This is a genomic window from Pseudoclavibacter sp. VKM Ac-2867 (assembly GCF_015351275.1).
Classification (GTDB): domain Bacteria; phylum Actinomycetota; class Actinomycetes; order Actinomycetales; family Microbacteriaceae; genus Pseudoclavibacter.
In genome coordinates, this window is record NZ_JADKSL010000003.1 from 114,149 (window position 1) to 170,440 (window position 56,292).

Below are 56,292 nucleotides of genomic sequence, written 5' to 3' on the forward strand. Positions count from 1 at the left end.
CTGCCGGCGACCGTCGAGATGTCCACACCGAACATCTACGCGGACTCGATCGAGTGGATGCATCGCAACCTGACTCGGCGAGAGAGCGTCGTGCTCTCCCTGCATCCCCACAACGACCGCGGCACGGGTGTCGCCGCCGCCGAACTCGGCTACCTCGCTGGCGCCGACCGCATCGAGGGGTGCCTCTTCGGAAACGGCGAGCGCACGGGAAACGTCGACCTGGTCACGCTCGGCGTGAACATGTTCACCCAGGGCATCGACCCGCAGATCGACTTCTCCGACATCGACGGCATCCGCCGCACGGTCGAGTACTGCACGCAGCTGCCCGTCGGGGAGCGCGCCCCCTGGGGTGGCGACCTGGTCTACACGGCCTTCTCTGGCTCGCACCAGGACGCGATCAAGAAGGGCTTCGAGGCCATGGCCGCGAAGGCCGACGCGCTCGGCGTGTCTGTCGACGAGCTCACGTGGGAGGTTCCGTACCTGCCCGTTGACCCTCGCGACCTCGGCCGGAGCTACGAAGCCGTCATCCGCGTGAACTCCCAGTCCGGCAAGGGCGGAGTCGCCTACCTGCTCAAGGAGCACCACAACCTCGACCTGCCGCGACGTCTGCAGATCGAGTTCTCCGGGGTTGTCCAGAACAAGACCGATTCGGAGGGCGGCGAGGTCTCGACCGACGCCATCTGGCGCATCTTCAACGACGAGTACCTGCCCGCGGAGAGCGAGCAGCACAAGTGGGGTCGTTTCGAGCTGTTCCGCACGGCGACGAGCTCAGCGCTCGACGGAGCCGTCGATCTGAGCGTCTCGCTGCGCGACGGGTCGGGAGTGGCCGAGCACGCCTCGCAGGGCAACGGGCCGCTTGACGCCTTCATGAAGCTGCTGGGGCAGCAGGGCCTGCAGGTCGAGCTGCTCGACTACGTCGAGCACTCACTGTCCGTCGGTGGCGACGCACGCGCCGCGGCCTACATCGAGCTCGACGTCGCGGGCGTGCGCCTCTGGGGAGTCGGTATCGACAGCGACATCTCGACGGCGTCGCTCAAGGCGATCGTCTCTGGCGTGAATAGGGCGCTGCGTGGCGAGACCGAAGCCGAGCTCGATGCTCAGCTGACGACGGTCGCCTAAGCGCAACCGTCACGTTCAACGGGCGAGCACCCGGCCGGAGGTCACTCCGAGTTCGAGTTGCTCGCCCGTTTCTGTTCGATGATGTCGATCGGTCGGGTGTCGGGGGCGTGCAGGCCCGACGCCTCGAGAATCTCCTGGTCGGTGAAGGGCAGCTCCCGTTCGGGCCTGCCCGTCCGGGGTGACCTTCGTATTCGCGGCATCTTCAGCGCGATCTGCTCGGGCAGACTGAGCCCGAACCAGACGCTGGCCATGCGCACGGCGAAGGTCACCGCGACGCAGATCACGATGCCGATGATCTGGGAGACGCCGAACGCGTCGGCGAGCACAAACGCTGCGCTGCCTGCTGTCGCGGCCACGGCGTAGAGGGAGCCGACGAAGAGGATGCCGACGGGCATCCCGAGCAGCATGTCGCGGACCACGCCGCCGCCGGCTGCGGTCACGGTTCCCACGAGCAGCGTCGGCAGGATCGGCAGGTCGAAGTTCATCGCCTTGAGCGTGCCGACCGCGCAGAAGAAGCCGAGCGCCGCGGCGTCGAGGACCGAGACCAGGCCGTCCATGCGTCGGAGCAGTCGCTGCAGGAGCATTCCGCCGAGTGCCGCCGCGCCAGCTGTGAAGAGGAACCATTCCGTCTCCATGCTCACCGGACGGATGCCGAGAAGGAGATCGCGGATGATGCCGCCGCCGAGGCCGACGGTGATGCCGATGATGACGACGCCGAGCCAGTCGAGCTTCTTGTCGCGGAACTGCTCGGCGACCATGGCCGCGGTGATCGCGCCGATGGCGATGGCCGTGAGGTCCAGCCAGAGGGGGAGCGTCGTGGCGGGCGAATCCATGGTCCCAATGCTCCCACAGCGCCGCGATGGGCCCAGTCACGCGTGGTTCACGGCTCTCGCTGCTCGGAGGGCCATACTGGGTTGATGCCCACCTATCGTGACGAGGCGGTTGTCCTTCGAACCCAGCGTCTCGGCGAAGCCGACCGCATCGTCACACTGCTCGGCAAGGAGCGCGGCAAGGTGCGGGCTGTGGCTCGCGGGGTTCGCCGGACGTCGTCGAAGTTCGGCGCTCGGCTCGAGCCGTTCATGGTCGTGGACGTGCAGTGCTACGCGGGTCGCAATCTCGATACCGTCACGCAGGCTGTGACGCTCGCCGCGTACGGTCGGGACCTGGTCGAGGACTACTCCAGATACTCGGCCGCGTCCGTCATCGTCGAGGCCGCCGAGCGAGTGGCCGAGGCTGAGCCGTCGCCCCAGCAGTACACGCTTGTCATCGGAGCCTTGCGAGCGCTCACCCTTGGCGCGAGGGCGTCCCAGGACATCCTCGACTCGTACCTGCTCCGCTCGCTCTCGCTCGCCGGCTGGGCCCCCGCGCTCGATGACTGTGCGAGGTGCGGGGCAGCAGGGCCGCATCAGCGGTTCAGCGTGCAGCTCGGGGGAGTCGTGTGCCAACGATGCACTCCTGCGGGGATCGTGCGAGTGGACGAGCCCACGGTGCAGGCGGTGCGCGCGCTGCTGTCCGGCGATTGGGCCATGCTCGATGACATCGAGGTCTCGGCCAGGGCACGTGCCAGTGGGATCGTCTCGGCCTACTCGCAGCACTATCTCGACAAGAAGCTCAGATCGATGCAGGTCCTCGAACACGACCGCCTGCTCGGACGACTGGAGCCGGCGACCGCGGTCACTGCGAGCGGTGCGAGCGGCGGGGCAAGCAACGCAGACAGTGACCCGGGCGCTGAGCCCGGCACGGAGGAGATGGCATGAGCCGGAGCAGGCAGACGCAGAAGTTCAAGCCGGTCGACTGGACGGGCGTCTATCCGCCGGAGTTCGAGGCGTCAGAGGTCCCGTCGCATGTGGCGGTCGTCATGGATGGCAACGGTCGCTGGGCGAACCAGCGAGGTCTCCCACGGATCGAGGGCCACCGAGCGGGTGAAGCGGCCCTCCTCGACGTCGTCGCGGGCGCGCTGCAGGTTGGGGTGAAGCACCTCAGCGCCTACGCGTTCTCCACGGAGAACTGGAAACGCTCACCCGAGGAAGTGCGCTTCCTCATGGGGTTCAACAGGGATGTCCTTCATCGGCAGCGCGATCAGCTGAACGAGTGGGGTGTGCGCATCCGCTGGGCTGGCCGTGAGCCGCGCTTGTGGAAGTCGGTCATCAAGGACCTGCAGCTTGCCGAGCGCCTCACGAAGGACAACACGCGGATGACGCTTACGATGTGCGTGAACTACGGCGGGCGCCTTGAGATCGCCGACGCCGTGAAGCGCATCGCGGAAGAGGTTCGAGAGGGCAGGCTGCGACCGGAGCGCGTCACGGAGCAGACCATCGCCAAGTACCTCTACGACCCGGAGATGCCGGATGTCGATCTCTTCGTGCGATCGAGCGGCGAGCAGCGGACGAGCAACTTCTTGCTCTGGCAGGCTGCCTACGCGGAGATGTGCTTCCTCAATACGCTCTGGCCGGATTTCTCTCGCACCGACCTCTGGGAGGCGATCGAGCGCTACGCGGGCCGGGAGCGCAGGTTCGGGGGCGCCGTGGACGCGCCGACTCGTGTCGACGCCCCCGCCCCGACCGAGGTCAGCTGATACGGCGAGGGCGGGCGCGCCGCGAGATCAGCGGAATTCGACGGTGACCTTCTCTCCGTCGACCGCGAAGCTCCCTCGCTCCCAGATCGTGTCCGAGCCCTTCGTCGTTCGCCCACTCTCTCCTGTCGAGGTGTAGACCGCGAGACCTCCCTCGATCTCGAAGGAGTCGGAGGCACCGCTGACCGTCACGGTCGGATAGGTGGCGACGCTCCAGTTCACGCTTCGATTCGCGCCGTAGACGTAGGTGCTGAAGGGGCATCCGACGGGAGCCGCGTCCGTTGAGGAGGCACACTCGTCGATCCTGGCGGTGACCGCGGATTCCACCGCGGTCTGCAACGCCTCGGTCGGCGTGTAGACGACATTGCGGTCTGCGACGTGGTCGTCGGCAATAGTGCCGACTCGTACCGGCTGGTTCGAGGTGGAGTAGAACTCGGAGGTCGTTCCCGTGACGGGGTAGATCGCCGGGTAAGCGTCGAACTGCACCCAGCTCACCGGCTGACTGCCCTCCCAGGTTCGTGAGGAGACGGGGTCCGGGGTCACCGTGACGGAGCCGATCGTGAGATCCATGGCATGGCTCGTGCCGACGGCCGAGGCGAAGACCAGGGGCGTGAGGATTTGCCAGTGCTCGAGCACCAGGAACTCGTTCTCGACGCGTTCGGCAACGAGCACGGCGGTCTCCGTCGTCCCTCCAAGTCTGTAGGTGACCTGCAGGTTCTTGGTCTCGCGGGCTGACCCAACCGCTGCGGGCGTCGACGGCGCCAACCAGGTCTCGGTGGCGGGTGTCGTGGCGGCTTCGAGCTGGATGATGTCGAGGACGGTGATCCGCTCGGTTGCCGCGGCCAGCATCTCGTCGCTCAGGTACTGTCGCTGAGCGCTCTCGATGTTGGGGTCGACGAGTTCGCCGGCCAGGCTCGCGTCGCCGTCGGCGATGGCCTGCACGTAGCGGCGGGCTTCCGCGATCGCGCCGCGTTGGTGGTTGACGGTGGTGACCGCAATGGCGGTTGCCGCGATGATGACCATCGTGACGGCGAGAGCGGCGCCAGCGCGACGCAGCCTTCGGCGCGCGGGCGCTCCGAACTGCCGAGCAGTCCCTGCAGGTGGGGTGGATGCGGAGGGCTGCGCGATCAGTGCTGGACGTGTCTCCGAACCGGTGGCAGCAGGCGCACGCCCACGGTCGAGACGCGCGCGCAGGCTGACCGCACGGGAATGGAGCCGCGGTGCGATGATCCTGAGTCGGCGCGGCAGCGCCCACGCGAGGAGCTCGACTGCCAGCGCCCAGATCGCGAAGAGCGCCGGAGTCCAGAACGCCGGCCTGACGCTGATCGTGAGGTCGCCGAGCGAGAATCCGAGTGCCGATGCCGATCCGCTGAGCACCACCGGCAGAAGCATGGACGTGAGGATCGTCCAGGTGAGCAGGGCGGCGGCCGGCAGGCGCCAGAGGCTCGACCATTGGGGGAAGCGTGTCTCGGGCCGACGGACCCCGATGAGCATGGCACTCGCGACTGTCGCGGCGACAACCGGGAGAAGCGCGAGCCAAGCGTGGGGGAGCTCAGGCGAGAAGACCGACGCGACTGTGCTCGGCGTGAAGGGGATGCTCACGGCGATGGCACCCAGATGGCCGAGGATCAGCGCGGTGAGGGCGACGTGCGGTGCCGCGGCCAGAAGTACCGGCACCGCCGTCCACGGGCTCTCCGACTGTGCGACGCCGAGGATCATCGCGACGACGCCGAGGAGCGAGCCGGCCACTGCGAGCGCCCCGGTGTAGATGCCGAGCTCCGTGCGGAGGAGGCGCAGCTCTCGTGACCGCGAGCCGAGCGGCGGCGTCTGAGGTGCTTCACCAGGACGGCCTCGTGCGGCAAGAGATCGCCCGAGCCATCCGGTCACGAAGACCGACGTGAACGCGACAGGCGCGAGTGCCGGGCTCAGTGCAGTGACGGTGGCAGCCGCGCCCGCGGTGTCGAGACGCAGGCCGGGTGCTGCGACGCAGAGGAGGAGGACCGCGAACGTTCCGCTCGAGACTGCGGCTGCTGCGAGCCTGCCGCGCCTGCCTCCATCCGTTCCGCGCCGCTCGAGCCCGTAGGCCGTCGCGAGGCTCACGGCCAGGACGAACGCCAGGGACGCCAGAGGCCACAGTCCGAGCACCAGGCCGCTCTCGCCTGTCATGGAGAAGCCGCCAACTGATTCGACGGCCACTCGAAGCTGGCCTGAGAAGGGGAGCGACGTGAGCAGGAGGACGAATTGCCAGAGCAGCTCGAATCCCGACGCTGCGTTCGAGGGGCCGGGCTGACTGTCCGGCGCCAGATCGCTGACAAGGAGGGCCGACGCGGAGCTCAACGCGGCTCCGCTGAAGAGCGCGGCGACGACGCAGGCTGCTGCGTGCAGTGCACTCGAGGTGATGAGGTTCTTGTCGACAGCGCTGGTCAGCGCTGATGTGGGAGTCACAGAGGGTGCCCTTCGGATGCGCGACGTCCTGGGGGACAACGCCATTCGAATGTTCAGATGATTCGCGACATCGTTGCAGACCTCCGAGCAGGCGAGGTGCCCCAGAAGCGGATCTGTGGACAACGTCTCGCGGACGGCCTTCCGGCATAGAGCCGCTCACGAGCCTGGCGCTTGACTAGACTGACGACTTGCGGCGGACACGACCCTGGGTTCGCCTTCGACACCTCAGCAGGAGTTTCTCTCAATGGCGCAAACCACGCTCGACAAGGTCATCGCTCTCGCGAAGCGGCGGGGCTTCGTCTTCCAAGCGGGCGAGATCTATGGAGGCACTCGCGCCTCTTGGGACTACGGCCCCCTTGGCGTCGAACTCAAGGAGAACATCAAGAAGCAGTGGTGGCAGACGTTCGTCCGTGGCCGTGCGGACATGGTGGGACTCGACTCCTCGATCATCCTGCCCAAGGCGGTCTGGGAGGCATCCGGCCACGTCGCTACCTTCACCGACCCGCTGGTCGAGTGCCTGAGCTGCCACAAGCGCCACCGCCAGGACCACCTCATCGAGGCGTTCGAGGCGAAGAAGAACCGCGCGCCGGAAGGCATGTCGGACATCGTCTGCCCTGACTGCGGGACCAAGGGGCAGTGGACCGAACCTCAGCTGTTCTCGGGCCTCGTCAAGACCTACCTCGGTCCCGTCGACAACGAGGCGGGACTGCACTACATGCGTCCCGAGACCGCTCAGGGCATCTTCGTGAACTTCAACAACGTGCTCACCACGTCGAGGAAGAAGCCTCCCTTCGGCATCGGTCAGGTCGGAAAGGCGTTCCGCAACGAGATCACGCCGGGGAACTTCATCTTCCGCACGCGTGAGTTCGAGCAGATGGAGATCGAGTTCTTCGTGCACCCGGATGAGGCGCAGAAGTGGTTCGAGGACTGGGTCGAGGCGTGCTGGAACTGGTTCACGGACCTCGGGTTGAACCCCGACAACATGCGGCGCTTCGATGTCCCCAAGGAAGAGCGCGCGCACTACTCGGCCGGAACGATCGACTTCGAGTACCAGTTCGGCTTCAAGGGAACCGGCTGGGGCGAGCTCATGGGTGTCGCGAACCGCACCGACTACGACCTCACGTCGCACTCGACCGCGTCGGGCACCGGCCTCAACTACTTCGATCAGGCCTCGGGAGAGCGCTACACACCGTTCGTGATCGAGCCGAGCTTCGGCCTGACGCGATCCATGATGGCGTTCCTCGTCGACTCCTACGTGGAAGAGGAGGCGCCGAACGCCAAGGGTGGCGTGGATATCCGCACCGTTCTGCGGCTCGACCCGCGCCTCGCGCCCATCAAGGTCGCGGTGCTGCCGCTGAGTCGTGACGAGCGCCTCAGCCCCGTCGCGCGCGAACTGGGTGACAAGCTCCGCAGGCACTGGAACATCGACGTCGACGACGCGGGCCAGATCGGTCGCAGGTACCGCCGCCAGGATGAGATCGGCACGCCGTTCTGTGTGACGGTCGACTTCGACACACTCGAGGACAACGCTGTGACGGTCCGCGAACGCGACTCGATGGCCCAGGAGCGAGTCGCCCTGGACCAGCTCGAGACGTACCTCGCGGGTCGTCTGCTCGGAGCTTGACCGCACCTTCCGAGTGAACCAGGACTCAGTGAGAACCGGTGAGCGCCCGTCCGCGAGAACGCGGGCGGGTCGCTCGTTGCGGCCCGGGCTCCTGGCGATCGCGGCAGTGCTTGTCCTGCTCGCGGTGGTCAGCTATGTGTTCATCTCCGCCCGAGCTACCGACCGAGGATCCGCCACCTTGGATGCCCCGGCGGCGATCCCCGATTGGCGGGGACCGGCGTCGGAGCTGCTCCCACGCGGCTCGGTGAGCGTCGGTGGTGTGCAGCTGTCGGCAAGCGAGATCCAGTGCGGCCTGCCGCGGCACGATTGGCGGGGCGGCAGCGCGAGCGCCGCTGGCCAGTTCTGCGTCGTCGACGTCGATCTCCGAAATGGGAGCGGCGAGTCGATCTCCCTCGCGCCCGACGTCTTCGAACTCGCGGACGCGGCGGGGGAGACATCGATCGCAGACGACGAGACCACCGCCTACGGCACGGACCTGCCTGCTGGACCCGCGGCCGACAAGCAGCTCCCACCGTTCACCTCCACCCGCATCCATCTGGTCTTCGATGTCTCGACCTCGGCGGTTGGTCCGATGGAGCTGCGGTTCGAGCCTGCTCCCGAGCTGAAGATCGTCATCTGAGGCGACGAGCGTCTCCTGTCCGAACGTGTCGGGGCGGGCGTGCGAAAGTCGCCTCGACCTGCGAGAATTGATCGGTTATGACCTTGACTGCACTCGACTCGAAGCCGCTGCGCATCGGCCCTCTGGTTCTCGACGTTCCAGTTGTGCTCGCGCCCATGGCGGGCATCACGAATTCCGCCTTCCGGCGCCTCTGCCGTGAGTACGGCGCGGGCCTCTACGTCTCGGAGATGATCACCTCGCGCGCGCTCGTCGAGCGGACGCCCGTGACCATGCGCCTCATCGAGCACCACGAGTCGGAGGAGGTCCGGAGCATCCAGCTCTACGGAGTCGACCCCAAGACCGTCCGCGAGGCCGTCACGATGCTGGTGGCCGAGGACCGAGCGGATCACATCGATCTCAACTTCGGGTGCCCTGTGCCCAAGGTCACGAAGCGAGGAGGCGGGGCGGCGCTGCCGTGGAAGACCTCCCTCTTCCGGGCCATCGTCGAGGGAGCAGCAGAGGCCTCCGGTGACATCCCGCTCACGATCAAGATGCGCAAGGGCATCGACGACGATCACCTGACCTACCTGGAGGCCGGCCGTATCGCGGAGGGCGCTGGCGTCGCAGCCGTCGCGCTCCATGGGCGCACGGCCTCGCAGTTCTACTCGGGGCAGGCTGACTGGGATGCCATCGGCGAGCTCAAGGAGACCGTCACGAGCATCCCGGTGCTCGGCAACGGCGATATCTGGGCGGGTGAGGATGCCTTGCGGATGATGGAGCAGACCGGATGCGACGGTGTCGTGGTCGGGCGCGGCTGCCTCGGACGCCCCTGGCTCTTCGGCGACCTCACTGCTGCCTTCCGCGGCGACGCGACGCGCATCCAGCCGACGCTCGGGGCCGTGGGGGATGCGATCCGTCGACACACCGAGCTCCTCGCCGAGTTCCACCAGGAGGAGGCTCGTGCCTGCCGCGAGATGCGCAAGCACATGTCGTGGTACCTCAAGGGCTACCCAGTGGGCTCCGATGTACGCTCCGGTCTCGCGCTCATGTCGACGCTCGAGGAGCTCGACGGGCTCCTGGCTCAGCTCGACCGCGACCAGGCCTACCCGGGGCAGGACGCCGAGGGCCCCCGCGGGCGAGCGGGAACCCCCAAGCGGCCGTCGCTGCCGGACCGCTGGCTCGAGTCTCGCGAGCTCAACGAGGACCAGAAGGCGAACATCTCCGCCGCCGAGCTGTCCCACTCGGGAGGCTGAGGGTGACGCTTCCCCCTGAGCCGATCGACCGGAGTCCCTACGGCGACCACGATCGAGAGCGATTCCTTCCCGAGCACCACGAGAACCGTCGACGTTCGACGTTCGCCAGGGACCGGGCACGGCTCGTCCACTCGAGCGCTCTGCGCAGACTGGCGGCCAAGACGCAGGTGCTCTCGCCGACGGCCGGTATCGACGCTGCCCGCAACCGCCTGACGCACTCCCTCGAGGTCGCGCAGGTGGGACGCGAGATCGCTGGCACGCTCGAACTCGATCCCGACATCGTGGACACGGCATGCCTGGCCCACGACCTCGGGCATCCGCCGTTCGGGCACAACGGCGAGAAGGCGCTCAATGAGTGGGCGCAGGACATCGGCGGGTTCGAGGGCAACGCCCAGACCCTCCGCATCGTCGCCCGCCTTGAGCCGAAGGTGTTCGGTCCTGACGGTCAGCACTACGGACTCAACCTCACTCGGGCGAGCCTCGACGCGAGCTGCAAGTACCCGTGGACGCGGGAGGCGGGGGCGGAGCGCGGCACTGGGAAGTTCGGCGTGTACGCCGACGACCGCCCGGTCTTCGACTGGGTGCGACAGGGCGCGCCTGAGGGGCGAACCAGCATCGAGGCCCAGGTCATGGACCTGAGCGACGACATCGCCTACTCCGTGCACGACCTCGAAGACGCCATCGTGGAGTCGTTCGTCTCGCTCCCCGAACTCGACGACCTCGCCAATCGTCCGGCGATCCTGTACGCCGCCGCCGACTGGTCGGGCTCGAAGTTCTCCGAGGAGGAACTCGACGAGGCGTTCACTCGCCTGCAGGCGCAGCCCTACTGGATGCGCGAGTACGACGGGTCGAGGGTCGCGCAGGCGGGGCTCAAGAACCTGACGTCGCAGCTCATCGGTCGCTTCGCGAAGGCCGCGACGGCCGCCACCTGGGCCGCGCAGCCGGGGGAGTCGCTCATCCGGTACCGGGCCTCGCTGGTCGTGCCACGTGAGATCCGCGCCGAGATCGCGCTGCTCAAGGGCATCGTCGCGGGCTTCGTCATGTCGCTGGATGCGCGTCGGCCGATCTACGAGCACCAGCGGAAGATCCTGGTCGAACTCTCGGACATGTTCTGGCAGACCGGCGATCAGCACCTCGACGCAGCGTTCGCCGCCGATTTCCGGGCGGCCGGTGACGACACCGAGCGCAAGCGGGTCGTCGTCGACCAGGTCGCGAACCTCACCGACAAGGGCGCCCTCGTCTGGCACGACCGGCTCGCTGCAGCGTCGGAGGTGCCGTCTAGGGTGGCTTCATGGCACTGATCCGCAAGAGCGATATCGAGGAAGTTCGCTCTCGCACGGACATCTCCGAGATCGTCGGCGACCATGTCACCCTCAAAAACGCGGGGATCGGGTCGAAGAAGGGGCTCTGCCCGTTCCATGACGAGCGCACGCCGAGCTTCCACGTGAGGCCGCAGCTCGGCTACTACCACTGCTTCGGATGCGGTGAGTCCGGTGACGTCTTCACGTTCCTGCAGAAGATCGACCACGTCACCTTCTCCGAGGCCGTCGAGCGCCTCGCCGGTCGCCTCGGGTACGCCCTCACGTACGAAGACGGCGGTCATGCACCAGACCACTCGAAGCGTCTCCGGCTGCTGCAGGCGCACACGGCTGCCGAGGCCTACTACCGCGAGCAGCTGCAGGCGCCCGGGGCGGAAGCGGCTCGTGAGTTCCTGGGCGGGCGCGGGTTCGATCCAAGTGCCGCGGCCATGTTCGGTGTGGGGTACGCGCCGCAGGGTTGGGACTCCCTGTCGAAGCACCTCGCGGGCCTCGGCTTCACGACGCCGGAGCTGAAGGAGTCGGGGCTGCTCTCGACCAACGAGCGCGGATCGAGCTACGACCGCTTCCGCGGCCGGGTCATGTGGCCCATCCGCGACACCTCTGGTCAGACGGTGGGGTTCGGGGCGCGAAAGCTCTACGAGGACGACAAGGGGCCGAAGTACCTCAACACCCCCGAGTCGCCGATCTACCACAAGGCGCAGGTCCTCTACGGACTCGACGTCGCGAAGCGGGAGATCGCCAAACAGCGCCGGGTCGTCGTCGTCGAGGGGTACACCGACGTCATGGCCGCGCATCTCGCGGGGGTGCAGACGGCGGTCGCCACGTGTGGAACATCGTTCGGCGTCGACCACATCAAGGTGCTGCGCAGGATCATGGACGATGAATCCGCCGGCGGACAGGTGATCTTCACGTTCGACCCGGACGAGGCGGGCAAGAAGGCCGCGATGCGTGCGTTCGCGGAGGAGCAGCGCTTCGTGGCGCAGACGTTCGTCGCCGTCGCGCGTGACGGGCTCGACCCCTGCGACCTCCGTCTTGCGCGGGGCGATGCTGCCGTGCGCGAGCTCATCGACCATCCCATGCCGATGTACGAGTTCGTCATCTCGCAGCAGCTGCTCGGGCACGACCTCGACACCGTCGAGGGGAGGGTCGCCGCCCTCCGGCAGGCGGCTCCCGTGGTCGCCGGCATCCGCGACCCTGCGATGAGGCCCGGCTATTCGAGGCGCCTTGCGGGAATGCTCGGGATCGACCTCGTGCAGGTGGAGCAGGCCGTGCGCGCGGCGAGGGGGGCCAGCAAGAACGCGCCGCGCGGGCAGGCGGCGACCCGCGCTCCGGCTCGTGTGCCCGACCAGCGCTCTCGGCCGGGTGGGCAGCGCGGTCCGTCCTCCGGTCACTTCGAGGAGGAGCCGCCGTTCCCAGACGGTGAGGGGTACGACTTCCCGCCGGACACAAGCGACTTCGGCGGCGGCGCAGTGCGCGCGGTGCGCATGAGCGACCTGCCGAACGATCCCGTCACTCGCCTCGAGCGCGACACGCTGATGGCGGTGCTGCAGCACCCGAGACGACTCTCCGACGAGCGCTTCCAGCAGGTCATGGCTGCGGGCTTCACGAATGCGTCGCTCTCGACGGTGCGCGATGGCATCGTCGCGACCCGAGACTCCCTCGGCTCGGTGGAATGGATCACGCGGATCGGGGAGGAAGTGCCGCAGGCGTTCACGACGCTCGTGACCGAGCTGGCCATGGCGTCGATTCCCGCGGGGAGCAAGGACGAGCAGATCGACCTGTATGTCCGGTCGCTGAGCGCATCGCTGGTGGAACGCGACCTCCTGCGGAGGAAGGCCGAGCTGCTGGGTACGCTGCAGCGAACGGATGGGCGTGCAGAGCCGGAGCGCTTCCGGTCGCTGAACGAGCAGCTCATGTCGATCGAGAATCAGAAGCGCGAGCTGCGCGAAGGCTAGGCTCGCACGGTGGGCTCGTTGCTCGAAGGCCGAGCGACGGGTGTTCCGGCGGGTTCGGAGAACAAAAGGGGAGACCAGGCATGGCAACGAGCGCAGATCATCAACGGGCCGTCGTCGCTGACGACCTGTCGATCTCCTACATCGAGCACGGGTCGAATCGGAAGCACGAAGCCGTCAGCGGCATCTCGTTCGAGCTCGAGGCCGGTGAGATCCTGGGCGTCGTGGGCACCGCAGGGTCCGGCAAGTCCGCCCTGGGGCGCATCCTGTCCGGCCGTCGCCGTCCCGGCAAGGGGGAGTGGCCGTTCATCACGGGCGGCACGCTCGAGGTCGTCGGCATGGACCTGCGTCACCCGTCGCGACTCGACCGCCGGCGCATCGATCTGGACATCGGCTACCTCGCGCAGGACTCCGGCGACCAGCTGCGCAACGACCTGACGGTTGCCGAGAACATCGCGGAGCCCATCCTGTCGCGTGATCGCTCGTTCGACCGGAAGCGTCTCGGGCGAGCTGCGGCCATGCTCATCGACGCGGTCGACCTCGAGCTCGGCATGCTCGGCAAGTTCCCCTTCGAGCTGTCGAGAGGTCAGCGTCAGCGCGTCGCGTTTGCGCAGGCCCTCATCGTGGAGCCAAGCGTGCTGGTCGTCGATGAGCCGGCGCAGGGCGTCGACATCATCGCGAGGCCGGCGCTCTTCAGCTTGCTCGAGCGCATCAACGTGGCCCGCAACTGCACGATGATCCTGCTGAGCCACGATCTCCGCGCGATCGAGCGTCTGACGAAGAACGTGCTGGTGCTCGATCGCGGCTTCGTGCTTGCCCGTGGCACCATCGACGAGGTCCTCGCCGACCCGCATCACGCCTACCTGAAGCGCATGCGTGAGGCGCGCGAGTACGCGCTGACGCCCCTACCAGGGCTTGTCGAGCGAGAGACGCTCGCAGCGATGGATCTCGTGGCTGATGGCCTGTTCGGCGACCCCGACGTGGAGCAGCAGAGCGCGGATGCCGAGCGCACCGCCCGCGAGCAGCTCGTGTCCCAGCGCGCGGAATTCGCGCGCTTCCAGACTGACGAAGACGGCACCGAGAAGGAGTAGCAGCGGATGAGCGCGAGCAGCACGCAGGTTCAGCACACGGCGAGGTTGGCTGAGGAGGCGACCCAGCTCGAGGGGGATGCTCGCCCTGAAACCGGGGCAGTAACGCTGCTCCCCGAAGGGGATGCTGCCCCGTTCGCTGACGCGGTCGTCGCGAACGGCGGACGACTTGTGGACCTCGGCCCGGAGACTCGGGGGATCGTCTACCTGTCCGCATCCAAGGTGCAGGGGCTGATCGACGCCCTCGAGGCGAACCCGCAGGTCACCTGGGTGCAGCTGCCCTTCGCTGGCATCGACAACTTCGCGGCCAGGCTGAAGCCGCACGCCGAGCGCGGGGTGCTCTTCACCTCTGCGAAGGGGGCGTACGCCGAGCCTGTCGCGGAGCATGCGCTTGCGCTGACGCTCGGCCTGCTCCGTGAGTTCCCTCGGCGCCTTTCCGCACACACGTGGGAGAAGAAGACGGGCACCTCGCTGTACGGCAGGCACGTCGTCATCATCGGTGCTGGCGGTATCGCGCTCGAGCTCCTCGACCTGCTCAAGCCCTTCCGCGTGACGACGACGATCGTCCGGGCTCGCGACCTGCCGGTTGAGGGTTCCACTCGCACCGTGACCGCAGACAGGCTCGATGAGGTGCTGCCTGATGCGGACGTCGTCATCGTCGCCGCGGCGGCGACCGAGGAGACGCGCGGACTCATCAACGAGCAGCGCCTGCGTGCCATGAAGGAGGCCGCTGTGCTCGTCAACATCGCCAGGGGGCCGCTGGTCGACCCTGACGCGCTCCAGGTGGCGCTCGAGGAGTCCTGGATCGCTGGGGCCGGTCTCGACGTCACCTCGCCCGAGCCGCTGCCGGACGGGCACCCGCTGTGGACCACGCCGCGCCTCATCATCACGCCGCACGCGGCGGATACGCCTGAGATGGTGCAGCCGCTGCTCCAGGAGCGTGTGCGACGCAACGTGGAGGCGTTCGTGTCCACGGGCCGGTTCGTGGGCATCGCGGACCCGGTTCGGGGCTACTGAGGAGGGCTCGAAGACGGCAGCTTCGCGGCACGCGCGACACGCCAGCGGCTCGATTTCGCATTCGGGCGAAGGTGTTGCTAGTCTCTTCGAGTTGCCAATCCCTGATAGCTCAATTGGCAGAGCAGCCGGCTGTTAACCGGCAGGTTGATGGTTCGAGTCCATCTCAGGGAGCTGTGAAACCCCCGTACTTCCGCCGAAGTACGGGGGTTTTTCATGCTCAGAACACGCCGAATCAGGCTTATAGGAAAAAACGTGTGGATGAGCTCGCGCGTGTCATGATCGTCCGGCCCAGCCTGTCCGGCTCCAGAGACCTTCCTCGGCGCTGAGGGTGGTGTCGTAGAACGCGACCAGGGCGCCCTGTTCGGGAGAATCATCGGCTGCGGCGCTCGGTGCAGGGATCACGGAGTGGAGGGTCTTCGGGATGAGCTTGTAGGCGTGCTCGGTGGTGAGCTCCAGCGTGTAGAGGAACCATTCGGCGGCGCGTTTCATGTGGGCCTCGCTCATCCCTCGGTGGTTGCGCAGCGTGGTGCGGATGCCGTTGTTGATGCCGCCCTCGAGCGGGCTCGTGGTGCGCGCGTTCCCGTGAGACACGAACGTGAACAGGTGCCCGCTGCCGGAGAGGCGGCTCAGGAACGCGGTCGTCGAGAACGGCTCGCTGGTCCGGGCTCCCGTAATTTCGCTTGCGTTCAATCCAGTGCCTCAGCGCGCTCGGGGGGATTCCGGCCGGGAATGTCGCCATGCTCGGCAACGTAGGCCTCCAGATCGGATACTCGCACGAGGAACGCCTCGGTGACGAGGCCACGTGGCCGTCGCCGACTCCGAGGGGCGTGTGCGCGGCGACGTTCGCCGCTCCCGTGACTACCTGCCCATCGACGACGAGCAGCTGGGACCCATACTGGACGATGGCTCGCTCCTGGACGATGAACGCCTTTGCTTTGGGGGTGATGCGCTCGAAGCCCCAACCGAGCCGCGCGATCAGCTGGCCTCGGCTGTTGCGGCCGAGGCCGATAGGTGCGAGCGGGTGCTTGCCGGCGGTCAGCTTCACGAGCGCATGCCGAATACCGGCGTCCCTCATCTGCTCTAGCGCGGAGAGCGTGTCCTCGTCGTCGCCGGTGCAGACGAGCGCCCGGGCGGCGTGTGCGCGGACGACGGCGGAGTGGGCGTAGTTGCCCATGCCACGGACCGTAGTGATGCGTTCACTCTCGAAGATGCCACCGACACGGCGCGCGTGCTGCAGCTCCTCAAACGTGCTGAGCTCCCCGGAGGCGAGGTTGCGTGCAGTCGGAGGCCTCATGGTGTCGACCACCCAGAGGTGTGCGAGATCCGTGACGGCGAGTACCGCGTCGAGGCGCGAGGCCTGCTCGTAGAAGAGCTCGTCGTCGGCCTCGGCGCCTGGTTGCTCTGGGATGTGCTTGGCCCAGGGTGCCTGAAGTTCGAGCGCTCGAACGCGTTTGGCTGGAGCCCAAGTGGCCGGTGGTGGCCCTGGACGGTTGAAGCTGCTGAGCGTTACCAGCACCTCGGCACTCACCAGAAGATCCCCTCGGCTTCGGTGGTGACATAGGTGAGAATCCCGTGCTTCTGCGCGGCCGCAACCGCGGACTGGGTGCCACGGGATCCCGGACATGGGAACGCGAGGCACACGTTCGCGCCGAGAGCGGCCATGCGTTGGTTGCGGACGGGACCGGCGCGCTTGCCGCCGTCACGCTTCCATCGCGCCGCGTAGCGTTCCACGTCCTACTCGCGCTCGTAGGCGATCCCGTCCGCGATGAGGTCCGCGCCGGTCGGGCATCCGCCGTGGACGAGGACCACTGGGAGGTCCTGTCCATTCAGCATCGCGCACACCTGGTCAATGGCGGCTGCGACGAGAGCCCGGTCCGCCCAGTCACGAGAACCGGTAATGAGGATGCGAAAGCGCCGCTCGGTCGGGGGCGACTGTCGGTCGAGTTCGTCTCCGAGGCCGTGGAAGTAGCGACCGAGCGCGTGCGGACACGACACGGCCGACTCAGTCAGCGCGTCCGGGGATCCGAGGGCAAGGATTGCGGGGCTGAGCATGTGCTATCGATGCGTCAGGTCGGCGAGCGCGTGGAAGACCTTTTCGACGTGCTGCGGCGGCACTCCTGGCACCTGCTGGAGGACGCGGTCGGCGGGGTGCTCACCGTTCAGGAAGTAGGGGTCGTTCATGACTGGTTCCGTTCTGCGGTGCTCGCTCGGTGTCATGAGCGGTCCACCGCTGCGAGCACGGCCTGGAGGGTGTCGCCGATGCTTCGGCCGGTCGCCAGGCAGGCGTCGACGTCGTCCATCGCCCGGTGGCCCGTGGATGGTGCGACCCGGTCGATGTCGAGGCCGGAGTAGCGGGCGAGGAACAGCTCGACGCTGGTGAGGTCCACGCTGCGATGATGGAGCTTCGCGAAGGTCAGCGGGAGGTGCTCGCGCAGGAAGTTGCGATCGAGGGTGATCGAGTTGCCGACGAGCAGCAGCGGGACGCCGTCTGCGTGCAACTCGAGGTAGGCGGCAATGCGCGCGTCAACGTCGGAGATGGTCAGGCTGGCACGGTCGACTTGGGCGATGAGGCCACTGTTCGTGTGCATCTCCACGACGAAGTCGTTCATTCGGTCGCGCCACGGGAACACGGGGAAGATCGAATCCCCGGGGCTCCCCTGGGCGACCACGAGTGAGATCCCGTCGTCGACGGGGGAAAGGTCGTTCGTGACGACGCGGGCGGCGACGTCGAGGACGAGGCCGGCCTGCTCATCGAGACCGGTGGTCTCCAGGTCGATGCAAACCATGAGGGACGGGTGCTGATCGCAACTGCTCATGCTCTCCTATGCGGAGGGTCGCGCGGAGCACTGGATTCTTGATTCGTCGCGCGGGTTTGGGGGCCCGATCCGGCTTATGTACCTGGTCGGGCCCCACAGACGAGTGCTTTAGGCGGGCCAGCTGATGGTTACGAAGCCGCTGCCACCACTGCTCGGAGGCGAGAAAGTCCCGCCGTTGGATGCGGCACCCTGTGTGCTGGTGGCGATGAGGGTCGGATTCGAGACGACGAAGTTCGATCCCGCGCCGCCGCCGCTGCCCGCGGCAGAAGCATTCGAGTTCGCGGTGTCCCAGATGCGTGCGGCACTTCCACCGCCTCCGCCCGCGTAACCTCCGCCGCCACCGCCAGAGGAGGATCCGGTCGGTGCCGAGTTGGTGCCACTTACCGAGGCGCCGGTGCCGCCATTGCCGCCAGCGTTTGCACCTGTTCCGGAGTTTCCGCCGGCCGTGCCGAAGGTTCTGGCGATGTTGGTGTTGTTGGAGGTACCTGCGACTCCTGCTGCGCCTCCCGTGGCTCCTGTCGCGGAGGTGCCACCGGTCTGTTGGACGTTGAAGCCGTTGAAGTCTGCTCGCGAGCCACCGCCCGTCGCTGTTCCGGGGCTTGCACCATTCCCGCCGTATATCCCAGTGATATTCGCGTTGCTCGCGTTTGCGTCTGCGGACCCGCCACCGCCTCCGCCACCCGCCACTGCGACGAGAGTGGTGCCCAGGCGAAGTGCGCTGCCGGCGCCACCTGCACCGCCTGTTGACGAGACGCTTGAAGGCGTCGCCGGGTCTTGGGAGACGCCTCCGTTGCCGTAGCCCTGTCCGCCAACTGCTGCTATGTCGGGTGAGGATGGGCCGGATCGTCCGCCGCTGGCGGCGATGACGTTGAACGTTTGGCCAGGTGTCACGTTGAGCGTGGCGGTCACGAGAGCGCCGGCCGCTCCACGGCCTTGTTGTGTCATCTGGCCATTGAAGCTGCGCCCGGCTCCGCCGCCGCCACCGGCGATCGACACAGTGATCTTCGTGATGCACGGGGGCACGATCCAAGTACCGGTGACGGCAGCGGTGCCAGCGGTTCCTCCGTTGAAGGTGATCGTGCCCGTCTCTCCACAGGAGGCGGCTGCGAACGGGGCTACAGCTCCGGTCGCGATGATGGGTACCGACCAGGCTCCGGCAGTAAGGAGAGTCCGGCGTGCGGGATTGGATTCTGAGGGGGTGGTGGTCATGGGTCCTCTTCGATGTGGCGGGCCGGTTCGGGTTCCCGGCCTGGACGGTCAAAACGTGCTTCGGGCCACGGGCCCGCTCATCGACGCCCGGCCCGGGAAATGTGCAGGCCAGTGCGAGGTAGCCTCAGTCGGTCGCGCACACTCCTGGGACTGTGGGGTCGTTCGCCAGATTAGAAGCCGGCTAGGGCTTGCCTAGATCGCCAAGACAAACTGACGCGGATGCAGTACCTGCCAGCGCGCACGTGCGGGCCACCAAGAACGACGGCAGGGGCGTCATCGGAACGCGGCGCTGTTCAAGATTGCGGCTCGAGCCCGGATTTCTGCCCTGTGGTGTCGTCAATCAGCTTGTCGACGTCAACGGTGACGGCGACATCGACTGGACTTGGAACGCGGAGGGTTTGTGCCGCGTGTTCGCCTGACTCGAGCGCGCGCTGCTCAGCCAGGGCGCGTTGGAGTGACCTCACGGAGCCGAAGCCAGAGAGCTTGGCGACTCTCGCGAGTTCTGCTCCTGTTGGACGAGCTTCGCGGAGATGGGCATTGGCCAAATTCACTCTGGTTCGACGCAAGAGCTGGCCGGGAGTGGTTCCGGTGCCATCAAAGACAGCATGTAGGCGAGACTTTGACATTGCGAGGTCAGTAGCCAGGTGTCTGATTGTGAATGAGGGGTCCGTGGCGTTCGCATCGATCACGGCCATGGCACGCCCGATTTCCTCGGACTGGGCGTAGGACGTGAAGGAGTACCGGTCTCTTGCCGTTGAGTCCAGCGAAGCGGCGAGAAGGTTCTCGAGACCCCGCCTCCAAGCAGGGAATGCTGCCGATGCCTCCGTAATGGGAGAGGCCAGCGATGCATGGGCCGCGCTGATGAAAATGGAGGCGATTGTGGAAGTGACGCTGACGGGTGTGCTGTTTCTGAGCAAGTCCGGGTTCTGAACCGTTAGCCGAGTCTTGAGCGTCGCCAGCACAACTCGTGACGCGGGCTCGTGGGTGATCAGCGAGAACATATCTGCATTGCCGTGGACAACGTGGTCGCCAGGGCGAAGGGTGTGCGTGCCGACGTCATTCACCACCTGGTGGTCGCCAGAGACGCCTACGACGACGAGCGCCCGGACGTTCGGTTCGGTGTCCGAACCGATGATCTCGATCTCAGCCGGCGTGTGCCAGATGCGGCCAATGGCGAAGGTATCCGTCCAGATGAGATCTGCATTCAGGCGGAATGTCCCTCGGTAGGAGCGCACGTGCCAACCGCGCTTGCTGAGCCAGTCCACGGCATCCGGGCCAGTGAGGTGTACGTCGCGGTCATCCGGCACTCGATCTTCTTTCGCTGGGGGGAGCGTCCCGGAAGGGACCAGGGAACTGTTGGGCACCGGGCGAACCTTCGGCAACTCCAGTGACGAAAAATCCTGTCCCGGTGTCAGCGAATCCGCGAGTCGACGCGAATGTCTCAATTCGCGGGAACAGGCCTCGCGTATATCCCATGAGTGGGGAGCTCATCAGGATCTCGGCGTGTTCCTCTCAGCGATGCTATGCGCCTGGGGTCATCCACGTGCGTGTTCGGATGCTTGAAGTCCCCACCTCGAGCGACCGTGCCAAATCGTCCTCGAGTTCGACGCGAAAGTCCACGATGTGTCGTTCGTTTCACCGCGGGGGACAGCTGAGAGAGAGCATCAAGCGCGAACGCAGCAGCGGGTTGCGCTTCCCCTAATTCCACGGAGTCTCACCGGATGGCCGACCTGGATTCGAACGAAGGAGAACGCGCGCGCCGTATCGTCATCCACAGCACCGTGTGGTCAGTTCCGATTTTCAGTGCCGCTGTCGCGACTCCGACTGTTGCTGCGTCGAGTGGGTGTGCGAGCGGAGCTATCGTGTGGAGCGACCCTGGATTTGTGCGTGTTTCCAGTATGTCGGGACACGGAACCGTGACCGCTACTGGACCGAGCGGCAGTGCACTGATCGACTATCAGATCACCTCCAGCGTCCAGGCCAATGGTGCCCTCAGCCCAGACTCCGAGCATCTCAGTCCGAACGGCCAGGGACTCAAACTCGACTCGACACCGCAGGAGACCCTCGCGCCAGACGTCTTCGATCCTCACCACAGCAGCGATACACACGTCTCATTTGACGCTCCCATTCAAAATGTCCGATTTCGCATCGGTGACGTCAAGACAATGGGAACCCCCAACGCAATCGTTGCCAAGCAGTGGGTTGGTATCCGCAACATCGTCGGGCGCCAAACGGTCTCAGCAGTCGCTGGAATTGGGATGACCTACGAGACCGCTCCAGACATCTACTCCGCCCATGTCTTCGGAGGAGTGAACCCCGAGGACCCGGACCGCGAAGTCCAATTTGTCCTGGTCGGCCCCATCACCGAGTTCAGCGTCTTGTTCAAGCGCCAAGGTGTGGCTGCAGGCGGCGGCATCCACCTCACGAACATGAACTTCGACCTCGACTGCTGACCAAGACCGCCATCGCACGGACTATTCAAGAGAAACCAGGAATATGAACAATCCCCAGCCCGCCCACATCTCCCGTCGCACAATCGTCACCGCAGCGGCATGGACCATCCCTGTCATCAGCGCCGCGACAGCTGCTCCTCTCGCGGCAGCTTCGACCCCTCTGTGCACGGGCACCGCTACCGCGTCGGCAGTCGCCGTCGCCGGCAATCCCTCGGAATGGACAGCGACCGTCCCGGGAAGCGCCACGACCTACACCGTCCGGGCTGTGTCAACACTCGGGCCGGGAACGACCACTACACAAAACGGCATTTCACACAACCTCACGGACGACGGAGCAGGATGGAACGGGGAAGCCGCTGCAGATGGCAGCGACGACTACGAGTTCTCCGGCTTTGGCGCAGCTGGATCGCTCGTGCTCAATCAACGCATCGATGGCACGACCGCACCGGCCTCGACCTTGGCCCCGACGCAGACGCTCACGTTCGAATTCGTCGACAGCACGGGGGCAGCATTCACGCCGAAGAACTTCGAGCTGACGGTCTTCGACATCTCTTCGGTTGCCAACTCCGGTTGGCGAGCCACCTACTGGGACGCGGTGGGATTCAGCGTGACGCCAGAATCGATCACCCCGAGCCCAGCATCGGCCGGAGTCGGCGCAGGCACGCTCGCGGATCCATTCCACCGGGAGGGGGACAACGAGTTCACCCCCTTGGACTCGGACTTCCTCGACGTGTTCCGTTTTGCGAGCTTCCCGACCGGCTCGACGATGCTGTACACGCAGAACGGCGGGGCGCAGGGCTGGCAGTTCATCTCCATCGCCGGCCTCAAATTCGAAGTCGAGGTGCCGTGCCCGGCAGCAGATTGATCGGGATGAACGGTGCCGTTGCGAGAACCGTCTCGTGCGGGGCCAGTGCCAGTTCATCCTGACTTCGCACCTCTCCCGCGTGTGGCGCGCTGGCCACTCGTACGCTGAAACAGCCGCTTTAACGTTCAGCCCAGGCACGTCGGGGGACCTGCATTCGGGCGCCGTTGGACAGCGGTACCAGGCCCCGCCGGAATCACTTCCGGCGGGGCCTTTCATTTTGTCCGGCTCGCATCCGATGCACGGTGATGCAACGGGGCAAAGTAGTGCTTGGACGTGCGGCCCCGGGTGCACCAGCCGACCGCGACACGCTGTGCGGACTGCTCCACAACCGAACCCTCTTTTAGCCCCCGAAAACCCCCGTCTGAACCCGCATTCGGTCCGTGCGAACCCGTAGAGTTTGAGTCAGGCGGGTCGAACAGGCCCGGAAAATCAAGGAAGTCGGGGCATGCTGGTCATGCTCGGGCAGGTGGCTCAGAATCGGCAGGTTGATGGTTCGAGTCCATCTCAGGGAGCTGAATGAATCTGCTCGCGGAAACGTGGAGCGGTTCGGCGTGCATCACCAGGTCGGCGGGCGCGAGCGGAGCAATCCCTCGCGTCCGCCGATTTTCGTCTGTGCACGTCACGCGCTGTGCCAGGAGCGCCCGGAGCAGCTGTGGCTGCAGGGCAGGACCAATGTGGCGGAGCCTGAGGACAGCAGCCACACCGTTCCGTGGCGCCAGGTGAGACCCACCCCAACCAGGGTCGCGAGTCGCCGGCAACGGGCGCTAGGGTTCAGAACTATCCCCAGTGGGTGTTCCCCTGTGGCCCGCATCTCTCACGAGTTTCCGGCCGCTGCTTGTCGTCGTCCGCCTGGCCGAGACGACCAAGACGCGCAGTCCGGGTGCCGCTCCCCAGACGAAACGAACGGAACCCGACATGCGAAGCGCAACTCGCCGCCGGCTCTCCGCTCTGGTGCTGAGTGCCGCCCTGTTGGGTGCGGCGGTGAACCCGGCGATTTCCGCATCCCTGCCACCGACGCCCCCAACGGTCACCACATCCGTGGGCAGCGCTGCTGTCGATGTCGAGCAGGCGCTGAGCGCGAGTCCGCAGAGCGTCCAGTGCTACGGCTCCTCGAGCCTGAACTGGATCTGCAACGGCGCCCTCCAAGACGCCATGCCCGGGTGGAACGTCATCAACAACTCCGCTGGCGGAATGACCTCGACCGCAATCGCCACGGCGGGAGGCGTGCACCAGATGTACCTGAGCCGCGACGTCACGATCCCATCGTCCGGTTCTGTCCAGCTCGGCATCCCCGTCGGCAAGGCGTACGGCGACGAGAAGCTCGGGCGGGTTGTCATGGACGCGCAGATCGGCGCCATCAAGGGCAAGCTGAGCACCCGACCTGACTTGGATGACCCGAGCCAGCTCTGGGTGTTCACCCGAGATGAGGCCGGCACCGCAGTGTCAGTCGCGAAGAACACCCCCATCGTCTCCCTCGACAAGCCGAGCCCCGGCGCTGTCTCGATCTTCTGGCTCGGGTCGAACGACCTCGACGACCCCGAACGTGTCAAGGACGATACGGCCCGTCTGATCAAGCTGCACCAGGCCACCTCGAACGCGCCGTTCTACGTTGTCGAGCTCCCACCGGCCTGGGGTGGAAACGAGCATCCCCTCACGGCGCACCGCAAGAACATCAACACCTGGATCAGGCAGCACTATGGACAACGCGTCATTCCCCTTGCCGACTATCTCTCGAACGGGGCGCTCTACGACGCGGGTCTCGTTCCCACTCAGGCCGACCGCGACAGCATCGCCCGTGGCCTCAATCCCCGTTCGTTCTGGATGTCGGAGAGCGACCTGACGCACATGAACAGCACCGGACAGAAGGTCGCGGCAAGGTACTTTGCGACGTTCGCGCGAGACGGGAACACGTACAGCGCCGCGGTCAAGCAGTTTGAAGCACGGTCAACCGTGAGTATCTCGGTGAATGGGAGCATGATGACCGTCTCCGGCCACGCATTCGATTCCTCGGACCTCTTCAGGTCGATTCCCGTCGGTATCACCGTGAATGGAGTCTGGAACACCACCATGGCCTCACGCGCTTCGACGCATCTCTACGAGTACGGCATCCCAGGGCGACACACCTATTCGATGACCTTCGACCTGAGACCCGGCGAATACTCCATCTGCACGGTGGGCATCAACTTCGGCGCAGGCAGGGATTATTTCCCGCCCTGCCAGACCGTGACGGTGAGATAACCCGCGGCAGTCCTCGGGTGCCGCGGGAAACTTGGTGTCCGAGGTGATGGAGTTCTGGTCAACGGACTTGCGTGGGCACGTCGACACGTGGTCCTCTTGAGACGCCCAGCAACAAGACTCACGAAGGCGTGCAGCTGATGACGAGGAACAGCCCAGAACAGCGCCGTCTGAACTGGGCCGGGTCGCTGACCTACTCGGCACGAGCGATAGTCGAGCCCCGGTCGATCGACGAGACGGCAGGCATCGTGGCTGAGAGCGACCGTGTGCACGCACTCGGCACTCGCCATTCCTTCAGCGATGTCGCTGACTCCTCGGGCGTCCTCGTCGTCCTCGGTGGCCTCAACGCGGATCTGGTCATAGATGCGCCCGCAATGACCGTCACGCTGAGCGCCGGGGCCACCTACGGGGAGGTTGCGCCCGAGATAGACCGGGCAGGATTTGCGCTCCACAACGAGGGGTCGCTGCCGCACATCTCCGTTGGCGGAGCCGTCGCCACTGGGACGCACGGATCCGGGACTGCTCTCGGCTCTCTCAGCACCGCGGTACGCGCTCTCGAGTTCCTCGGTCCAGACGGCTCGCTTCGGACCATCGAGCGGCACTCCGCAGACTTCAACGGCGCAGTCCTCAACCTCGGCCTGCTCGGAATAGTCACGCGGGTCACCTTGGATATTCAGCCCCGCTACAGCATGCGACAGGACGCCTACGGGCCAATGCCCTGGCGCGTCTATCTCGAAAATCTAGATCAGGTTCACCGGGCGGGCTATTCGGTCAGCGCATTCACGACCTTCGACGATGCCGTCAGCGAGGTGCTCGTCAAGTCTCGAGTCCCGGAGTCCGCGGATGACATCGATGTCGAGGACGATCTGTTCGGTTCCCCCCGTCTCCCGGGCGAGCCAGACTCCGAGACCGTGACCGCCCGGGACGGCTCGGTGGGACCTTGGTGGGATCGACTTCCGCACTTTCCTATCGGCTCAGCACCGAGCGTCGGCTCGGAGCTGCAGAGCGAGCACTTCGTGCCGCTCCGCCATGCGGGGGCGGCTCTCGAGGCGATCCGTGCGCATTCCGCACGCCTGCAGCCGCTGCTGCACGTCTGCGAGCTCAGGACAATGGCGGGGGATGAGCTGTGGCTCAGCCCGACCCAGGGCGAGGACGTCCTCTGCGTGGCGTTCACGTGGAAGAAGCTCGCGGCACCCGTCCTGGAACTCCTGTCCGTCATCGAGCGCAGTCTCAGCCCATTCGAGGCGAGGCCCCACTGGGGCAAGCTCACCTCGCTCGACCGCGATGAATTCAATCATCTCTATCCGCGCCTGCCGTCATTCCGGCGCCTTGTCTCCGAGGCGGATGCGGATCGGAAATTCGTGTCCCCGTTCAGTGAGCGTCTTCTTGATATCTGAGGGGATTAGCGACGTTCACTGTGGGTAGAGCGTGCTGGAATGCGCGTAATAAGCCCCCTCGTACTGAATCGGCACTTCCGCATTCGCGCGAGGGTCCTTAGACTCGGACACGTTGCCCGTGAAGCACCAACTTGCAGAATTGCAGGAGACTCCCTTGCCGAAGTCACCCACCGCCACGTCAGACACCCACCTCGACGTCCCGGGTCGACGCGCGCGCAGAGCGAAGGAACGCCGTCGCGCCAGACTCCTCGCCGTTCCAGTCGTCGCCGCGACTCTCGGCCTCATCGCCGCCGCATCGATCGGCGCAGCTGCCGTGACGGGCGCAGTTGACGACGGCCAGTCGACGGTGCCGGTCGTGAGCTCCAAGGAGCACGACGGGGTCACCTACACCGTCTCCGGCAGCGTTCCCGGTCAACTCATCGACGCCCGCGATGTTCCTGTCGTGCAGAACACCGCCGCCGTATCCCCTGATGGCACCGTGGCACCAGGCGTCCAATGGCCCGTCGACATGAGCCTCGTGCGGATCAGCGATGGCTTCGGGCCCCGCAACTCACCGTGCTCTGGATGCTCCTCGAACCACCGCGGCCTCGATATGGCCGGCCCGCAGGGTACGCGGGTCGGGACCATCGCCAACGGCATCGTGATCGAATCCGTTCCGACCGACAGCGGCGGCCTCGGGGCCCACGTTGTCGTCGAGCACCGCATCGATGGCCTGCAGGTGCGTTCCGTGTACGCCCACCTCGTCGCAGGTTCGCCCGCGGTCAAGGTCGGCGACGAGGTCAAGACCGGACAGCTCGTGGGCCTGCTCGGCAACACTGGCGCTTCGACCGGGCCGCACCTGCACCTGGAGACCATCGTCGATAGGACCCACGTCGACCCCCAGAAGTTCCTCAATAAGTACGCGGACGGGGCTGCCGTGGACATCTTCGGTGAGGCACCGACGATGAGCCCGCCTTCAGGAAACCCAGCTGATGACGACGGTTGGGTGCCGAAGGACAGCACGTACACGCCACCGGCTGGCGACGTGCCGGACACGACCCCGCCCGCGCAGACCGCCCAGCCCTCGACGCCCCCGAAGAACACGACGTCGCCGGCACCGTCTCCCACGGAGACCGAGTCGTCCACGCCGCCGCCATCGACGTCGCCGAGCGAAGAGCCCGAGTCTCCGAGTCCAGCTCCCTCGCAATCGCAGGAGCCGGCGTCCCCGACATCGCCGACGGAGTCCGAATCGGCCGCACCGGACCAGTCGACGGCTCCCTAGACACGGAGACAGGCCACGGCCGGGAGTCGGCACGGCCAGGGCATCCTCTCAGCGCCTTTTCTCCGGGTATTCTCGACCCCCTGCCCCTACTGTTGCTGGGGATGCTCATCGGCAGTTCAGTCGGTGAGTGGAGAGATCCGAGGATGGACGAGCTGTGATTCGCACGTACAGTGCTCCGCGAGCCGATTGGCGAGCGAGGTTCGATTCCATCGGCTTCACCTTCTACGACATGGAGTCCGAGGGCGGGCGGCCGTACTGGCAGGAGGAGGCCGCCTACGGCTTCACCGGGGCCGAGATCGATGCGTTCGAGGAGGCGACGGCTGAGCTGTTCCGGCTCTGCATGGAGGCGTGCGAGCACATCGTGCGCGATCGTCGCTTCGCCGAGTTCAGCATCCCGGTCGAGCTCTGGGACCTCGTCGAGAAGTCCTGGGACGAGGACGATCCCACCGTGTACGGACGATTCGACCTCGCGTACGACGCTGCAGGCACGATCAAGCTCCTCGAGTTCAACGCGGACACACCGACGTCGCTCGTGGAGTCCGCCGCCGCGCAATGGCAGTGGCTCGTCGAGACACGGGGTGACGGTGCCGACCAGTTCAACCTCCTGCACGAGCTGCTCGTGGAGCAGTGGGTGCACCTCCGAGTGCAGCGCTGGTTCCTTCCGCAGGGCGCGCGGCTCCATCTTGCGTCGCTGCACGACGGCGGCGACGGGCAGCTCATCGTCGAGGACGCCGACACCGTTGGCTACATGGCGGAGACGGCGCGTCTCGCCGGTTTCGAGGTGAAGCAGATCTTCATGGAGGATGTGCAGTTCGATGAGGACGCCCACGGCTTCGTCGATGGCGACGGGGAGCGCATTGAGCGCATCTTCAAGCTGTACCCCTGGGAGTGGATGGTGCGTGAGGAGTTCGCGCAGTACTTCCCGACGACGCGAGCGACAACCGCCTGGGTCGAGCCGATCTGGAAGATGATGCTCTCCAACAAGCAGCTCCTGGTCGTGCTCTGGGAGCTCTTCCCCGATCATCCGCTGCTGCTCGCCGCGTACCAGACCCCCGATCGACTCCGTGGCAGGGCGTACGTGGAGAAGCCGAAGCTCGGACGCGAGGGAGCCAACGTCACGATGTACGACCTCGTGGGGCGCAGGACGGCCGAGAACGGCGGGGAGTACGGCGCGGAGGGCTTCGTGTACCAGGAGCGGGCCACGCTCGCGAACATCGATGGCAAGACGGTCATCGTGGGTTCCTGGGTCGTGGGAGAGACGCCGGCTGGCATCGACGTTCGGGAGACGAGTGGGCCCATCACGGGCGACCTCGCCGAGTTCGTGCCCCACTACATCACCGACCATGAGGAGCGACCATGACGTACGAACCGAAGCTGCGCCGCAGCCGTGGCGTGACCCTGTCCGGAATCGCCCGCCCGTCGACGACGAAGACCGTCGGTGCGATGGGAGTCGCGGCCGCCATGATGTTCCTCGCTGGCTGCAGCACCGTCCCAGATGATGGGGTCGTCGTCGAAGGAGCCGACGGCGAGAACTACGTGCTGCCCGATGGTGCGGAACGCCCGACCTACACGTCGAAGGAAGACTGCCTCGCCGACGTGAACGAGCAGATCCAGCTTCTCGAGCAGCAGGGTGAGCAGGTCGAGGGAGACGCCGAGTCCCTGTGCGAGTCGTCGAGCAGCTACGGAACCCACTACAGCTCCGCGCTCTGGCTGGGACCGGTGCTCTTCGCGTCCTCCCGCTGGAACAGCACTCGCGTGAGCTCGTGGGCACCCGTCACCTCCGGCGGCTTCGCGGCCCCCGGTTCGTCCGCCCACTCCGACGTCGCGCAGAAGGCCCCTGCGGGAGCGACCGTCGGGTCGAGGGCACCGTTGAAGAGCGGCTTCGGGGCGACGGGGAAGTCCGGGTTCGGCTCGACGGTGAAAGGTGGCGGCGGAAGCGGCGGCTCGACGGGCGGCTGACCTCTGCCAGTCTGATCGCGGGGCTGGAGAATGGGGGCATGACCTCCGCCGACGTGATCCGCTACGACGACCTCCAGCCCGCGCCCTGGCAGAACGGTCTGGGGGTGACGCGCGCCATCAGAGCCATGCCGACCGGAGGTGGCTGGTCGCTGAGCATCGCGACGATCGACCAGCGTGCCGAGTTCTCGCTTATTCCGCGAACGCAGCGTGTGCAGCTCGCGATCGACGCGGTACGTCTCGAGATCGACGGCCGGGAGGTGGTGCTCGGCCCGGGGGAACAGGCACGGTTCGCCGGCACGCAGCACGTCGTCGGGGCATCCGTCGCTGGCAGCTCGCAGGTGCTGAATCTCATGTACTCCGATGCGAGTCCCGCTCTCGAAGTGGCCGTGGTCCGAGATGCTCGGGAGCTGTCACTCGATTCCGAGGCAGTCGTCGTTCTCGACGGTGAGCTGATCTGCGGACCGCTTGTCCTCGCCCGCTTCGACACGGTGGTGCTCGAGGGATGTGCGATGGCGGCGTTCTCCGGCGGACCCGGGCTGTTCGCGGTCGTTCGAGCAGCGTCTCGAGACTGAAGAGAGTATTGCCATCTGATGGCAGGCGAGTTTTACTAGGTGGAAACAAGCGCGGTCGATCCGCGTAACGCTCCACGTCTACGGTTGCCTGCAATGAAGGAGGCAAGATGGCCGAACCCTCGACTCGAACAGTCGAACGGGCGCTCTCCCTGCTCGCGATCGTCTGCGAGCACAGCAGCCTGAGCCTGGCCGAGAGCTCGCGCCTCGCGGAACTCTCACCCAGCACGTCGCTCAGGCTCCTGCGCACGCTCGAATCCTCCGGATTCGTGCGCCGCGACGAAGCCGGTGATTTCCGCGCCGGGAGCAGGATCATGCAGCTCGGGGCGCGAGCGCTCTCGAACGACAACCTCGCGCTGCTCTGTTCGCCAGCTCTGCGCGACATCGCAGAGTCGACCGGCGAGTCGGTCTACCTCAGCGTGCCCGGTCACGCGGACCAGGCCCTCTACATCGCCATCCACGAGGGCACCCACTCCGTCCGGCACGCCAACTGGGTCGGACGCACCATTCCGTTCGAGGGCTCGGCCACCGGCCGGGTGCTTCGAGGTGAGACGCCCGCCGTCGGCTACGTCACGCTCGAGAGCGGGGTCGAGAAGGACGTCACCGCGGTCGCCGCCCCCATCGTGCTCCACGAGCGCATCATCGGCTCGCTCAGCGTGCTGGTTCCGAGCTACCGCATCACGACGACCAAGGTCGAGCGCTACGGCGCCCTCCTCAGCGGCGCGGCCGCCAGCATCCAGCACTCACTCAGCGCGACGACGTCAGCGCGCTCCGGCCCCGCCTGAGCGGTCCCGGGCAGCAGCCGTCCCCATTCCTCACTCTTTCCGGTCACCAAGGGATCACGCACATGAACGCACACGAGAACATCAGGGCCCCACGCGGGTCGAAGCTCACCGCGAAGAGCTGGCAGACCGAGGCACCGCTCCGCATGCTCATGAACAACCTCGACCCCGAAGTGGCGGAGCACCCGGAGAGCCTGGTCGTCTACGGCGGGACGGGCAAGGCGGCGCGCAACTGGGAGGCGTACGACGCCATCGTCCGCACCCTCACGACCCTGGAGGACGACGAGACGCTGCTCGTCCAATCAGGCAAGCCCGTCGGCGTCTTCCGCACCCACGAGTGGGCGCCTCGGGTCCTCATCGCGAACTCGAACCTCGTTGGGGACTGGGCCAACTGGCCCGAGTTCCGCCGACTCGAGGCTGCCGGCCTCACGATGTACGGCCAGATGACGGCGGGTTCCTGGATCTACATCGGCACACAGGGCATCCTCCAGGGCACCTACGAGACGTTCGCGGCCGCCGCCGAGAAGCGCTTCGGCGGCACGCTGGCGGGCACCCTGACGCTCACGGGCGGCGCGGGTGGCATGGGCGGTGCGCAGCCGCTGGCCGTCACGATGAACGAAGGCGTGGTCCTCATCGTCGACGTGGACGCGAGCCGGCTCGAGCGCCGCGTGCAGCACGGCTACCTCGACGAGATGACCCACGACCTCGACGAAGCGGTCGAGCGAGCGCTTGCCGCGAAGGAAGCCCGCGAGCCTCGCTCCGTTGGCGTAGTCGGCAACGCGGCGACGATCTTCCCGCTCCTCCTCGAGCGGGGCGTCGCCATCGACATGGTCACCGACCAGACGAGCGCGCACGACCCGCTTGCCTACCTCCCCGAGGGCGTGAGCGTCGAGGAGTGGAAGGCCGAGGCAGAGCGCGACCCAGTCGGCTTCACGGACCGTGCCCGCGCCTCCATGGCCAAGCAGGTCGCGGCCATGGTCGGGTTTCAGGATGCCGGGGCCGAGGTCTTCGACTACGGCAACTCCATCCGGGCCGAGGCGAAACTCGGCGGGTACAAGCGAGCCTTCGAGTTCCCGGGATTCGTGCCAGCGCACATCCGCCCGCAGTTCGAGGAGGGGCGCGGACCCTTCCGATGGGTGGCGCTCTCCGGCGACCCGGCTGACATCGCCGCCACCGACCGGGCGATTCTCGAGCTGTTCCCCGATGACGAACGACTGCACCGCTGGGTCACGGCCGCGAGCGAGAAGGTGCACTTCGAGGGCCTTCCCGCCAGGATCTGCTGGCTCGGCTACCAGGAGCGGCACCTCGCCGGGCTCAAGTTCAACGAGATGGTCGCGTCCGGCGAGCTCTCCGCGCCCATCGTCATCGGCCGAGATCACCTCGATTCCGGGTCGGTCGCCTCGCCGTACCGCGAGACCGAGTCGATGAAGGACGGTTCGGACGCGATTGCGGACTGGCCGCTCCTGAACGCGCTCCTCAACACAGCCTCGGGGGCGACCTGGGTCTCCCTCCACCACGGCGGCGGCGTCGGGATCGGCAGGTCGATCCACTCCGGTCAGGTCATCGTGGCCGACGGCACCGACCTCGCCGCACAGAAGATCGAGCGCGTGCTCACCAACGACCCCGGCACGGGCGTCATGCGGCACGTGGACGCGGGCTACGAGCACGCCGCCGATATCGCGAGGGAACGCGGACTGCGGGTGCCCATGTGGGAGGGCGAATGACCGAGCGGCGCACCGCGCTCCGCGAGGTCTCCGTCACCGAGGAGTCCTCCAGCAGTGAGGCCCGCTCGTGAGCGTGGAGTGGGTCTGGATCGAGACCCTCGTCCGCGGCGATGAGGTCCTGCGCGCTGTCAGGCTCGGCTGCGAATCCGGAGAGGTCGTCGAAGAGCAGCTCGGGGTGCCCGCCGCGGAAGGCGACCTGGTCCTCGGCACCGTCTTCCCTGCCTTCGGCAACGCGCACTCGCACGTCTTCCACCGCCTGCTCCGTGGGCGTACGCACGCAGACGGCGGGAACTTCTGGTCCTGGCGCGACAAGATGTACGCCATCGCAGGGCAGCTCACGCCCGATTCGCTGGAGCGGATCGCCACGGCCTGTTACACCGAGATGGTGGCGAGCGGATGGGGAGCCGTCGGCGAGTTCCACTACGTCCACCATCAGCCCGACGGCACGCCGTACCCCGACCACGACATGGAGCTGGCTCTCGCGCGTGCGGCCGAGACCGCCGGCATCCGCTTGACCCTGCTCGACACGTGCTACCTCGCCGGTTCGATAGGAACGGGGCTCTCGGTGCAGCAGCGTCGGTTCGGCGATGGCCGCGCAGCGCAGTGGATCGCGCGGTGGTTCTCGCTCAGGGAACGCCTCAGAGCCGATCATCCGCAGGTTGTGCTCGGCGCGGCCCTCCATTCCGTGCGCGCTGTGCCGGCGGCCGAGATCGCCGAGGTCACCCGCGCTCTCCCGGACGACGTTCCCCTGCACGTCCACCTGTCGGAGCAGGTCGCGGAGAACGAGCAGAGCCTGGCAGCCTACGGGCGCACGCCCACCGAGCTGCTCGCCGACGCGGGAGCGCTCACCCGCCGCCTGAGCGTCGTCCATGCCACGCACCTGAGCGAGCACGACATCGCGCTCCTCGGTGCAGCTGGCGTGCACGCGGTCTTCTGCCCGACCACGGAAGCCGATCTCGGCGATGGCATCGGCCCCGGCATCGAGCTCACCGCCGCCGGCGCTCTGCTGGCGATCGGCTCGGACCAGAACGCGGTCGTCGATCCCTTCCTCGAACTGCGCGGCCTCGAGGCCGGCGAACGGCTCCGCTCGCAGGCGAGGGGACGGTTCTCGCCCGGTGAGCTCACCGAGATCGGCACGACGGCCGGGTACGCGTCGCTCGGCCTCGCGCCACCCGCGACGCTGGGCGGGCCGTTCGACCTCGTCGAGGTCGACGCCGCCTCGGTTCGGACCGCGGGTTCGCGCCCCGCACAGCTCGTGCTCACGGGAACGTCGAGCGACGTGCTCCGCACCGTGGTTGCGGGCCGGGTCGTCTACGACCGCGAGAACGACGTGGCGCGAATGGCGCAGGCGGCCGCCGAGCTCGCCGTGCTCTCGGCGGATCCCTCATCCAGCGCCGACGGAATCTCAGCAGGGAGCAGCACATGAGCGCGACGGTCTTCAGGAACATCGGCGAGCTCACGACCAACGGGGACCTCGGAGTGCTGCACGACGCGGCGCTTGTCCTCGACGGCCAGCGGGTGGTGTGGGTCGGCGCGGACGCGGATGCGCCGGCGGCCGACAGCAGCTTCGACGTTGGCGGCCGAGCCGTGCTGCCTGGGTGGGTCGATTCCCACACCCACCTCGCCTTCGCGGGGGACCGGTCGACGGAGTTCGGTGCGCGAATGGCGGGGGAGACGTACACGGCGGGCGGCATCAAGGTCTCCGTCGAACGCACGCGCGCAGCGAGCGGTGGGGAGCTGCGCTCGCTCATGGCTGAGCGCATCCGCACCGCCAATGTCAACGGAACCACGTGGCTCGAGACCAAGACGGGATACGGCCTCGATGTCGAGACCGAGGAGCGTTCCGCGCGCCTTGCCGCGGAGTTCGGTCAGGATGTGACGTTCCTCGGTGCGCACGTCGTGCCGGACGGCTGGGACGCAGACGACTACGTGGCCCTCGTGACGGGCCCCATGCTGCAGGCGGTTCGTCCGTACGTGGCCTGGATGGATGTGTTCTGCGAACGAGGCGCTTTCGATGAGGCGCAGTCGAGGGCGGTACTGCAGGCCGCCCTCGACTCCGGCCTCGGACTGCGGGTCCACGGCAACCAGCTCGGTCCCGGCCCCGGGGTGAGGCTGGCCGTGGAGCTGGGGGCGGCGAGCGTCGACCACTGCAATTTCCTGGACGACGAGGACATCGACCGGCTCGCCGCGTCGAGCACCGTGGCCACGCTGCTTCCCGCCTGCGACCTGTCGACTCGCCAGCCGTTCCCCCCGGCTCGGAGCCTCATCGAGGCCGGGGCGACGGTTGCGCTGGCGAGCAACTGCAACCCGGGAACCTCGTACACGACGTCCATGGCCTTCTGCGTCGCCACGGCAGTGCTGCAGATGCATCTGAGCGTCGAGGAGGCGGTCTGGTCGGCCACGATGGGCGGTGCCGTCGCGCTGCGCCGTCACGAGGGGGAGCTGCCGATCGGAGCGCTCATGCCCGGCTTCCGTGCAGACCTCCAGGTGCTCGACGCCCCCTCGGTCACGCACCTGGCGTATCGGCCGGGGATGCAGCTGACGCAGGCGGTCTGGCAGGCGGGGGTCCGTCTCGTCTGAGCTGCGCGGCTCCGTACGGGGAGGAACAGGGCTCACTCCCATCGGAGCACCAGCCGCCAGCCGTCCGGGTCTCTGCGCAGGTCGTAGAGGCACGCGTCTGCGTCGTGCCCATCGCGACTCGCGCTGACCCGCCAGAACTCGGTGTCGAGGCGCGACGGGTCGCCCTCGCCGGCCCACCAGCGCTGCTGGACCCGCCGGTAGAACGACTGTGGGAGGCCATGCACGATGTAGGCGAAGCGCTCCCACCAGAAGACGGATGGGAGCTCGTCGACGAGTTCGACCTCGATGGGGTCGTCAAGCGCTGTGGTCATGTCGGAACCCTCGCAGGAGCCACCGACAATGACCGGGCGGTTCAGCCCTCGAGATCGTCCACGCCTGGCAGCCAGCTCTTTCCCGGCCCGCCCCAGCTGCGCTTGCGCATGACCTTGAACGCATCCTTGTACCAGGGATGCTCGAGGCGGTCGGCGTAGATGATGCCGTTGAGGTGGTCGTACTCGTGCTGCAGGATGCGCGCGAACCAGCCCTCTGCCTCGATCTCGTACTGCTCGCCGTCCAGGTCAGAGGCGCGCAGCAGCGCACGCTCTGACCTGCGGAGAGGGTAGCGCTCGCCGGGGAACGAGAGGCACCCCTCCGACTCGAGCTCGTCGTCCAGCTCGAGCAGGGACTCGGGCTCGGCCGGCGTCACGTACAACTCAGGGTTGATGGCCACGCCACGCCGCATCGTGCCATCCGCCTCCTCGTAGGAGTAGACGAAGAGGCGCTTGCCGACGCCGATCTGGGGGCCCGCGAGGCCGACACCGGGGGCCGCATCCATGGTCTCGAACATGTCCGCGACGAGCTGGCGGATCTCGGCGGTGATCTCGTCGACCGGGGCGGCAGCTTCGTGGAGGACTGGCTCGCCGTAGATGCGAATTGGGAGAGTTGTCATCCCATCAGCGTATCTTCGCGGCAACATCCCTTCACGACGCGCGCCGCACAATAGGATTGCCCATCATGACCATCGCACCCCTCAGTGATCTGGCAGTGCTTCCGGGGCTCTCCCCGGTCCAGATGATCGGCATTCCCCTCGCGCTCGTCGGCGCGGTCTTCATGTCGCTGGGCGCCATGTACCAGCACCGCGGTGTCAGCAAGGTCGAGGCCGCGAGTGGCACGAGCGGTGCCGCTGGGCTCAACCTGCAGCACCTCCTGGCGCTGCTGAGCCGACCCTCCTGGGTCATCGGCACCGTGATGCTCGGTCTCGCAGTGGTCATGCAATTGGCTTCGTTCGTCTTCTCGCCGATCATCGTGGTGCAGCCGCTCGGAGTCGTCTCCCTGCTGCTGACGACGCTGCTGACGGCGCGGGCGATCCGCCAGCGGCTCCCGAACGTGAAGATCTTCGCGGTGGCGCTGTGCATCATCGGCGTCGGCGCGTTTGTCACCGTGGCGGCGCTCTTCGCGAAGGAGGGGGCGATCTCCGATGAGCAGGTCTCGACGGTGCTCGTCCTCCTCGCGGTCGTCGTGGTCGTCTTCGGCACGGCGTTCTTCCTGCTCCGCAAGCGCTTCAAGGCCCTCATCTACGTGCTGGGTGCCGGCATCATCTACGGCTTCGTCGCGACGCTCGCCAAGATCACGATCAACCGCATCCAGCACGACAACTTCGAGTGGCTCACGCTCATCTGCCTCGTCGCGCTGCTCGTCGCGACGGGCGTCGGCGGCTACTTCGTGCAGAACGCCTATGCCTCTGGACCGCCGGACATGGTCATCGCGGGACTCACGGTCATCGACCCGATCATCGCCGTGGCCATCGCCATCGCCGTGCTTGGCGAGGCGAGCGCTGCACCGTGGTACGCCTTCGTGATGTTCATCGTCTCTGGTGCCATCGCCGTGACGGGCGTCTTCGTGCTCGAGCGGGGGCAGACCGAGGATGAAGTCGAGGCGGTCCGCCGGAGCGCAGTGGAGGGCCGTGGTGCACTCGATCTCGAGGGTCGCCGCCAGGACGCCGAGAGCCGCGCTGCGGGCACGCCGTCCGACGATGCGGACCGAGTCGAGCAGCGAATCGAGGCGCCGGGCCGTGGCGCTGCCTCGAAGCACGGGCCCGCCCGCACCATCGACCAATAGCCGAGCTTCAGCGTGTGCTGCGGCTCCGCCTCAGCGCGCGGCCAGTACCATGACGTGAGATTCCGCGAGCGACGACCACCACCTGTCGCGAGCCCAGATGAGATCGAGGTCACCACCCCGTGCCGAATGAAGGTCGTTCACCAAGCAGCACCGCCGTCGCAGCAGATGGCGAGCGGCCGCTCAAGATCCTGATCGCGGGGGACACCTTCACGCCCAACGTCAACGGTGCCGCGAAGTTCACCGAGCACCTCGCCTCCGGAATGGCCGCGAGAGGGCACGACGTGCACGTCATGGTCCCCGCCGCCAGCAGGCGTCACGGCACGTGGACCGAGCAGTACGACGGTCAGAACATCACCGCCCACCGTCTCCGTTCGCACCGCTGGTGGGCACACGACTGGCTGCGATACGCGCCGCCGTGGCGCATCCGCGCAGAGTCCCAGCGTGTGGTGGACGAGGTGCGCCCCGACGTCGTGCATTTCCAGTCGGCCGTCATCATCGGCCGCGGCGTCGCGATCGAGGCTGAGAAGCGCGGCATCCGGATCATCGGCACGAATCACCTCATGATCGAGAACCTCGTCGATCATTCGCTCCTCCCGCAGGCCCTGCGCGGGCTCGCCGCGAGCATCTGGTGGAAGGACGCGCGTTCCACTCTCGGCCGGGCGACGGCCATCACGACGCCGACACGTCGCGCCGCGGACTTCCTCGAGGCCAACGGCGGCATCTCCGATGTGCTTGCGATCTCGTGCGGCATCCGAACCTCCGACTACACCTTCGACTTCTCACCGCGTGAGGCGAAGCGCATCCTTTTCGTCGGTCGTGTGACCGGTGAGAAGAAAATCGATGTGCTGCTGCGTGCCCTCACCCTGCTCCCGGGCGACGTGCACCTCGACATCGTGGGAGGCGGTGACCAGAAGAAGAACCTGCAGTCGCTCGCGAAGCAGCTCGGGCTCGCCGATCGGGTGACCTTCCACGGCTACTTGAGCGACAAGGAGCTTCGCCGCATGTACACGCGCGCCTCCGTGTTCGCGATGCCGTCGATCGCCGAGCTGCAGTCGATCGCGACGATGGAGGCGATGGCCTCCGGCCTGCCGGTCGTCGCGGCCGACGCGATGGCGCTGCCCCACCTGGTGCACGACGGCGAGAACGGCTTCCTGTTCGAGCCCAACAACGAGCGGGACCTCGCGGAGAAGCTCTCGAGAGTGCTCTCCCTCTCCTCCTCCGAGCGGGAAGAGCTGGGTCGCGCCGGCCTCGACCTCGTGCGCATGCACGACATCGACCGCACGCTCGAGCTCTTCGAGCGCCTCTACCGGGGAGCCTCGGTCAAGGACGTCGCCCGCGACTCCGTCAACGAGCAGGATCACTCGCTCGACTGACTCGCCGCGACGGCTCTCCGTCGACGCCCGCCTGCCTCACGCTGTTTGCGGCTCGCGAGCCTCTTGCGGCGCTGGCAGGGTCAGGATGCGCGCCCCGCTCGCCGTGATCGCGATGGTGTGCTCGGTGTGCGCGGTGCGGCATCCTGTCGCGCTGCGAAGCGTCCAGCCATCGTCGTCCGTGACGAGCGTGTTGGTGTCGGCCATGACCCAGGGTTCGATCGCGAGCAGCATTCCCTGGCGGAGGCGAACGCCGCGGCCGAGGCGGCCGTCGTTCGCGACGTGCGGGTCCTGATGCATCGTCGAGCCGATTCCGTGTCCGCCGAACTCCATGTTGATCGTGTAGCCCGCGCTCGAGAGCACCGAGCCGATCGCGTGCGAGATGTCGCCCATGCGGGCATCGGGTCTCGCGACGGCGATGGCGGCCTCGAGCGCGCGCTCGGTCGTCTTGATGAGTGCTTCATCGCGAGGGTCGCGGGAAGGCCCGACGATGAAGCTGATCGCGGCATCCGCGGCGATGCCCTCAGTGATGATCGCGAGGTCGAGCGTCAGGAGGTCGCCGTCTGCGAGGCGGTAGTGGTACGGCTTGCCGTGGAGGACTGCATCGTTCACCGCGGTGCAGATGTAGTGGCCGAATGGGCCACGCCCGAAAGACGGCTCATAGTCGACGTAGCAGGAGGTGGCGCCCGCGTCGAGGATCATCGCCTTCGCCCAGCTGTCGATCTCGAGCAGGTCGGTGCCGACTCGGACGCGAGCCTTCAGATCCTGCAGGATCGTGCCGACGAGTCGCCCCGTTCGTGCGGCACGCTCGACTTCAGCCTCGTTGAGGATCTCGATCATCGGGGGACGTCCTTCCGTAGGTGCTGACTGTGCCAATAAGTATCCCGGTAAAGATATACCGGATTAGTATCGGGTCATGGTCAGACTCCCGCTCAGCCCCGAGGAGATCGAACGAGGGGAACGCCTCGGTCTTCTCCTCCGACGATCACGAGGCGACCGCGCCATGTTGCGCGTCGCGCTCGACGCGGGCGTATCGCCCGAGACCCTGAGGAAGATCGAGTCAGGGCGAGTCGCGACGCCTGCGTTCTCCACGATCGCCGCGATAGCCGGTGTGCTCGGCGTCTCGCTGGACGACGTCTGGGCTCAGATCAGCGCGCCGGAAGCCGCGGGCGACGCACCGGAAGCCGGGGCGCAGATCCGCGCCGCCGGCTGACGGCTCCTAGCTCGACTGTGCGGAACGCGCTTCGAGCGCGGATTCCAGACGCTCGACCTTGCCGTCGAGCTCGCCGCTGTGGCCAGGGCGGATGTCGGCCTTCAGGACCAGTGAGACGCGGCTCCCGAACTGCCCGACCGCTTCGGTTGCGGCCTTGACGACGGCGAACACCTCGTCCCACTCGCCTTCGATGGTCGTGAACATCGAATCGGTGCGGTTCGGGAGGCCGGAGTCGCGCACGACAGCGACCGCCGCGGCGACCGCGTTGTGCAGTGACGCATCGCCCTCTCCCGGAGAAGGGGCGTCTGGACTCGGGGTGCCGCTTGGTGCGACGGAGAAGGCAACGATCATGCTGACCATCGTGCCACGAGGGGGCCTCGAACTGGCCTGCAATCGAGACCTGAGTAGGGCGGGTGGGACTCGAACCCAGATCCCCGACGACGTGCTCGCACACTTCCAAGCCCTCATGGAGCAGCTCGGGAAGGCCGAGGCGTCGCCCGAGTCGATCCAAGCTCTCGCTGACAAGCTCGCTGATGTCATCGACGAGCGCAAGGCCGAAGTTGGCGCGCGCATGGGGGTCAGCCAGGCCACTGTCTCGGGTTTCGAACACTACGACGCGAACCCCACCCTGTCGACGATCCGCCGCTACGCCATGGCTGTCGGTGCTCGCCTGGAGATCAAGGTGAACGATGACTGCGACGCCCACCGCGCTGCTGATGATCCAGAGAGTATTTGGCGCGTGGTTGGCGGGTATGAGGCTCGACGCCCTCAATGGAGCTCACGCAAGATGGTGAGAGCTCGTGAATTCACAACCGTGAACGAGCTGCAGAGTGTCTGAGGTCAACCCGTCACTCACCGTTGAGGACCTGCTTCAGGTAGTTGAGCTTGATGACATTGTGTTGCTGGAGGTCTTCGCCCAGCGGTCAAACAAGCAGCTGAGTACCTCGAAGTTCTCCGATCTGCTCGGCGGCGACGTCGACCCCGAGTACGAGCTCGGATGCGAGAGCGAACTCAGCGGCCGCGGCTTCCGCGTTCGACTCAGGGTCACGATCGAGACAGAGGCCGGACCCGTTCGGGTTGAGGTGGCTGCGGAGTACACGCTCCAGGAGAGCCTCTTCGAGGAGTACCAGCCGTCGGTCATTCGAGAGTTCGCGCAATTCGTGGGTTTCTTTGCGGTCGTCCCGTACGCGCGCGAGGCCGTCGCGTCGGTCACGCAAAGAGTTTTTGGGGCCGGATTGCTGATGCCAATCATCAAGCGCGAAGAGATCGAACTCATCCAGGAATCAGCTGGAGACAGCGAAGCAACACCCGGCGACTCGATCACCCCCGAGGGAGACTGAGGCAGTTCCCTGTCGCCGCCTCATCTCCTTCGGGAGGTGGGGCGCTTTCGTGCGTCCAGGGCCTGAAACACACCCTGCGGTGCCTCTATGATCAGGTCAGCTCCATCACTGCTGATCGGCTTTCGCCTCCCCCCCCCCCGGAGGCGCACAACAGAAAAGACCCCATGGCTGAGACTTCCCCCATCTCGCGTCGCTCCGCGCTCACCGTCGGTGCGTGGACCATCCCGGTGCTCGCATTGACGGTGGCCGCTCCGGCGAGAGCCGCGTCTGCCGAGGAGGAGTTCACTCTGAACATCCTCACGCCCCAGGCGACGAATGGGCAGGGCACGCAGGTGCGCGTCAACATCCCGGCAAGCGCCGCTCAGGCGTTGGAATTCGGAGGTGTGCAACTCACCTATTCGCGGACAGCAGGAACCGGAGCGCTGTCAGCCAGCAGCGGGCCGGTTGGGTGGGAGCAACAGCAGCTTTCGCCGACTTCGCTCCAGTTCTACAGCACCTTCGAGGCCGTAGTTGGCGAGGGCACGTTCCAGTGTCAGCTCTTCGGGCCGTCCGTCTGGGATGTGGAACTTGCATGGCAAAGCGAGCCGTCTGGCACGCTGACTGGCCAGATCAACGTCGCCGCCCCCGCCTGACCAACCCGGTCGGTCGCTCGACGTCGATTCCGCCCCTTCCGGACTGTGGGGAGGGGCGGTTTCGTGAGTTCACCACCCCTTCTTCCTCGTCGCCCGCTGGGCCATGTAGAGCAGCGCGATCGAGAGCTCGGAGGTCAGGCGCTCGGCGGCAAGCGCGTCGCCCTCTAGCGTCACCGTGCCGCGAATCTGCGCGTTGCCGTGCGAGATGGCCGACTCCTTCTCGCTCATGGTCCCGACCTCGAGGGCGTGCCGCACCTCGGCGCGCACGCCGCCCTCGGTCACCCACTGCAACATGTCCAGGCACTCGTTGAACACCTCGACCGGCTCGTGCAGGATCGGCTCGTACGTGTCGCCGTCGACGGGCCTCGTCGCCACCGGGCACCAGCAGACGATGCGCTTCGAGCACTTCGAGTCGACCCGCTCCCGGACCGTCTCGCACCGCACCGCCAGCGAGTCGAGGGTGACTTCGGCGGTGAGCTGCACGGCTGGTTCGTTCATGCCGTGGATGCTCGCACGGGCCACCGACTGTGACCTCTCCGTGCATTGTCGGTGGTCGGTCGTAGCCTGCCGGCATGCTCACTCACCTTGAGCGCAGCCTCCTCGAGTTCGAGGCAGCGCACCTCAGACACACAGTGGCGAAGCAGGACGCCATCCGCCAGCACGGCTTCGCGTCGTCGCCCACGGCCTAGTACACGATGCTCAGGGCGGTGCTCGCGAACTCCGAAGCGGTCGAGGTGTTTCCGCAGCTCGCCGCCTGGCATAAGCCGGCCGCCGACGCTCGCGCCGGGACGAAGGAACGACGACGCATCGAGCGGATGGAGAGCGCCTCGCAGAGAGTGAGGAACGAGCTTGCGAGCTAGCGCCGTTTCAGAGTGCGGGCAAAATGTGGGCAGAGGCTCTTCTGCTGCACCAGCGAAGGCCCCCGACTTCCGCGCTATTGCAAGGGAGTGGAGGCCTTAGTCCGAAGTAGGGCGGGTGGGACTCGAACCCACGCATCGTCCAGTTATGAGCCGGATGCCTTAACCAGCTTGGCTACCGCCCCAAGCGCTGTCGATTGTATCCAGAATTCGCGCACACGTGCGGTGGGCGACGGGCTCGACGGGCGCAGGTCTAGACTGATGCCCCAGAAGCGGGGGCGGAGCCGACCTCGGATGCATGAAAAGCAGGGGATGATGAAGCGAGCTGAACAGCGAGCGCAGACGAGGCAGGCGCTGCTCGAAGCGGCTTCGCTCGAGTTCGAGGCCAATGGCTATGCCGCCACGGTCCTCAGCGATATCTCGGACCGACTCGGCATGACCAAGGGAACGGTCTATTTCCACTTCCCGACGAAAGCGCTCCTCGCCCAGGCCGTCTCGGCGACCTGGACTGAGATGTGGGATGCGGAGATCGCTCGCTCCCGCGACCGCGGGCTCTCGCTCGACGAGCTCGAGTCACTGATGATCCGGATCGCAGAGCGTTTCCAGTCCGATTCGCTCATGCGGGCCACGATTCGTCTGGTGCGCGAGCGCGAGCTCATCGAGGAGGAGCTTCCGAGGCCCTTCGACGCCTGGCTCGAAGTGACCAAGGAAGCGCTGCAGGCGTCGCGGGAATCGGGCGCGCTCCGCGACGACATCGACGTCGACGCGGCCGCCTGGCAGGTGCTCGCGAACCTGGTCGGCATTCAGATGCTCATGCAGGACCTGAATGACGGCAGAAGCATCGTCGAGCGCGTTCGAGAGATGTGGGCGGTCCACCGCGTGACACTCGCGAACCCGGGCCGAACGGCTGACGTCTCGTCGTCGTGAACATGTGATCGAGATGGTGCGCTGACCTCGTCGCCAGGAGCCAGCGATGCGGACAAAGATCAGTCTCGAGTAGGGCATGAAACTCCCGGAACCAGTCCTTTCGGGTGATTCCGAGGATCTTCACGGTCGACAGTATGGGAGAGCGTCGGGTCGTCATCCGGCGCCCTGTCGCGTCGAAAGGTCCCTCTGTGTCTGTGCTCACCCGTCTGAGTCTCAAGTATCGAATTCTGATCGGACTGCTGACCGCGGCTATCGCTGCGGCCGGAATCATCTCGACGGCGCAGCTCAAGCAGGAGCTCATGCCGTCGGTGGAGGTCCCGCAGGGGTTCGTGACGGCGACACTGACTGGGGCCTCGCCCGACGTCATGGTGACCGAGGTCACCGAGCCCATCGAGAACGCACTCCGAGGCGTCTCGGAGGTGCAGTCCGTGACGTCGACGACGTCTGAGGGGTTCGCCCAGATCGTCGTCTCTTGGAGCTTCGACGCCGACAAGACGCAGGTCGAGGCCGAACTCCGATCCGCCGTCGAGTCGACGAAGTCGCTCCGCCCCGAGTCCTCCACGGCAGAGCTCAACACCTTCTCGCTCGATGCGCTCCCCGTGCTGACGCTCGGTGCATCCTCCGACACAGATACTGCGACGCTCTCGAAGACGCTCACCGACTCCGTGCTGCCCGCTCTCTCGCAGGTCGATGGAGTGCAGAACGTCGAAGTCTCCGGCACCCGCGAGGAGCGAGTGGAGATCAGCCTCCGCCAGGCGGATGTCGATGCGCTCAAGATCGACACCGCGTCGATCGAGCCGACGCTCTCTGCCGCTGGCATCGTGCTCCCCGCAGGAGACGTCACGAGCGGCACCGGTGAGATCTCCGTGCAGGTCGGTTCGCAGCTCAGCTCCCTGGATGCCATCCGCGCCCTCCCGTTCACGACGGAGGACTCGACCGTGCTGCTCTCGCAGTTCGCGGATGTCGACATCAAGGAGATCCCCGCGACCTCCATCTCCCGGGTCAACGGCGCGGAGACCCTGACGCTGAGCGTCACGAAGGCGTCCGACGCGAGCACGGTCTCCGTCGCGCACGGCGTCACGGAGAAGCTCGCCGAGGTCACGCCCGGACTGCCCTCGAACGTCGTGTTCACGGAGATCGAGAACCAGGCGCCCTACATCGAGCAGTCCATCCACGACCTCTCGGTCGAGGGCGGGCTCGGCCTCATCTTCGCCGTCCTCGTCATCTTCCTGTTCCTCGCCTCGTTCCGGTCGACCATCGTCGCGGCGATCTCGATCCCGATGTCCTTGCTCATCACGATGGTGGGCCTGAACGTGGGGGAGTACTCGCTCAACATCCTGACCCTCGGAGCGCTCACCATCGCGGTCGGACGAGTCGTGGACGACTCGATCGTCGTGATCGAGAACATCAAGCGTCGGCAGGGGAACGGGGCTCTGACGATCGAGGGGATCGTGGGCTCCGTCGGCCAGGTCGCGGGCGCCATCACGGCCTCGACGCTCACGACGGTCGCGGTCTTCCTCCCGATCGCGTTTGTCGGGGACATCGTCGGCCAGCTCTTCCGACCGTTCGCGGTGACGGTCTCCATCGCGCTGGTCGCGTCCCTCGTCGTCGCACTGACGATCGTCCCGGTGTTCGCGTACTGGATGCTGCGTCGCCCCTCGAAGCCCATGAAGCGCGAGCGATTCGTCCGTGCCCGCGCAGCCCAGGCGGCCTGGACTGCACGCCAGGAGGAGGCAGCCGAAGCCCGTTGGGCTCGTCAGTCGGCGAAGCTCGAGGCGAAGAACGAGAAGCGGGAGCAGCGCGGAAAGTCAGCGCTGCCGGTGCCCGGCGCCGCGCCCGGTGTCGTTGCCGCACGTGGCGATGGCGAAGAGGGCTCGCCCTACGACGGGCTGCAGCGAGCCTTCGTGCCCATCCTCGACGCGACCCTGCGACACCCGCGCCGCACGATCGCCGCCGCGCTCGCCCTGCTGCTGCTCACTGGCATCGGCGCTACCGCGCTCCGCAGCGACTTCCTCGGCAGCATGGGCGATGAGACGGTCCTCGTCCAGCAGGAGCTCCCGCAGGGCACGACCATCGACGAGAGCCTGGCGGGCGCCGAGAAGCTCGAGGCCGTCCTCGCCACGAAGGGGAGCGTCGAGACGTTCGTCAGCTCCATCGGGACCGGAGGCGCCGCCGGATTCGGGGGCGGTGGCGCAGAGAGCACCTCGATCACCGTGATCCCCGCAGAGGGGCAGGATGCTGAGACGGTCGCCAACAGTCTGCGCGCGGACTTCGGCGGACTCAGCGACGTCGGCGAAGTGACCGTGACCACGGCCGCTTCTTCGGCTCTGGCGTCGGACGTTCAACTCGCCATCCAGGGGAACGACGCAGACTCGCTGAGCCAGGCGGCGACGCAGCTCGGCGATGCCGTCAAGGACCTCCCCGGTGTGACGGCGGTCTCGAACGACCTGAGCACGGGCGGCAACGTGGTCATGGTCGACGTCGACCGCAGCAAGGCGGCGGGCTATGGCTACACGCAGGCAACCGTCGGCCAGGCGGTCTCCGCCGCGCTGACCGGTACCCCGCTCGGCACGGTGCGCCTCGAAGGCGTCGACCGTGACATCGTGATCGCGCCGACGCAGGGTCCAGTCGCTCTCGATCAGCTCGCCCTCATGCAGCTTCCGGTGACAGCGGTGCAGCAGCAGCGGGCCATCACGGACGCGACGGATGCGTTCACCGAGGAACAGGAGACGAAGGCCGAGGAGCAGGAGGCTGAGGCGGTCGCGCAGATGCAGGAGACCGTCGACGATGCCGTCGAGGCTCGGGACACGGTGTCCGCGCAGCTCGGCGAGCTGCAGACGCAGCTCGCGACGTTGCAGACGGCGCCGCTGACCCCAGCGGTTCCCGACGCCGGCTCCAGCATGACTCCGGAGCAGGCGGCGCAGGCGGAACGGGACGCGCAGATCTCCGCCCTAACCGACGCGATCGCGCAGGCGGAATCGGGCATCGAGCAGGCCAACGCCGGTGTCGACGCGGCCGTCAAGGCTCAGGAGGACATGGCAGCTCAGTCGCTCGAGGCCAAGGAGCTGCAGGCCAGGCAGGAAGGGCTCGCCGACACGAAGGCGACGCCCATTCGGCTCGGAGACATCGCGGAGGTCCGCGAGGAGGCGACCCCTGGCGCGATCACCCGCAACGACGGCGCACGCCAGGTCACGGTCTCGGTCACTCCGGCAGAGGGCCAGTTGGGAACCGTCACGCAGGCCGTCTACGCGGCGACCGACGGTCTCGAGCTTCCCGCCGGTGTCACGTTCGTCGTCGGCGGTGCGTCCGCCGACCAGGACGAGTCGTTCCAGCAGCTCGGCATGGCGATGCTCCTCGCCATCGTGCTCGTGTTCCTCATCATGGTCGCGACCTTCCGCAGCCTGATGCAGCCGCTCATCCTGCTCGTCTCGGTGCCGTTCGCCGCCACGGGCGCGGTGGCGCTGCTCCTGCTGACGGATACGCCGCTCGGCCTGCCGTCGCTCATCGGACTCCTCATGCTGATCGGGATCGTGGTCACGAACGCCATCGTGCTCATCGACCTCATCAACCACATCAGGGAACGTGGTTCGAGCGTGCACGACGCGATCGTGCACGGGACAAGGCTGCGCCTCCGACCGATCCTCATGACCGCTGCGGCGACGATCTTCGCGCTCGTGCCGATGTCGCTCGGGCTGACCGGGGGCGGCGTGTTCATCTCCAAGCCGCTCGCCATCGTCGTGATCGGCGGCCTGATCAGCTCGACGCTGCTCACGCTGGTGCTGGTTCCCGTCCTCTACTCCAGCGTCGAGCGCCGGAACGATCGACGGGCTGCCAAGCGCGCGGCTCGCAAGGAGCGCAAGGCCGAGGCGGCCGCCGAGAAGACCGCGCTCGCCGCGGCTCCCGCCGGAAGCTGACGCAGGGTGGCGCCGCGCAGCCGCGCGGCGCCACCCAGCGCCCGATGTGACGCGAGCCGGCGCCAGAATTCGGCAAGCTCCGAGGATCGGGAGAGAATAGCCGGATGCATCCGATAGCCGCCCGTGCCCAGCTCGCGACCGCCCACCGCATCGTGGTCAAGATCGGCTCCTCATCTCTCACGGGCGCCGACGGGCACCTGAACCTCGAAGCCCTGCGCTCGCTTGTGCAGGTCATCGCGGATCGCCACGACAAGGGACTCCAGACGCTCCTCGTCACCTCGGGCGCGGTCGCCGCCGGCATCGGGCCGCTTGGTCTCCCGTCGAGGCCGCGTGACGTGGCGACAGCCCAGGCTGCCGCCTCCGTCGGTCAGGGGATGCTTGTAGCCCGGTACGCAGAGGCGTTCGCGGATCGCGCCATCACGGTCGGGCAGATCCTGCTCACGGCAGAGGACACCGTACGCCGCACCCGCTACAAGAACGCGCAGCGCTCGCTCGAGCGCCTGTTCAGGCTCGCGGTCGTTCCGATCGTGAACGAGAACGACGCGGTCGTGACCGATGAGCTCCGCTTCGGCGACAACGACCGGCTCGCAGCGCTGGTCGCCCAGCTCGTCGGGGCCGACGCGCTTGTCCTGCTCACCGACGTCGACGGTCTGTACGACGGTCCGCCCAGCCGCGAGGGCACGCGGCGCATCTCCGAGGTGCTCGGTCCGAGCGACCTTGAAGGCATCGAGGTTTCCGGCAGGGGCAGCGACGTCGGAACGGGTGGCATGCTCACCAAGCTCGAGTCGGTCTCCATCGCCACGGGGTCGGGCATGCCCGTCGTGTTGACGAAAGCGGAGAACGCTCGCGCGGCCATCGACGGCGAGCGTGTCGGCACGTGGTTCGCACCGACCGGGAAGCGATCGTCGCGCAAGCGGCTGTGGATCGCCCACGCCGCACGGGTGCAAGGCAAGATCGTGCTCGATGACGGCGCCGTCGACGCCGTGCTCGGTGGGCGAGCCTCGCTGCTCGCGGCGGGAATCGTGGGCGTCGAGGGCGAGTTCGTCGCCGGCGACCCGGTCGAGCTGGTCTCGAAGGAGGGCCTCGTCATCGCACGAGGCCTCAGCGGCTTCGATGCCGTCGAGATCCCCGACATGCTCGGGCAGTCGTCGAGTTCGCTGCGCGAGTCGCTTGGGACCGGGTACGACCGCGAGGTCATCCATCGCGACGACCTGGTGCTCGTGCGCCCGAAGGGGATCCGCGTCGGCTGAGGGCGACCGCTCGCGGCGTAGAATGCTCTGTCATGACGATCTTGCAGGGTGAGCGCGCGGACACGGCGGACCAGGGCGACGCGGACGAGCTGGCGAGCACCGCCATCATCGAGCTCGCCGGACGAGCACGGGCGGCGTCGCGCGTGCTGGCTCGGTCGACGCGTGCGCAGAAGGACGGGGCGCTCGTCGCCCTCGCGAAGGCCCTCGTGCGTGCGACGCCCGAGATCCTCGCCGGCAACGCGCAGGACCTCGAGCGCGGTCGTGTCTCGGGCATGTCCGAGGGCCTCCTCGACCGTCTCGCGCTGGACGAATCCCGCATTCGGGCGATCGCCGATTCTCTGCTCGAGGTCGCGGCGCTGCCCGACCCGGTCGGCGCGGTCGTCCGAGGATCGACTCTGGCAAATGGGCTCCGACTCCGACAGCTGCGTGTCCCCATGGGGGTCATCGGTGTCATCTACGAGGCCCGCCCCAACGTCACCGTCGACGTCGCCGGGCTTGCGCTGAAGAGCGGCAACGCCGTGCTCCTCCGCGGCGGATCCGCCGCCGAGAACTCCAACTCGGCCATCATCGGCACCCTCAGGGCGGCACTGGACGCGTACGGGCTGCCCGCCGATCTCGTGCAGTCGATCGACGAGCACGGCCGCCCCGGGGCTCGCGCACTCATGCGCGCCCGCGGCCACGTCGACCTCGTCGTCCCTCGTGGCGGTGCCGGTCTCATCCAGACCGTGGTCCGTGAGTCTCGCGTTCCCGTCATCGAGACGGGAGTCGGCAACTGCCACGTGTTCGTCGACAGCACCGCCGAGCTCGACATGGCACTCGAGATCCTCATCAACTCCAAGACGCACCGGGTCGGCGTCTGCAACGCAGCGGAGACCCTGCTGGTGCACTCGGACGTGGCGGAGGCATTCCTCCCTGGTGCCCTCGCGGCGCTTGCTGAGCGCGGGGTTCGTATCCATGGCGACGACCGCACTCGGGCCATCGCGCCGCAGGGCGTCGAGGTGCTCGAGGCGACACACGAAGACTGGGCGACGGAGTACCTCGACTACGAGATCGCAGTGCGGGTCGTCGACGACTTCGATCAGGCGCTTGTGCACATCCGCGAGTTCAGCACTGGCCACACCGAGGCGATCGTCACGAGCTCTCTGCAGGCCGCTGAGCGCTTCACCGCTGAGGTCGACGCCGCAGCCGTCATCGTGAACGCGTCGACGCGCTTCACGGATGGCGGCCAGTTCGGGCTCGGCGCCGAGCTGGGCATCTCCACCCAGAAGCTGCACGCTCGTGGGCCGATGGGGCTCGAAGAGCTCACGACGACGAAGTGGGTTGTAACGGGCGACGGCCAGATTCGCGCCTGAGCTGCGGCACCTCCTGCGCGAAGATCAGACCAGGTGATGACGCGGTCCGTCAGGCTCGCCGCGTAGCCTCATCGGAGACGTTGAAGGGACGATCATGACCAGCACCCCACTGCCCATCGAGAACCAGCCGTCGAACTTTGACCAGCACGACGCCTTCCCCCAGAAGCCGAGCGCGGAACGTCCCCAGGGCCTCGACCGAGTCTTCCTCGGTGAGCTCGAGGTGTCCCGAGATCGCATCTCGGGTCCGTATGGCTCCCTCCCGACGGAGGGCTCGACCGTGTTCGTCACGAACATGTCGCGCGTCGAGCGTGCCATTCCGACGTGGGCGATCATCGTCGCGATCGCCGGGTTCTTCGTCCTGACGATCTTCAGCCTCCTCTTCCTGCTTGTGAAGGAGGATCGCGTCGTCGGCGGATACGAGGTCCGCATCTCGAATCCGACCGGAACGCTCACGAGCTTCGTGCCGGTCGATGCGCGCTCTGCCGCCTGGATCTGGCAGGACCTCCAGGGTCGTGCGGCCGCCGCGCGGGAGCTCATCGCGTCAGTAACTTCCACCATTCGCTGACGTTCATCTCGGCGACGCGGCGGCGCCGCGTTTCGGGGCTACGCTGTACCGCGTGAAGGCCTACGACTCGCTGTCCGTATCCACCGTTCTCCCTCCTGAGCTCGCGCCGCTGCGCACTCTCGCCAAGAATCTGCGCTGGTCCTGGCGCTCGAGCGCCGAACGGCTCTTCGCCGGCATCGACGAGCAGCTGTGGCGAGCATGCGGCCGCAATCCCATCGTGATGCTCCGCTCACTTCCGGCCTCTCGCGTCGCCGAGCTCGCGGCCGACCCCGAGTTCGTCGCGCTGCTGAGCCACGAAGCTGAGGATCTCTCTGCTTATCTCGACAGCGACCGCTGGTTCCGCAAGCACACGCGGGGTACCGCTGACGAGGCGACGAGCGTCGCCTACTTCTCGATGGAGTTCGGGATCACGGAGTCACTCCCTGTCTACTCCGGCGGTCTCGGTGTGCTCGCGGGCGACCATCTCAAGAGCGCCAGCGACCTCGGCGCGCCGATCATCGGCGTCGGCCTGCTCTACACCTACGGGTACTTCTCGCAGACGCTGTCCCGCGAGGGTTGGCAGCAGGAGGCCTACTCGGAGCATCCGCCGAAGGACCTCGCCGTCGATCCCGTGCTGGACGCTTCTGGTGACCAGTCCCGTGTCTCGCTCGCCTTCCCTGACGGGCGGACGCTCGAGATCGCACTCTGGGAAGCGCAGGTCGGCAGTGTGCCGCTGCTGCTCCTCGACACGAACCTCCCGGACAACCCCGAGGATCTCCGCGCGATCACGGATCGGCTCTACGGTGGAGACTCCGAGCATCGCATCCGGCAGGAGCTGGTGCTCGGCGTCGGTGGGGTGCGCGCCGTGCAGGCGTATGCGGAACTCTCCGGGCGCCGTCAGCCGACGGTCTTCCACCTCAACGAGGGGCATGCGGGCTTCTCGGGCGTCGAGCGCATCGGCCAGCTCATGGCTGGCGGTGAGACGTTCGAAACCGCACTCGCCACAGTTCGCTCGAGCACCGTCTTCACGACGCACACGCCGGTCCCCGCTGGCATCGATCGCTTCGACGCGCATCTCGTGCAGCGCTACCTCGGCTCGTCCGGCGGCCAGACCCTGGTGCCTGTCGTTCCGCTGCCACGCATCATGGAGCTCGGGGCCGAAGACGACCCTGGCCGCTTCAACATGGCGCACCTCGGTCTCCGCCTCGCGCAGTACGCCAACGGCGTCGCGAAGCTGCATGGCGTCGTGTCCCGAGGCATGTTCGCGAAGCTGTACCCGGGTGTGGCTGCAGAGGAAGTCCCGATCGGCTCGATCACGAACGGCGTCCACATCCCGAGCTGGACCCGCCCGTCGATGCTCCGTGTCATCGAGGCTATGAACGGCGGACGCGACCTCGCGACCTCCGGCATGTGGAACCACCCGGAGGCAGTCGGCGCCGAGGAGCTCTGGCGCATCCGCGGCGAGCTGCGGGCCGAGCTCGTCAGGCGGGCCCGCGAATCGGTTCGCGCCTCGTGGAAGGCGCGAGGCGCACAGGACGCGGAACTGGGCTGGATCCGCGACGTGCTGGATCCCGAGCGGCTCACGATCGGCTTCGCTCGCCGAGTCTCGACCTACAAGCGCCTCACCCTCATGCTGCAGGACCGAGATCGGCTCGCCCGAATCCTCAACAATCCCGATCGTCCCGTCCAGTTCGTCATCGCGGGCAAGGCGCATCCCGCCGATATGGGCGGCAAGCAGCTCCTGCAGGAGCTTGTGAACTTCGCCGATGAGGCAGGGGTTCGCGACCGCATCGTGTTCCTCCCCGACTACAGCGTCACGATCGCGAAGCACCTCGTGGCCGGCAGCGATGTGTGGCTGAACAATCCCGTGCGCCCGCAGGAGGCTTCCGGAACCTCCGGGATGAAGGCCGTCATGAACGGATGCCTGACGTTCTCGATCTCGGATGGCTGGTGGGACGAGATGGCGGACGACGCCGTCGGGTGGACGATTCCTGACACCAGCGGCGTCGATGAGCGCACGCGTGACGCTCTCGAGGCCGGTGCGCTCTACGACATCCTCGAGCACGAGATCGCACCACTGTTCTACGCGCGCGACGAGCGGGGCCTCCCCATCGAGTGGGTGGAGAAGGTCCGCCGCTCCGTGTCGGTTGTCGGCCCGAAGGTCGCGGCCGAGCGCATGGTGCGGGACTACGTCACCGACCTCTACCTGCCCGCGGGGCGTTCGGCACGCGTGGCGTCCGACCTCGTCTCGACCCGCGAGTTCGCGACCTGGCTCGGCGTCGTGCGCGCGGCCTGGCCGAGCGTCCGCGTCGAGTCCGTGGTCGCGGAGAACCGCGAGCCGAAGGCGGGGGAGAGCGTGCGTCTCTCGGCGAGAGTCGAACTCGGCCGGTTGAGCACCGACGATGTCCTCGTGGAAGCCGTCGTAGGCACTCCCGACGCCGAGGGTGAGCTGCTGAGCACTCGGATCGTCGAGATGCGGCCCGCCCACGAGGGGGAATCCACGTTCGTCGTCGACGTCCCGATCGACGATCCTGGACGGCTCGGCTACACCGTCCGGGTGCAGCCGAAGCACGCGTTCCTGCAGGCTTCGGCCGAGCTCGGGCTGGTCCGTCTCCCCGCGTAGGAGACCGCTCCTGGGCGGCGGCGCCGAAAGTAATGACAGGCTTGTCATTCGGCGTCGTCGTCGGGCATAATTCAAGTGACGACAGAAATGTCGACGTCTGGTAAACGATGCAGTTCGCATCCATTCATCACGTGATCGTTGGGGAAGACGAATCACCAAACGAATGGAGGAGAACTCATGGTTGCACCGAACGCAGGAGGGGTGCTCTACGTGCACTCCTCTCCTAAGGCGCTTTGCCAGCACGTCGAGTGGGGTGTCGGTCGCGCCCTCGGGTACGCCGTCAACCTTCCCTGGATCGACCAGCCGGTCATTCCAGGGCAGTTGCGTGCGGAGTTCACCTGGGAAGGCGAGCCTGGCGCTGGGGCGGCTATCGCGTCGCACCTGCGCGGCTGGGCCCACCTTCGCTTCGAAGTCACCGAGGACGCGCGTCCTGGCGTCGATGGCGGTCGTTGGATGCACACGCCTGAGCTTGGTATCTACTACGCCCAGACGGATGCCTCTGGCGGCGTCGTGGTTCCGGAAGATCGCGTTCGGTACGCGATGGAGATCGCTGGCGGCAATGCCTCCGAGCTCCACCGCGAGCTGCGCCTCGCGCTTGGGCAGGCTTGGGATGACGAGTTGGAGCCATTCCGCATCGCCGGCGACGAGAGTCCCGTCGTGTGGATGCACCACCGAGTCGGCTAGGTCAGCCATGCGGATGGTCCGCTGAGAGGTGGACCGGAAGCTGTTCTCGACACTCCAAGACTGTGGCCCCTCAGGTTCTCACCTGAGGGGCCACAGTTCTTGCTGCAGGCCGTCGAAGCGGCCGGCAGGAGTGTCTACACTCCGCGGAACGCGACGACGGCGTTGTGCCCGCCGAAGCCGAACGAGGTCGAGATGGCGACCTTGCCCGATGCGTCGAAGGGGCGCGGCTCGGTGACGACGTCGAGGTGGATCGCAGGGTCCTGCTCGTTGAGGTTGATCGTCGGGGGCAGTGTTCCCTCAGAGAGTGCCAGCACGGTGAACATGGCCTCGAGGGCTCCCGCGCCGCCGAGCAGGTGGCCGGTGGACGCCTTGGTCGCGGAGACGGGGATGGAGGCGAGGTGCTCGCCGAAGACCGACTTGAGTGCCGTGAACTCCGCGATGTCGCCGACGGGTGTCGAGGTGGCGTGCGCGTTGATGTGGGTGACGTCCTCGACAGACACCCCGGCCTGGCCGAGTGCGGCCGTGATTGCGCGTGCCGCGCCGGTACCCTCGGGGTCCGGTGCCGTGATGTGGTGTGCATCCGCCGTGACGCCTCCGCCGATGAGCTCGGCGTAGATGCGCGCGCCGCGAGCGAGCGCGTGTTCCTCGGTCTCGAGCACGAGCGCTGCGGCACCCTCTCCGAGGACAAAGCCGTCTCGGCTCACGTCATAGGGTCGTGACGCGTGCGATGGGTCGTCGTTGCGTTTCGACAAGGCCTGCATCGCCGCGAAGGAGGCGACGGGGAGTGGGTGGATAGCCGCCTCGGACCCACCGGCGACGACGACATCCGCGAGGCCCTGCTGGAGGTGCTCGTAGGCATCCGCGATGGCTTCCGTGCTGGATGCACACGCTGAGACGACCGTGCGGACACCGGCGCGGGCCTTGATGTCCATGCCGATCGCGGCTCCTGGGCCGTTCGGCATGAGCATTGGAACGGTGAGCGGCATGACCCGGCGTGGGCCCTTCTCGCGGAGCGTGTCCCAGGCGTCGAGGAGCGTCCAGACTCCGCCGATGCCGGTTGCCCAGTCGACGAGGAGGCGTTCGGCGGGGATGTCGCCGACGGTGAGGCCTGCATCGGCGAAGGCCTCACGGCCCGCGATGAGCGCGAACTGGCTTGAGGGGTCGAGGCGCTTGGCTTCGTGGCGGGGGAGTACCTCGCTTGCCGGGACCTTTGCGGTCGCGGCGAATTCGATGGGGATCTCGTACTTCGCGACCCATTCGGCCTCGAGTGTGCGAGCTCCTGATTCACCGGCGAGGAGCGCTTCCCAGGTGCTGCGGGCGGTGCCGCCCAGCGGGGAAGTCGCACCGATGCCGGTGACGACGATTTTCTTGGTCATGACAACTGCTCCTGAATGAACTGGGGCGAAGGTGAGACAGTCACTAAGAGTGGGCGGCAGAAGCCGCCCACTCGAAGTGGAGGATCGTCCTTAGGACGCTGCGACGATGAAGTTGACGGCGTCGCCCACGGTCTTGAGGTTTGCGACCTCGTCGTCCGGGATCTTGACGTCGAACTTCTCTTCAGCGTTGACGACGATCGTCATCATGGAGATCGAGTCGATGTCGAGGTCGTCGGTGAAAGACTTCTCAACGGTGACCGTGTCAGCCGCGATTCCGGTCTCGTCGTTTACGAGCTCAGCGAGTCCCGCGAGAACTTCGTCGTTGGTAAGTGCCATGGTGTTTCTCCTTGATTGTCAATGACCGAGCCAAGTGTATTGGTCGGCGGGGGTGCGTGGGGGAGGCGTGCGGGGACTTCTGGGTGCCCGTTAGGGCAGGACAACGACCTGAGCGCCGTACACGAGGCCCGCGCCGAAGCCGATCTGGAGGGCGAGCCCGCCCGACAGCTCGGGGTTCTCCTCGAGCAGGCGATGCGTCGCGAGGGGAACCGAGGCGGCCGACGTGTTGCCGGTCGTCGCGATGTCACGGGCGATGACGACGTGGTCGGGCAGCGCGAGCTGCTTCGCGAACTCGTCGACGATGCGCATGTTCGCCTGGTGCGGGATGAAGGCGGAGAGCTGATCGGCAGTGACGCCAGCCTCTTCCAGAGCGCGGCGCGCGACCTTCGCCATGTCCCAGACAGCCCAGCGGAAGACGCTCGGCCCGTCCTGGCGCAGTGTCGGCCATTCGGAGCCGCCCTGGCGGTAGTCCTGCAGGCTCGCGTTCATGGAGACCGCTTCCCAGCGGGACCCGTCGGAGCCGAGGATCGACTTGGAGATGCCGGGAGAGTCGCTCGGGCCGATGATCGCAGCCCCCGCGCCGTCGCCGAGCAGGAAGGAGATTGTGCGGTCCGTGGGGTCGATGAGATCCGACAGCTTCTCGGTGCCGACGACGAGGACATGCTCGGCGACTCCTGTGCGAACCAGGGCATCCGCCTGCGCGACGGCGTAGCAGTAGCCGGCGCACGCGGCGTTGAGGTCGTAGGCAGCTGCCGGCGTCGCACCGACGAGGTCGGCGAGGCGCGCGGCGAGCGACGGGGTCTGCATCTCGTTGCTGATCGTCGCGACGATGACAGCGCCGATGCGGTTCGGATCGATGCCCGAGCGTTCGATGGCCTCCCGTGAGGCGTCGACAGCGAGGTCGAGCGCACTCGTATCCTCGTTTGCTCGCACGCGGGTG

General features: G+C 66.8%; 53 protein-coding genes and 2 tRNA genes (2 of these 55 only partly in view). 37 read left to right on the top strand and 18 right to left on the bottom strand.

Annotated features, from left to right (window positions below; translation table 11 throughout):
* Positions 1 to 1,119, top strand: the 3' portion of a protein-coding gene (gene leuA / locus ITJ67_RS04895) for a 2-isopropylmalate synthase (protein ID WP_104298654.1). The gene continues 654 nt to the left of window position 1, outside the view; 1,119 of the gene's 1,773 nt are visible here — the last part of the coding sequence; its start codon lies beyond the left edge, outside the window; its stop codon occupies positions 1,117 to 1,119.
* 41 nt (positions 1,120 to 1,160) lie between these two features.
* Here leuA and ITJ67_RS04900 read toward each other — a convergent pair whose 3' ends face one another.
* On the bottom strand, positions 1,161 to 1,952 hold the full coding sequence (locus tag ITJ67_RS04900; protein WP_194676941.1) for a trimeric intracellular cation channel family protein: 792 nt from the start codon (positions 1,950 to 1,952) through the stop codon (positions 1,161 to 1,163).
* Between the two features lie 84 nt (positions 1,953 to 2,036).
* Between ITJ67_RS04900 and recO the strand changes: the two genes are divergently transcribed.
* Together recO and ITJ67_RS04910 are read left to right on the top strand one after the other, a co-directional pair.
* Positions 2,037 to 2,876 (top strand): DNA repair protein RecO, encoded by an 840-nt coding sequence (gene recO, locus ITJ67_RS04905; RefSeq protein ID WP_194676942.1) that lies wholly within the window; start codon positions 2,037 to 2,039, stop codon positions 2,874 to 2,876.
* Positions 2,873 to 3,694: an isoprenyl transferase gene (locus ITJ67_RS04910; protein ID WP_160072101.1), complete on the top strand. Its 822-nt coding sequence runs from the start codon at positions 2,873 to 2,875 to the stop codon at positions 3,692 to 3,694. Before recO ends, ITJ67_RS04910 begins: the two co-directional genes overlap by 4 nt.
* Before the next feature lie 27 nt (positions 3,695 to 3,721).
* On the opposite strand, the gene ITJ67_RS04915 is transcribed toward ITJ67_RS04910, so the two are convergent.
* The gene (locus ITJ67_RS04915; protein ID WP_194676943.1) at positions 3,722 to 6,136 is read right to left on the bottom strand and encodes a hypothetical protein; all 2,415 of its coding nucleotides are present in this window, start codon (positions 6,134 to 6,136) and stop codon (positions 3,722 to 3,724) included.
* Between the two features lie 244 nt (positions 6,137 to 6,380).
* On the opposite strand from ITJ67_RS04915, the gene ITJ67_RS04920 reads away from it, so the two are divergent.
* The 8 genes from ITJ67_RS04920 (at position 6,381) to ITJ67_RS04955 (ending at position 15,158) form a co-directional block, all read left to right on the top strand.
* Complete coding sequence (locus ITJ67_RS04920; RefSeq protein WP_194676944.1) at positions 6,381 to 7,760, top strand: glycine--tRNA ligase; 1,380 nt, start codon at positions 6,381 to 6,383, stop codon at positions 7,758 to 7,760.
* Between the two features lie 28 nt (positions 7,761 to 7,788).
* The gene (locus ITJ67_RS04925; protein WP_194676945.1) at positions 7,789 to 8,379 is read left to right on the top strand and encodes a DUF4352 domain-containing protein; all 591 of its coding nucleotides are present in this window, start codon (positions 7,789 to 7,791) and stop codon (positions 8,377 to 8,379) included.
* Positions 8,380 to 8,456: 77 nt separating this feature from the next.
* The gene (dusB, locus tag ITJ67_RS04930; RefSeq protein WP_194676946.1) at positions 8,457 to 9,611 is read left to right on the top strand and encodes a tRNA dihydrouridine synthase DusB; all 1,155 of its coding nucleotides are present in this window, start codon (positions 8,457 to 8,459) and stop codon (positions 9,609 to 9,611) included.
* A 2-nt stretch (positions 9,612 to 9,613) separates the two neighbouring features.
* Positions 9,614 to 10,912: a deoxyguanosinetriphosphate triphosphohydrolase gene (locus tag ITJ67_RS04935; protein ID WP_236558441.1), complete on the top strand. Its 1,299-nt coding sequence runs from the start codon at positions 9,614 to 9,616 to the stop codon at positions 10,910 to 10,912.
* Positions 10,903 to 12,885 carry a DNA primase gene (gene dnaG / locus ITJ67_RS04940; RefSeq protein ID WP_194676947.1) on the top strand — a complete coding sequence of 661 codons (1,983 nt, stop codon included), beginning with the start codon at positions 10,903 to 10,905 and terminating at the stop codon, positions 12,883 to 12,885. The genes ITJ67_RS04935 and dnaG overlap by 10 nt, the downstream gene beginning before the upstream one ends.
* 80 nt (positions 12,886 to 12,965) lie before the next feature.
* Positions 12,966 to 13,973, top strand: coding sequence for an ATP-binding cassette domain-containing protein (locus ITJ67_RS04945; protein ID WP_160072089.1), 1,008 nt, complete (start codon positions 12,966 to 12,968; stop codon positions 13,971 to 13,973).
* Between the two features lie 6 nt (positions 13,974 to 13,979).
* Positions 13,980 to 14,987 carry an NAD(P)-dependent oxidoreductase gene (locus tag ITJ67_RS04950; protein WP_194676948.1) on the top strand — a complete coding sequence of 336 codons (1,008 nt, stop codon included), beginning with the start codon at positions 13,980 to 13,982 and terminating at the stop codon, positions 14,985 to 14,987.
* A gap of 98 nt (positions 14,988 to 15,085) precedes the next feature.
* Positions 15,086 to 15,158: transfer RNA gene (locus tag ITJ67_RS04955), tRNA-Asn, on the top strand.
* A gap of 102 nt (positions 15,159 to 15,260) precedes the next feature.
* Here the strand turns inward: ITJ67_RS04955 and ITJ67_RS04960 are convergent.
* On the bottom strand, positions 15,261 to 15,677 hold the full coding sequence (locus ITJ67_RS04960) for a hypothetical protein (protein WP_194676949.1): 417 nt from the start codon (positions 15,675 to 15,677) through the stop codon (positions 15,261 to 15,263).
* Positions 15,678 to 15,789: 112 nt separating this feature from the next.
* Between ITJ67_RS04960 and ITJ67_RS04965 the strand changes: the two genes are divergently transcribed.
* Positions 15,790 to 16,071, top strand: a complete 282-nt coding sequence (locus ITJ67_RS04965; RefSeq protein WP_194676950.1) for a hypothetical protein — start codon at positions 15,790 to 15,792, stop codon at positions 16,069 to 16,071.
* A gap of 440 nt (positions 16,072 to 16,511) precedes the next feature.
* Here the strand turns inward: ITJ67_RS04965 and ITJ67_RS04970 are convergent, their stop codons facing one another.
* The 6 genes from ITJ67_RS04970 to ITJ67_RS20200 form a co-directional block, all read right to left on the bottom strand.
* The gene (locus tag ITJ67_RS04970) at positions 16,512 to 16,718 is read right to left on the bottom strand and encodes a hypothetical protein (protein ID WP_194676951.1); all 207 of its coding nucleotides are present in this window, start codon (positions 16,716 to 16,718) and stop codon (positions 16,512 to 16,514) included.
* Positions 16,719 to 16,721: 3 nt separating this feature from the next.
* Positions 16,722 to 17,039 (bottom strand): SLOG family protein, encoded by a 318-nt coding sequence (locus tag ITJ67_RS04975; protein WP_194676952.1) that lies wholly within the window; start codon positions 17,037 to 17,039, stop codon positions 16,722 to 16,724.
* Positions 17,040 to 17,042: 3 nt separating this feature from the next.
* Entirely contained in the window at positions 17,043 to 17,168 is a 126-nt protein-coding gene (locus ITJ67_RS19965) for a hypothetical protein (protein ID WP_267238522.1), read from the bottom strand.
* 32 nt (positions 17,169 to 17,200) lie between these two features.
* On the bottom strand, positions 17,201 to 17,803 hold the full coding sequence (locus ITJ67_RS04980) for an exonuclease domain-containing protein (protein WP_194676953.1): 603 nt from the start codon (positions 17,801 to 17,803) through the stop codon (positions 17,201 to 17,203).
* Positions 17,804 to 17,911: 108 nt separating this feature from the next.
* Positions 17,912 to 19,012, bottom strand: a complete 1,101-nt coding sequence (locus tag ITJ67_RS04985; protein ID WP_194676954.1) for a hypothetical protein — start codon at positions 19,010 to 19,012, stop codon at positions 17,912 to 17,914.
* 293 nt (positions 19,013 to 19,305) lie between these two features.
* Positions 19,306 to 20,319, bottom strand: coding sequence for a helix-turn-helix domain-containing protein (locus ITJ67_RS20200; RefSeq protein ID WP_194676955.1), 1,014 nt, complete (start codon positions 20,317 to 20,319; stop codon positions 19,306 to 19,308).
* A 414-nt stretch (positions 20,320 to 20,733) separates the two neighbouring features.
* On the opposite strand from ITJ67_RS20200, the gene ITJ67_RS04995 reads away from it, so the two are divergent.
* From ITJ67_RS04995 to hutI, 12 genes are all read left to right on the top strand, one after another.
* On the top strand, positions 20,734 to 21,465 hold the full coding sequence (locus tag ITJ67_RS04995; RefSeq protein WP_194676956.1) for a hypothetical protein: 732 nt from the start codon (positions 20,734 to 20,736) through the stop codon (positions 21,463 to 21,465).
* A 265-nt stretch (positions 21,466 to 21,730) separates the two neighbouring features.
* Entirely contained in the window at positions 21,731 to 22,330 is a 600-nt protein-coding gene (locus tag ITJ67_RS05000; RefSeq protein WP_194676957.1) for a hypothetical protein, read from the top strand.
* Positions 22,331 to 23,245: 915 nt separating this feature from the next.
* The gene (locus ITJ67_RS05005) at positions 23,246 to 24,568 is read left to right on the top strand and encodes an SGNH/GDSL hydrolase family protein (RefSeq protein ID WP_194676958.1); all 1,323 of its coding nucleotides are present in this window, start codon (positions 23,246 to 23,248) and stop codon (positions 24,566 to 24,568) included.
* 137 nt (positions 24,569 to 24,705) lie between these two features.
* Positions 24,706 to 25,962, top strand: coding sequence for an FAD-binding protein (locus ITJ67_RS05010; protein WP_194676959.1), 1,257 nt, complete (start codon positions 24,706 to 24,708; stop codon positions 25,960 to 25,962).
* 154 nt (positions 25,963 to 26,116) lie between these two features.
* The gene (locus tag ITJ67_RS05015) at positions 26,117 to 27,223 is read left to right on the top strand and encodes a M23 family metallopeptidase (RefSeq protein ID WP_194676960.1); all 1,107 of its coding nucleotides are present in this window, start codon (positions 26,117 to 26,119) and stop codon (positions 27,221 to 27,223) included.
* Between the two features lie 154 nt (positions 27,224 to 27,377).
* Positions 27,378 to 28,583, top strand: a complete 1,206-nt coding sequence (locus tag ITJ67_RS05020) for a glutathionylspermidine synthase family protein (protein WP_323741391.1) — start codon at positions 27,378 to 27,380, stop codon at positions 28,581 to 28,583.
* Entirely contained in the window at positions 28,580 to 29,182 is a 603-nt protein-coding gene (locus ITJ67_RS05025) for a hypothetical protein (RefSeq protein WP_194676961.1), read from the top strand. Before ITJ67_RS05020 ends, ITJ67_RS05025 begins: the two co-directional genes overlap by 4 nt.
* 38 nt (positions 29,183 to 29,220) lie before the next feature.
* Complete coding sequence (locus ITJ67_RS05030) at positions 29,221 to 29,754, top strand: HutD family protein (protein WP_194676962.1); 534 nt, start codon at positions 29,221 to 29,223, stop codon at positions 29,752 to 29,754.
* A 107-nt stretch (positions 29,755 to 29,861) separates the two neighbouring features.
* The gene (locus ITJ67_RS05035; protein ID WP_194676963.1) at positions 29,862 to 30,536 is read left to right on the top strand and encodes an IclR family transcriptional regulator; all 675 of its coding nucleotides are present in this window, start codon (positions 29,862 to 29,864) and stop codon (positions 30,534 to 30,536) included.
* A 62-nt stretch (positions 30,537 to 30,598) separates the two neighbouring features.
* Positions 30,599 to 32,257: a urocanate hydratase gene (gene hutU, locus ITJ67_RS05040; RefSeq protein ID WP_194676964.1), complete on the top strand. Its 1,659-nt coding sequence runs from the start codon at positions 30,599 to 30,601 to the stop codon at positions 32,255 to 32,257.
* A 67-nt stretch (positions 32,258 to 32,324) separates the two neighbouring features.
* Positions 32,325 to 33,683 carry a formimidoylglutamate deiminase gene (locus ITJ67_RS05045; protein WP_323741392.1) on the top strand — a complete coding sequence of 453 codons (1,359 nt, stop codon included), beginning with the start codon at positions 32,325 to 32,327 and terminating at the stop codon, positions 33,681 to 33,683.
* Positions 33,680 to 34,837: an imidazolonepropionase gene (hutI, locus tag ITJ67_RS05050; RefSeq protein ID WP_194676965.1), complete on the top strand. Its 1,158-nt coding sequence runs from the start codon at positions 33,680 to 33,682 to the stop codon at positions 34,835 to 34,837. Before ITJ67_RS05045 ends, hutI begins: the two co-directional genes overlap by 4 nt.
* 32 nt (positions 34,838 to 34,869) lie before the next feature.
* On the opposite strand, the gene ITJ67_RS05055 is transcribed toward hutI, so the two are convergent.
* Both ITJ67_RS05055 and def read right to left on the bottom strand, forming a co-directional pair.
* On the bottom strand, positions 34,870 to 35,148 hold the full coding sequence (locus ITJ67_RS05055; RefSeq protein ID WP_104241425.1) for a hypothetical protein: 279 nt from the start codon (positions 35,146 to 35,148) through the stop codon (positions 34,870 to 34,872).
* A gap of 41 nt (positions 35,149 to 35,189) precedes the next feature.
* A complete protein-coding gene (def, locus tag ITJ67_RS05060) occupies positions 35,190 to 35,765 on the bottom strand; it encodes a peptide deformylase (RefSeq protein WP_194676966.1) in 576 nt (191 codons plus the stop codon).
* Between the two features lie 65 nt (positions 35,766 to 35,830).
* Between def and ITJ67_RS05065 the strand changes: the two genes are divergently transcribed.
* The gene (locus tag ITJ67_RS05065) at positions 35,831 to 36,934 is read left to right on the top strand and encodes a DMT family transporter (protein ID WP_194676967.1); all 1,104 of its coding nucleotides are present in this window, start codon (positions 35,831 to 35,833) and stop codon (positions 36,932 to 36,934) included.
* Between the two features lie 119 nt (positions 36,935 to 37,053).
* On the top strand, positions 37,054 to 38,307 hold the full coding sequence (locus tag ITJ67_RS05070) for a glycosyltransferase (RefSeq protein ID WP_323741393.1): 1,254 nt from the start codon (positions 37,054 to 37,056) through the stop codon (positions 38,305 to 38,307).
* Positions 38,308 to 38,343: 36 nt separating this feature from the next.
* Here ITJ67_RS05070 and map read toward each other — a convergent pair whose 3' ends face one another.
* The gene (gene map, locus ITJ67_RS05075; protein ID WP_194676968.1) at positions 38,344 to 39,144 is read right to left on the bottom strand and encodes a type I methionyl aminopeptidase; all 801 of its coding nucleotides are present in this window, start codon (positions 39,142 to 39,144) and stop codon (positions 38,344 to 38,346) included.
* Between the two features lie 76 nt (positions 39,145 to 39,220).
* On the opposite strand from map, the gene ITJ67_RS05080 reads away from it, so the two are divergent.
* Entirely contained in the window at positions 39,221 to 39,517 is a 297-nt protein-coding gene (locus tag ITJ67_RS05080) for a helix-turn-helix domain-containing protein (protein WP_160072063.1), read from the top strand.
* A 6-nt stretch (positions 39,518 to 39,523) separates the two neighbouring features.
* On the opposite strand, the gene ITJ67_RS05085 is transcribed toward ITJ67_RS05080, so the two are convergent.
* Positions 39,524 to 39,868 carry a thiamine-binding protein gene (locus tag ITJ67_RS05085; protein WP_160072061.1) on the bottom strand — a complete coding sequence of 115 codons (345 nt, stop codon included), beginning with the start codon at positions 39,866 to 39,868 and terminating at the stop codon, positions 39,524 to 39,526.
* Between the two features lie 115 nt (positions 39,869 to 39,983).
* On the opposite strand from ITJ67_RS05085, the gene ITJ67_RS05090 reads away from it, so the two are divergent.
* The 3 genes from ITJ67_RS05090 (at position 39,984) to ITJ67_RS05100 (ending at position 41,489) form a co-directional block, all read left to right on the top strand.
* A complete protein-coding gene (locus tag ITJ67_RS05090; protein ID WP_194676969.1) occupies positions 39,984 to 40,355 on the top strand; it encodes a helix-turn-helix domain-containing protein in 372 nt (123 codons plus the stop codon).
* Positions 40,348 to 40,857: a hypothetical protein gene (locus ITJ67_RS05095; RefSeq protein ID WP_160072059.1), complete on the top strand. Its 510-nt coding sequence runs from the start codon at positions 40,348 to 40,350 to the stop codon at positions 40,855 to 40,857. The genes ITJ67_RS05090 and ITJ67_RS05095 overlap by 8 nt, the downstream gene beginning before the upstream one ends.
* A 164-nt stretch (positions 40,858 to 41,021) precedes the next feature.
* On the top strand, positions 41,022 to 41,489 hold the full coding sequence (locus ITJ67_RS05100; RefSeq protein ID WP_194676970.1) for a hypothetical protein: 468 nt from the start codon (positions 41,022 to 41,024) through the stop codon (positions 41,487 to 41,489).
* 69 nt (positions 41,490 to 41,558) lie between these two features.
* Here the strand turns inward: ITJ67_RS05100 and ITJ67_RS05105 are convergent, their stop codons facing one another.
* Entirely contained in the window at positions 41,559 to 41,987 is a 429-nt protein-coding gene (locus ITJ67_RS05105) for a hypothetical protein (protein ID WP_194676971.1), read from the bottom strand.
* 469 nt (positions 41,988 to 42,456) lie between these two features.
* Positions 42,457 to 42,531, bottom strand: a tRNA-Ile gene (locus ITJ67_RS05110).
* A gap of 130 nt (positions 42,532 to 42,661) precedes the next feature.
* Between ITJ67_RS05110 and ITJ67_RS05115 the strand changes: the two genes are divergently transcribed.
* From ITJ67_RS05115 to ITJ67_RS05145, 7 genes are all read left to right on the top strand, one after another.
* Positions 42,662 to 43,273 (top strand): ScbR family autoregulator-binding transcription factor, encoded by a 612-nt coding sequence (locus tag ITJ67_RS05115; protein ID WP_194676972.1) that lies wholly within the window; start codon positions 42,662 to 42,664, stop codon positions 43,271 to 43,273.
* Between the two features lie 188 nt (positions 43,274 to 43,461).
* The gene (locus ITJ67_RS05120) at positions 43,462 to 47,187 is read left to right on the top strand and encodes an efflux RND transporter permease subunit (protein WP_323741394.1); all 3,726 of its coding nucleotides are present in this window, start codon (positions 43,462 to 43,464) and stop codon (positions 47,185 to 47,187) included.
* A 104-nt stretch (positions 47,188 to 47,291) separates the two neighbouring features.
* A complete protein-coding gene (proB, locus tag ITJ67_RS05125) occupies positions 47,292 to 48,437 on the top strand; it encodes a glutamate 5-kinase (RefSeq protein WP_160072045.1) in 1,146 nt (381 codons plus the stop codon).
* Positions 48,438 to 48,469: 32 nt separating this feature from the next.
* On the top strand, positions 48,470 to 49,789 hold the full coding sequence (locus tag ITJ67_RS05130) for a glutamate-5-semialdehyde dehydrogenase (protein WP_194676974.1): 1,320 nt from the start codon (positions 48,470 to 48,472) through the stop codon (positions 49,787 to 49,789).
* Between the two features lie 94 nt (positions 49,790 to 49,883).
* A complete protein-coding gene (locus tag ITJ67_RS05135; protein WP_194676975.1) occupies positions 49,884 to 50,354 on the top strand; it encodes a hypothetical protein in 471 nt (156 codons plus the stop codon).
* A gap of 52 nt (positions 50,355 to 50,406) precedes the next feature.
* On the top strand, positions 50,407 to 52,956 hold the full coding sequence (gene glgP, locus ITJ67_RS05140) for an alpha-glucan family phosphorylase (protein WP_194676976.1): 2,550 nt from the start codon (positions 50,407 to 50,409) through the stop codon (positions 52,954 to 52,956).
* Positions 52,957 to 53,133: 177 nt separating this feature from the next.
* Entirely contained in the window at positions 53,134 to 53,640 is a 507-nt protein-coding gene (locus tag ITJ67_RS05145; RefSeq protein WP_104241409.1) for a DUF3145 domain-containing protein, read from the top strand.
* Positions 53,641 to 53,774: 134 nt separating this feature from the next.
* On the opposite strand, the gene ITJ67_RS05150 is transcribed toward ITJ67_RS05145, so the two are convergent.
* The 3 genes from ITJ67_RS05150 to ITJ67_RS05160 all read right to left on the bottom strand — a co-directional run.
* Entirely contained in the window at positions 53,775 to 55,016 is a 1,242-nt protein-coding gene (locus ITJ67_RS05150; protein WP_104330882.1) for a beta-ketoacyl-[acyl-carrier-protein] synthase family protein, read from the bottom strand.
* Positions 55,017 to 55,106: 90 nt separating this feature from the next.
* A complete protein-coding gene (locus ITJ67_RS05155; protein WP_068479114.1) occupies positions 55,107 to 55,352 on the bottom strand; it encodes an acyl carrier protein in 246 nt (81 codons plus the stop codon).
* Between the two features lie 90 nt (positions 55,353 to 55,442).
* Positions 55,443 to 56,292: the 3' portion of a beta-ketoacyl-ACP synthase III gene (locus tag ITJ67_RS05160; protein WP_160072037.1), read on the bottom strand. Its footprint extends 161 nt past the window's final position; the window shows 850 of its 1,011 coding nt (coding positions 162-1,011); its start codon lies beyond the right edge, outside the window; its stop codon occupies positions 55,443 to 55,445.

What these genes read in the sequence shown, in the direction of transcription:
- ITJ67_RS04900 (WP_194676941.1), bottom strand. Translation starts at nt 1,952, where the DNA reads ATGGATTCGCCCGCCACGACGCTCCCCCTCTGGCTGGACCTCACGGCC.
- recO (WP_194676942.1), top strand. Translation starts at nt 2,037, where the DNA reads ATGCCCACCTATCGTGACGAGGCGGTTGTCCTTCGAACCCAGCGTCTC.
- ITJ67_RS04910 (WP_160072101.1), top strand. Translation starts at nt 2,873, where the DNA reads ATGAGCCGGAGCAGGCAGACGCAGAAGTTCAAGCCGGTCGACTGGACG.
- ITJ67_RS04920 (WP_194676944.1), top strand. Translation starts at nt 6,381, where the DNA reads ATGGCGCAAACCACGCTCGACAAGGTCATCGCTCTCGCGAAGCGGCGG.
- dusB (WP_194676946.1), top strand. Translation starts at nt 8,457, where the DNA reads ATGACCTTGACTGCACTCGACTCGAAGCCGCTGCGCATCGGCCCTCTG.
- dnaG (WP_194676947.1), top strand. Translation starts at nt 10,903, where the DNA reads ATGGCACTGATCCGCAAGAGCGATATCGAGGAAGTTCGCTCTCGCACG.
- ITJ67_RS04945 (WP_160072089.1), top strand. Translation starts at nt 12,966, where the DNA reads ATGGCAACGAGCGCAGATCATCAACGGGCCGTCGTCGCTGACGACCTG.
- ITJ67_RS04950 (WP_194676948.1), top strand. Translation starts at nt 13,980, where the DNA reads ATGAGCGCGAGCAGCACGCAGGTTCAGCACACGGCGAGGTTGGCTGAG.
- ITJ67_RS04975 (WP_194676952.1), bottom strand. Translation starts at nt 17,039, where the DNA reads ATGCTCAGCCCCGCAATCCTTGCCCTCGGATCCCCGGACGCGCTGACT.
- ITJ67_RS19965 (WP_267238522.1), bottom strand. Translation starts at nt 17,168, where the DNA reads ATGAACGACCCCTACTTCCTGAACGGTGAGCACCCCGCCGACCGCGTC.
- ITJ67_RS04980 (WP_194676953.1), bottom strand. Translation starts at nt 17,803, where the DNA reads ATGAGCAGTTGCGATCAGCACCCGTCCCTCATGGTTTGCATCGACCTG.
- ITJ67_RS04985 (WP_194676954.1), bottom strand. Translation starts at nt 19,012, where the DNA reads ATGACCACCACCCCCTCAGAATCCAATCCCGCACGCCGGACTCTCCTT.
- ITJ67_RS04995 (WP_194676956.1), top strand. Translation starts at nt 20,734, where the DNA reads ATGGCCGACCTGGATTCGAACGAAGGAGAACGCGCGCGCCGTATCGTC.
- ITJ67_RS05005 (WP_194676958.1), top strand. Translation starts at nt 23,246, where the DNA reads ATGCGAAGCGCAACTCGCCGCCGGCTCTCCGCTCTGGTGCTGAGTGCC.
- ITJ67_RS05010 (WP_194676959.1), top strand. Translation starts at nt 24,706, where the DNA reads ATGACGAGGAACAGCCCAGAACAGCGCCGTCTGAACTGGGCCGGGTCG.
- ITJ67_RS05025 (WP_194676961.1), top strand. Translation starts at nt 28,580, where the DNA reads ATGACGTACGAACCGAAGCTGCGCCGCAGCCGTGGCGTGACCCTGTCC.
- ITJ67_RS05030 (WP_194676962.1), top strand. Translation starts at nt 29,221, where the DNA reads ATGACCTCCGCCGACGTGATCCGCTACGACGACCTCCAGCCCGCGCCC.
- ITJ67_RS05035 (WP_194676963.1), top strand. Translation starts at nt 29,862, where the DNA reads ATGGCCGAACCCTCGACTCGAACAGTCGAACGGGCGCTCTCCCTGCTC.
- hutU (WP_194676964.1), top strand. Translation starts at nt 30,599, where the DNA reads ATGAACGCACACGAGAACATCAGGGCCCCACGCGGGTCGAAGCTCACC.
- hutI (WP_194676965.1), top strand. Translation starts at nt 33,680, where the DNA reads ATGAGCGCGACGGTCTTCAGGAACATCGGCGAGCTCACGACCAACGGG.
- ITJ67_RS05055 (WP_104241425.1), bottom strand. Translation starts at nt 35,148, where the DNA reads ATGACCACAGCGCTTGACGACCCCATCGAGGTCGAACTCGTCGACGAG.
- def (WP_194676966.1), bottom strand. Translation starts at nt 35,765, where the DNA reads ATGACAACTCTCCCAATTCGCATCTACGGCGAGCCAGTCCTCCACGAA.
- ITJ67_RS05065 (WP_194676967.1), top strand. Translation starts at nt 35,831, where the DNA reads ATGACCATCGCACCCCTCAGTGATCTGGCAGTGCTTCCGGGGCTCTCC.
- map (WP_194676968.1), bottom strand. Translation starts at nt 39,144, where the DNA reads ATGATCGAGATCCTCAACGAGGCTGAAGTCGAGCGTGCCGCACGAACG.
- ITJ67_RS05080 (WP_160072063.1), top strand. Translation starts at nt 39,221, where the DNA reads ATGGTCAGACTCCCGCTCAGCCCCGAGGAGATCGAACGAGGGGAACGC.
- ITJ67_RS05085 (WP_160072061.1), bottom strand. Translation starts at nt 39,868, where the DNA reads ATGATCGTTGCCTTCTCCGTCGCACCAAGCGGCACCCCGAGTCCAGAC.
- ITJ67_RS05090 (WP_194676969.1), top strand. Translation starts at nt 39,984, where the DNA reads ATGGAGCAGCTCGGGAAGGCCGAGGCGTCGCCCGAGTCGATCCAAGCT.
- ITJ67_RS05100 (WP_194676970.1), top strand. Translation starts at nt 41,022, where the DNA reads ATGGCTGAGACTTCCCCCATCTCGCGTCGCTCCGCGCTCACCGTCGGT.
- ITJ67_RS05105 (WP_194676971.1), bottom strand. Translation starts at nt 41,987, where the DNA reads ATGAACGAACCAGCCGTGCAGCTCACCGCCGAAGTCACCCTCGACTCG.
- ITJ67_RS05115 (WP_194676972.1), top strand. Translation starts at nt 42,662, where the DNA reads ATGAAGCGAGCTGAACAGCGAGCGCAGACGAGGCAGGCGCTGCTCGAA.
- proB (WP_160072045.1), top strand. Translation starts at nt 47,292, where the DNA reads ATGCATCCGATAGCCGCCCGTGCCCAGCTCGCGACCGCCCACCGCATC.
- ITJ67_RS05130 (WP_194676974.1), top strand. Translation starts at nt 48,470, where the DNA reads ATGACGATCTTGCAGGGTGAGCGCGCGGACACGGCGGACCAGGGCGAC.
- ITJ67_RS05135 (WP_194676975.1), top strand. Translation starts at nt 49,884, where the DNA reads ATGACCAGCACCCCACTGCCCATCGAGAACCAGCCGTCGAACTTTGAC.
- ITJ67_RS05145 (WP_104241409.1), top strand. Translation starts at nt 53,134, where the DNA reads ATGGTTGCACCGAACGCAGGAGGGGTGCTCTACGTGCACTCCTCTCCT.
- ITJ67_RS05150 (WP_104330882.1), bottom strand. Translation starts at nt 55,016, where the DNA reads ATGACCAAGAAAATCGTCGTCACCGGCATCGGTGCGACTTCCCCGCTG.
- ITJ67_RS05155 (WP_068479114.1), bottom strand. Translation starts at nt 55,352, where the DNA reads ATGGCACTTACCAACGACGAAGTTCTCGCGGGACTCGCTGAGCTCGTA.